Source organism: Pantoea sp. XAF26B01_ASV70, from assembly GCF_054512635.1.
The window spans coordinates 228,263-284,148 of sequence record NZ_CM137251.1 but is presented as its reverse complement, the minus strand read 5'-3'; the positions used below and the strand labels follow the sequence as shown (position 1 = coordinate 284,148).

Below are 55,886 nucleotides of genomic sequence, written 5' to 3'. Positions count from 1 at the left end.
TGTTGTTAAATGTTGGATCGGCTCACGGTCTCGCCATGGTGTTTTCTATGCTGCTGGCGGCGATTATCTGGAACCTCGGCACCTGGTATCTCGGTCTGCCGGCATCCAGCTCCCATACGCTGATCGGCGCCATTATCGGTATCGGTCTGACCAACGCCCTGATGAGCGGAACCTCGGTGGTTGATGCGCTCAACATCCCGAAAGTGCTGAACATCTTCCTTTCTCTGATCCTGTCGCCGATTGTCGGCCTGGTGATGGCGGGCGGCTTAATCTTTATACTGCGTCGCTACTGGAGCAATACCAAAAAGCGTGCGCGTATTCATATGACGCCTGCTGACCGTGAGAAGATCGACGGCAAGAAAAAGCCGCCGTTCTGGACCCGTATCGCCCTGATTGTTTCGGCAATTGGCGTAAGTTACTCGCACGGTGCAAACGACGGTCAGAAAGGGATCGGCCTGATCATGCTGGTTCTGATTGGCGTGGCACCTGCTGGTTTCGTGGTGAATATGAATGCCTCCGGTTACGACATCACGCGAACCCGCGATGCAGTCAATCACCTGGAGCAGTATTATCAGCAGCATAACGCCTCGCTGACCCACATCATCCAGATGGCACCGCCTAAGCTGCCAACGCCGGAAGAAGTGCCAGCAAGCAGCCCGCAGGAGTTCCACTGTGACAGCGCGCGCGCATTACAGGCGGTACAGGGTGCGCAGGTGTTGCTGAATAACCTGCAGAGCTACGATCAGCTGACGGTTGATCAGCGCGGTCAGATGCGTCGTCTGCTGCTGTGTATCTCCGATACCGCTGATAAAGCGGCTCGTCTGCAGGAAACCTCGCCAGATGACAAACGCTTCCTCAATAAGCTGAAAAGCGACCTGCTTGGCACCATCGAGTATGCGCCTATCTGGATTATTGTGGCCGTCGCGCTGGCGCTGGGCATCGGCACCATGATTGGCTGGCGTCGTGTTGCCACCACCATTGGTGAGAAGATTGGTAAAAAAGGCATGACCTATGCGCAGGGAATGTCAGCACAGGTGACAGCAGCGCTGTCGATTGGCGTCGCCAGCTATACCGGCATGCCCGTCTCCACCACGCATATCCTCTCCTCATCGGTTGCCGGTACCATGCTGGTCGACGGTGGCGGGCTGCAGAGCCGGACCATCAAGAACATCGCCATGGCGTGGATCTTCACCCTGCCGGTCTGTATTCTGCTGTCAGGTTCGCTCTACTGGATTGCCTTAAAACTGGTGTGATGCCAGCAAAAAAAAGGGCGACGCAAGTCGCCCTTTTTTAATGCCAGATCGCCAGCGCCACCAGACTGATGACCACCAGTCCGCACAGCGCACTGGTCAGCATAAACTGCCCACGCACCCGCTCGCAGCGCCGGATAAACTCATCGTCGTGATGATCAAGATAGCGCTTTGCCCAGATATAAGTGACCAGCCGCACCTGCTTGCTCGGCTGGCCATGAGAGGTGAAAAAACCCGCCCCATCGACATACTGATACAGCAGCGGATCACAACCGCGTAAGACCGCCAGCAGAGCGCGCAGAGATGAAAAATAGCGCGCCATATTCACGATACACACCACGCAAAGCGCCCAAAAAAGCGCAATAGTGCTGATCATATTCTCCCCCTCCCGGCTGGAATCGCAGCAACAGGCCCAGCGTCAGACACTGAGTCCACCTGCAGAAATAACCAGCCACTGAATCACCGGACTGCGAAAGTTTTTCGACCCCCTGAGCGGTTGCGAATCGGACCGCCTTTTTTCAGTGTAGGAGAAATCTTTACATTTTTTCCAACGATGATTTTCGTTCAGCGCGAGTAAATCTGGCATAGCCTTGATCTTATTCATAAGCCAGGCGGCAACGGCAGCATTTACAGTGGGAGAAGGCTATACTGAGGACATAACAACATCATCACCTGCAATGCAGGTAGACACTTTGGTGGCGCTCATCGCCCGCTCGCGCAAGGGATTTCGCTAAGCTGTGACGCGGCAGGAACACCGGATGCCATCCTTAACCTCGTGAAAGGAGTTTTATCATGGCTTATAAACATATCCTGATTGCAGTAGACCTTTCTCCCGAAAGCCAGTTGCTGGTGGATAAGGCCGTCTCGCTGGCTCGTCCGTACGATGCCAGAATTTCCCTGATTCACGTTGATGTCAATTACTCCGACCTCTACACCGGCCTGATTGATGTCAACTTAGGGGATATGCAGAAGCGTATCTCTGAAGAGACGCATGCGGCGCTGAAAGGGTTGTCAGATGCGGCGGGCTACCCGATCAGTGAGACGCTGAGCGGCAGTGGCGACCTCGGCCAGGTACTGGTTGACGCGATCAGAAAATATGACGTTGACCTTGTAGTATGTGGTCATCATCAGGATTTCTGGAGCAAGCTGATGTCCTCAGCCCGTCAGCTGATCAACACCGTGCATATCGACATGCTGATTGTGCCGCTGCGCGATGAAGACGAGGCGTAATTTCGCCGTATAAATGATTAAAGCCGGCGCAGAGCCGGCTTTTTTATGCTTTAAAGCGGTGGGTAAATATCAAAGCGATGGCTTTTGGTTACCACGGCCGCCTGCGTCACAATACCCGCCAGCGGCGGTGCATAGTCTGGCCGTTTAACCACGATGCGTTTCTTCGCCAGCCGGCGAGCGGGTTCCAGTAATGCGTCAGCATCTTCATCCGGCCCCACCAGCGACTGAAACACCCGCATCTCCTTTTTCACCAGCGCACTTTTCTGGCGATGGGGATACATCGGATCGAGATAGACCACATCCGGCGGCGGCGTGATATCCCCCAGCGCCTGCGCGCTGGCCGCATGAATCAGCGTCAGCCGATCGCGCAGCCAGGGGCCAATTTCCGCATCCTGATACCCGCGCTGCAATCCATCTTCCAGCAGCGCAGCGACAACAGGATGGCGCTCCAGCATTCGCACCCGGCAGCCCAGCGCCGCCAGCACAAACGCATCTCGTCCCAGCCCGGCGGTGGCATCGACCACATCCGGCAGATAACCGCCTTTGATGCCGACCGCTTTGGCGACGGCTTCGCCGCGTCCACCGCCGAAGCGACGGCGATGGGCCATCGCGCCAGTGACGAAATCAACAAAAATGCCGCCCAGCTTTGGCTCATCACGCTTGCGCAGTTCAAGGTGCGTCGGGGTCTGCACCAGCGCCAGCAGTGCGTCTTCATCGTGCTCCAGCTGCCAGCGCTGCGCTAAACGTGATAAGGCGCCGTCTCCGGCGCCTGATTCATCGAGCAAACAGATTTTCACGAACCGACTTATCCCTGAATGCCGTAATGTTCCAGCATCGCATCGAGCTTCGGTTCACGGCCACGGAAGCGTTTGAACAGCTCCATCGGCTCTTCAGAACCGCCACGCGTCAGGATGTTATCCAGGAAGGACTGACCGGTTTCACGGTTGAAGATGCCCTCTTCCTCGAAGCGGGAGTAAGCATCCGCCGCCAGCACGTCTGCCCACAGATAGCTGTAGTAACCCGCCGCATAGCCACCCGCAAAGATGTGGCTGAAAGCGTGCGGAAAACGGCCCCATTCCGGACCCGGAACCACGGCCACGCGGCTTTTCACTTCGCGCAGGGTTTCCAGAATCTGTGCACCTTTCTCCGGATTAAACTCGGTGTGCAGGCGGAAATCGAACAGGCCGAACTCCAGCTGACGCAGGATAAACAGCGCAGCCTGATAGTTCTTCGCCGCCAGCATTTTATCCAGCAGCTCTTTCGGCAGCGGTTCGCCGGTTTCAAAGTGGCCCGAGATAAAGGCCAGCGCATCCGGTTCCCAGCACCAGTTCTCCATGAACTGGCTTGGCAGTTCCACTGCATCCCATGGCACACCGCTGATACCGGAGACGCCAGGCGCTTCGATACGGGTCAGCATGTGATGCAGGCCGTGACCAAACTCATGGAACAGGGTGATCACTTCGTCATGGGTGAACAACGCAGGTTTGCCTTTCACCGGACGGTTAAAGTTACAGGTCAGGTAGGCAACCGGCTTCTGCAGGCTGCCATCGGCTTTACGCATCTGGCCGACGCAGTCATCCATCCAGGCACCGCCACGTTTATGTTCGCGGGCGTAGAGATCGAGATAGAAGCTGCCGCGCAGTTCGCCGGTTTCATCGAACAGATCGAAGAACTTCACGTCAGGATGATAAACCTCAACGTCGTTACGCTGCTTCGCCGTGATGCCGTAAATGCGTTTCACCACTTCAAACAGACCGGCGACCGCACGCTCTTCCGGGAAGTAAGGGCGCAGTTGCTCATCGCTGATGGTGTAAAGGTGCTGCTTCTGCTTTTCACCGTAATAGGTGAGATCCCACGGATTAAGCTCGGTCACGCCGTGCTCTTTACGGGCAAAGGCGCGCAGCTGCTCCAGCTCTTTTTCACCCTGCGGACGGGCGCGTTCCGCCAGGTCATTAAGGAAGTCGATTACCTGGGACGGGCTTTGCGCCATTTTGGTCGCCAGCGATTTATCGGCGTAGGAGTCGAAGCCCAGCAGCTGTGCCAGCTCGTGACGCAGCGCCAGCTCTTCCGCCATGATTGGGCCGTTATCCCACTTACCGGCGTTCGGACCCTGATCGGAGGCGCGCGTCGCATAGGCGCGATACATCTCTTCACGCAGCGCAGCGTTGTCGCAGTAGGTCATGACCGGCAGATAACTTGGGATATCCAGCGTCAGCAGCCAGCCTTCCTGCTCTTTGGCTTCAGCCTGTGCTTTCGCCGCCGCCAGCGCGCTTTCCGGCATACCGGCCAGCTCGCTTTCATCGGTAATCAGCTTGCTCCAGCCCATGGTGGCATCAAGCACGTTGTTGCTGTAAGCCGAGCCCAGCTCAGAGAGGCGCGCGGCGATTTCGCCGTAGCGCTGCTGTTTATCTTTTGGCAGGCCGATACCGGAGAGTTCGAAATCACGCAGGGCATTATCGACCGCTTTCTTCTGCGCCAGATCCAGTGCAGCGTACTGATCGCCCTCTTTCAGGTTGCGATACGCCTGATAGAGCCCTTCATGCTGACCAACCCAGGTGCTGTATTCAGAGAGCAGCGGCAGCGTCTGCTCATAGGCTTCACGCAGCTCCGGGCTGTTTTTCACCGCATTAAGGTGGCTGACCGGTGAGAAGATACGGCTCAGGCGATCGTCAGTTTCCGCCAGCGGCTGAACCAGATTATCCCAGGTATACGGCGCACCCTGCGCCACGACTTTTTCGACTTCTGCGCGACAGTGGCTCAGCACTTCCGTCACGGCAGGCACCACATGTTCAGGCTTAATGGCAGAAAAAGGGGGTAGCGTAAAAGATGTCAGTAGCGGATTGGTCATAGCGCAGTCCTTTATAGATGTATGGGGCGCAGCGGGTCGCGCAACGCAATCTAAGTAACATGCGGCTTAGTGTAGCGAAAATCAATGGCAGCCAGGATGAGGTGGGGAAGAAACGCGCGAATAGCAGCACGGAAGATGCACGCTTTTATCTCATGCACGTAATGCTGGCTGGCGCGTCGGGGAAGATTTGCGGTCGCTTTCCGTAACTGCGTGCCGGGAACCAGACGCCCCGCCCTGAGCGGCTCGCGGTAATCCCGATTTGTTATCACGCTTCTGGCACATCAACAGGTCATCCCTGATATAATCGCGGATTCTCATGCTTTTCCTGCGTCGGTTGCTGTGCGTCGTTCTGTGGGTAATACGTGAGGTAATAATTGGTATAAATTGATTTTCCATCAATTAAAACCTTATACATTCAACAGGATAAACAATGCTGAGTTATCGCCATAGCTTCCATGCTGGCAACCACGCCGACGTGCTGAAGCACACCGTTCTGAGCCTGATCATCACGGCGCTGAAAGAGAAAGAGAAACCGTTTTTCTACCTGGATACCCATGCGGGCGCAGGCCGTTATCAGCTTAGCGGCGAGCACGCCGAGCGTACCGGTGAATATCTGGAAGGCATCTCACGTATCTGGCAGCAGCCCGATGCGCCGGAATTGCTGCAACCCTATTTTGATGCGATTCGTGCGCTGAACCGCAGCGGCACGCTGCGCTACTATCCGGGTTCGCCGCTAATTGCCCGCCATCTGCTGCGTGAAGATGACAAACTGCAACTCACTGAGCTGCACTCCAGCGACTATCCGCTGCTGCGTAACGAATTCAGCAAAGACAACCGCGCCCGCGTCGATCGTGCCGACGGTTATCAGCAGTTAAAATCGAAACTGCCACCGCCGTCACGTCGCGGTCTGGTGCTGATCGATCCGCCGTATGAGATGAAAAGCGACTACCAGGCAGTGGTGAAAGGGATTCAGGAAGGCCATAAACGTTTTGGCACCGGCGTCTTTGCGTTGTGGTATCCGGTGGTTTTACGCCAGCAGATCAAACATATGCTGCGCGACCTGGAAGCGACCGGCATTCGCAATATTCTGCAAATCGAACTGGCGGCCCGTCCGGACAGCGATCAGCGCGGCATGACCGCCTCCGGCATGATCGTGATTAACCCGCCGTGGAAGCTGGCCCAGCAGATGAATACCCTGCTGCCGTGGCTGCACCAGAAACTGGTTCCGACGGGTACCGGCCACTACGCGGTTAACCAGATCGTACCCGAATAACTCTCTTTGTCTTCTACGCCGCTCACTACCGGTGCGGCGGCGTTGTACCAGGTCTTTACCATGTGGATCATACTGGCTGGCGCGCTGGCCGCGCTGCAACCGGCCCGACGGCTGGCATTATTATTACTGGCGCTCGCCACACTGCTGGGTTTTTATCAGGACGTGTTAGCGTGGCCGGTGCTGCTGCTGTTTACCGGCACCGCCGCTGTGGTGGCACTCCGTATTTATGACCGTGACCATCATCGACGACAAATAGTGACCGAAGCGCTGCTGGTGCTGATCGCCATCGGGTTGCTCCTCCATCTTTTTCCAGGCTTTAATAATCCCCTTAAGGCAGAGGATGTGCAGGCCGGACCGCACAGCGTGCCTTTCAGCTTCGGGTTTAACTTTGATAAAGCGCTTATTCCTTTTGTACTGCTGGCCTGCCTGCCGACGCTGTTTCGCGCGCCTGCCACGCCACCACGCTATCGACTACCCGCCGCACTGGCGCTGATCGCCGCCATTCCGCTGCTGCTGTACTGCGCGGTATTACTGGGCGGATTAGCGTTTGAGCGACATACACCGGACTGGCTGGGGCCATTTATGCTCGCCAACCTGTTCTTTGTTTCGCTGGCGGAAGAGGCCCTGTTTCGTGGCTATCTGCAGCAGCGATTAAAGCAGGTAGTGGGCGGCATCCCGGCGCTGTTACTGAGCGCGCTGCTGTTTGGTCTGGTGCATCTGAGCGGCGGCCTGTTGCTGGTGATCTTCGCCACCCTGGCCGGGCTGTTATATGGGCTGGCGTGGCACTGGAGCGGCCGCTTATGGCTGGCGACCGCCCTGCACTTTGGCCTTAACCTGACCCATCTGCTGTTTTTCACTTATCCCGCACTGCATCATTAGAGGTTAAAAACCGCCAGATCCCAGGCCAGCTCGGTGCAGGGAAGAATCGTCTGGCACTCCGCCAGCAGGCGGTTCATGTCTTTTGCCAGATAGCGTGAACTGAAATGGGTGGCGATCAGCCGTTTTGCCCCGGCGCGTTTTGCCACTTCGGCGGCCTGCAGTGTGGTGGAGTGCCCGCGCCCGTTGGCTTTTTCTACCATCGCGGCCTCCAGCGTGGTTTCATGCACCATCAGGTCAACATTGGCCGCCAGTTGCAGCGCGACCTCAGTAGGTGCCGTATCGCCAAAGATAGCCAGCGTTTTGCCGGGTGTCGCGGGGCCAAGATAGTCAGCACCGTTGATTACCCGCCCATCTTCCAGCGTCACGCATTCACCCTGCTTCAGCTGCTGAAACCACGGGCCGCGTGGCACCCCTTCCGCTTTCAGCCGCGCAGCATCCAGCAGACCGGGTTTGTCATGCTGTTCAATGCGATAGCCAAAACACTCCACCGGATGGCTCAGCGGCCAGGCGCTGATACGAAACTCACCGTCGTCCAGCGTCCAGCCCGCCTCAATCTCAACGATGGTCAGCGGGTAGTCGGTGTAAGAGCCGCTGATCGACAGCGCCGTCTCAACAAAGGTTTTTAATCCCCTGGGGCCATAGACCGTCATCGGTGTGGTCAGCCCGGCCATTGACCGGCTGGTGAGTAATCCCGGCAGCCCGAAAATATGATCGCCATGCAGATGGGTGATAAAAATCTTATCCAGCTTGCCCGGTTTGAGGCTGGAGCGCATAAACTGTAATTGTGTGCCTTCCCCGCAGTCGAACAGCCAGGTTTCACCACTCAGCGCGCGGGTAAAAGCAATAGACGTGACGTTACGTTGCAGGCTGGGAGCACCGCCGCCGGTGCCGAGAAAAGTAAGGTGCATGGTATGCTTCCCTGTAAGCGAGTGAAAAAACAGAACCCTATTACAATCATAGGCGCAAACTTTGCGTCATTTCGACCCGCAGCGTTACACTCAACCCCAATTTTTTATGCAACCGGATGGATACTTCAATGACCCGACATTTCGACTATCTCGCCATTGGCGGCGGCAGTGGCGGCATCGCCTCAATTAACCGTGCGGCTATGTATGGCCAGAAATGTGCCCTGATTGAAGCGAAAGAGCTGGGCGGCACCTGCGTGAACGTGGGCTGCGTGCCGAAGAAAATCATGTGGCATGCCGCGCAAATCGCCGAAGCGATCCATCTCTACGGACCGGATTATGGCTTCGACACCACCGTGAATCGCTTCGACTGGGCCACACTGGTGAAAAACCGCAGCGCCTACATCGATCGCATCCACAACTCCTATGACAACGTGCTGGGTAAAAACAAAGTCGAAGTGATCAAAGGCTTTGCCCGCTTTGTCGATGCGCACAGCGTTGAAGTCAACGGCGAGATTATCACCGCTAACCATATTCTGATCGCCACCGGCGGTCGTCCGGTCCACCCTTCTATACCGGGTGCAGAGTACGGCATTGATTCCGACGGTTTCTTTGAGCTGGACGCGCTGCCAAAACGCACTGCGGTCATCGGCGCAGGCTACATTGCGGTTGAGCTGGCTGGCGTGGTTAACGCGCTGGGATCGGAAACGCATCTGTTCGTCCGTAAACACGCGCCGCTGCGCAGCTTCGATCCGCTACTCACCGAAACGCTGGTCGAAGTGATGAACAGCGAAGGCCCGGCGCTGCACACCGAATCTATTCCAAAAGCTGTGATTAAAAACGGCGATGGTAGCCTGACGCTGCAGCTGGAAAACGGCAGCGAATATACCGTGGATTGCCTGGTCTGGGCGATTGGCCGTGAGCCCGCCAACGATGCCCTGAATATTGACGCCGCTGGCGTCGCGCTGGACGACAAAGGCTATATCAAAGTCGATAAATTCCAGAACACCAATGTGTCAGGCATCTACGCCGTGGGCGACAACACCGGTGCGGTTGAGCTGACGCCGGTTGCGGTCGCGGCGGGCCGTCGTCTCTCTGAGCGTCTGTTTAACAACAAACCGGACGAGCATCTGGATTACAGCAATATCCCGACGGTGGTGTTCAGTCATCCGCCGATTGGTACCGTGGGACTGACCGAGCCGCAGGCACGGGAACAGTATGGTGATGATCAGGTGAAGGTTTATAAATCGTCATTTACCGCCATGTACACTGCGGTAACCCAGCATCGTCAGCCGTGTCGCATGAAGCTGGTCTGTGTGGGTGCAGATGAGAAGATTGTCGGCATTCACGGTATCGGATTCGGCATGGATGAGATGCTGCAGGGCTTCGCCGTGGCACTGAAAATGGGTGCCACCAAGAAAGACTTCGATAACACTGTCGCGATCCACCCAACCGCAGCGGAAGAGTTTGTGACGATGCGTTAATTCCCCGAACAAAATACTATTGGGAAAAACTGGTCATCAGGGCCAGTTTTTTCCTGCAACTGCGCTCAACGAAAATTAATGCGCCCGCTGACGCGAAATGTAAAACCTGCGTTTCTCTTCATATTTTCAACACCCAGCAAGAGCCAGGCTGATTAACAGCGGAAAAACCGAACCGACAGTAATTAAATCCATTTATATATGAAATTATTTAATGACTACCGATTATATTCACAGTCCCGGCCTCCATTTCCACAGGATTATCGTTAGTGAATTTATCGCTGTGTTTAATGAATGTTTGAAGTGATACGACTGCTAAATAACCTCTCCACGCTGTCGCCTTTGAGGAGATAGCCTTTCTTCGAAACTCTCAGGATCACATCATCACTTAAACCCAGAAAAAAGAGCTTCGACTTTAAATTAGACATAACCTGCCAGACCCGCTGCGTAGAAGAACTCAGTCCATGTTTATCCCAGACGTTCTCCATCAGTTCCGAATCCGTGACAACATCGACGGTGGCATTTTCAAAAAGATACTCTAATACGTGCGACATGGTTTTTCTCAGGATGATATCTTCACCATACCCATTCAGACAAATTAGTCGCTTTGTCTTGTGTAAATAAACCACGTTCCCTTCAATAAGATAGCCAATAAAATTCACTTCATTACCCGGTAGCATGATGTTCTCCAGAACAATGATGAAAACAAGATAATAACTTTTATTCAGGTATTTAAAAAACATCCCTTCATTATTTGTACATTACTTTTTAATCAGCCCTGGCCACGCCTTTCCATTGTTCCTGGTCTGTAATAGCGATGCCTCGATGATCGTCATGCATATAACGCTTTGTTGTGTGTTAAAATCCTGACTATCCACCTCGCCACATCGTTAATAAAAAGTAATAATAAATAAGCCTGTTCTGGCGGAGAAGCAGACTGACCTTAATACTCATCCGACAGAATGCAATAAGATGTTGTTGCTTATCATCGCCGACAAGAAAAACTTAAATATTTCTTAGTTAAATCAGAAACCACCGATAAACTGACCAGGATGGATTGCTGTCTGATTTGCCTCATCTTATGCGTAGCCGTTATGAAATCATCTAACGTTAACGAAGACAATAAAGTGGGATTTTTATTTTAGTTCAAAACTTACGGTTTTTATTACGACCATCTGTAGCAGAATCAGCCAAAATAAAGCTTAAAAGAAGAATCGCTTTGGATTGAAAGACGATTGCGTCATCCGAACACGCCCGCTTCAACGCTTTCATTAGTTTTTTTATAATCCATAAGATCTGATATTTCTGGCCAATTTTTGATCTGTATCAACTGGCAATATATCGGTGGAAAAAGCAAAGTAATGGCGGAAAAACAGAAGCAAAAGATATGAGATAGGAATGTTCTTTGCCCGGGAATTAATCAGATCCGTTTGTTTATTAAGATAATTATTAAAGCGTCCTTATTTAGCTATTTTGTACCCAACTAACGGCAAGAGATTGTCATCTTATTGTATACAGAGTCAGAAATAAGCGTGAGTGCCCCTTAGCTCCGTTCCCCCTCGTTAACGTGATAAATAAGAATGAGTTATTAATGCGCCCTGACCTGTCAGCATAGTCCGCTGATATCAATATTGAGGGGCTGGGTCTGGGTTTGGGTCTGGGTCTGGGTCTGGGTCTGGGTTTGGGTTTGGGTTTGGGAGATTTAAGATGACAGAGGACGCAGCATTAACCGGGACCGGGACAAAAGGCCACCTTCGATCTGGTGACCTTGCGCCAGGCAGGGGGAGAACGGATCCCCCGGTGCAGTTGTGCACCGCGCCAGTGCAACTCAGCTCACGCGATCCAGCCAGCGAACATAAGCCTGATCCCATAGCGCCGCTGGCGTGCCCGCCTTGCCAAGACCAAAGCCATGCCCGCCTTTGCTGATCTGAATCAGCTCAACCGGCACACGGTTGCGGCGGCAGGTGTCGCGCATCAGCTCGGTGTTAAACGGATTTGAGGTGTGATCGTCCTCGGCCTGCGCCAGAAACGTCGGCGGATATTGCCGGGTTACGTAGTTCTGCACTGACCAGTTCGCCTCATCCTGCGGCGTGGCATTTTTGCCGACCATCATCAGATGGGTATTGGTGTGCTGATAAGGTGCTTCCAGGGTGATGACCGGATAGATCAGACCGACGCTGTCGACTTTGGGCACCACTTCATCCAGCGGATCGATGGCCGGATAGGATTCAAAGTCCGGACGCGCCGCCGCCAGCCCCAGCAGATGCCCACCTGCCGAGAAGCCCAGCACATGCACCTTGCGCTCAAAGGATCGCACCAGCCGGATAGCACGCTGCGCATCCTGCAGCGGTGCCAGCCGCCCCGCCTGCCACTTCTCATGCGGCAGCCGGTAGCTGAGCACATAGGCGGTATAGCCATTGGCATTGAGCCAGCGCGCGACCGGCCAGGCTTCGCGTCCCATGCCGATCCAGCGATAACCGCCACCCGCTGCAATTAATACCGCTTCGCCATTGGGATTTTCCGGTTTAAAGCGCTGAATCGCCGGGCTGACGATATTTGACCAGGAACCGGTGCTGTTAATATGCAACTGGCCCGATGGGCCGCCGCCGCCGGGCGGATCGTCCGGCCAGAGGGGAATAATGTCATCGCGGGCAAATATTTTGCCGGTGGTCATGGAGAGCCCGAGCGCTCCCGTGCCGAGAATAAAGCGTCGACGCGTAATCATAATGCCTGTTATGTGATACCAGAAGAGTGAGCAAACCGTTGCGGCAGGCTGCAGTAGAATCAACAGATGCAAGTCGGGTGCCATGGCTGGCGATTATGTACGCAATGGCCCCTGAAAAGCCATAAAAAAACGCGCCCGGCAGGCGTAATGCTGATCAGTTAAGCGACAGGTGATAACGCAGTCTGGTGCCGGGCTGGGGCTGGCGGTCCTCGCGCCGCTGCGCGGTTCCTTCACTTCATTCCTCTGCCTGACGGACCGCCGGGGATGGCACATCCTGTGCCGCCCCGCCTTTCGCCCGCGTCCTGCGGGCTCTCCTGGCAGACTCATTCTGTTCAGCGCTGCGGATTACCTGCCCCTGCCCGGCCCCAGCCTGCTCTGAAACTTCAGTGTGTATTGTTAAAAAGGGCACGAGAGTGGAGGCCTGAGCGCCTCTGCTGCTGAAAGGGCTATCCGCAGCGCTGAGGCGTGACGGTGGGCCAGAAGTCCACGCCGGGAAGCGTGGACAGTTCGGGGCCGGCCAGGGAGGGCCGATCCCCGAACGGTTCGTCGGCACGCCGTCAAAGCCGAAGGTACCGCGTGAGCGGCGCGAGGACGGCCCGGCAGCAGCAGAGGTGCGCAGGCACGCACTGCGGCTTGCTCGCCCGGAAAAAAAGCTGCCACGTTTGACCGTGACAGCCTTTACAAATTTAATCTTAACTGATCAGTATTAGCCGGCAGGCGCGTTTTTATTTAATCCGATGCGGTTAATCTTCCTGCTGGAACTGCGCCATCACGGCCTGCTCACACTGCTGTTCGTTAACGCGCAGTTTGGCACGCTCATCATCACCCAGCTGCAGCCAGGCACTGGCCACTTCACGCGCGGACTCTTCATCAAATTCAGGCTGATTCATCGCCGACGGCGACTGACTGCGCGCCACGGTCGATTTCATCTGTTCGACATACTGATCCGCACTGGCGACCTTTTTCTCGCCGCTGACAATGTGGCACAGCTGACTGGCATAAACATTCTGCTCAGTGTCAGCCTCGTCCGCCGCCAGCGCGCTGCCGGTGGCGAGGATGCTCAGCAGCACTATCTGAGTTACTTTCATTCTTAACTCCTGTTAGTTCGGGTTAAACCTTACGCTGAAGGGCTTCAAGGCGTTTCTGACGCCAGTTCAGCAGCGGCGACACGGTGGTGCCGTGGACCACCACGCTGCAGACCACCAGCGTTAACGCCATATTGGTCATAATTTCCATCTGCGGGCCTTCCATACCGTGCGTCCAGGCATAGGCGATGTAGTTCAGACTGCCAATCCCGCGGATGCCCAGCCAGCCAATCAGCAGACGCTGCCCCAGCGGCAGTCCGGCGCGCAGCGTCACCAGCCAGACGGCCAGTGGCCGCACCACCACAAACAGCACCAGGCCAATCAGCACGCCGTAGATGTTCCAGTGCTGCGCCAGTGTGACGCCCAGCACCACCATCATGCCAGCCGCCAGTAAACGTTCAATAGTATCGCCAAAAGAGAGGGCGTCGCCTACCACAAACCCTATCGACTTCACCATATTGTTGTCGCCCTGATGCGCCAGGCGTTTATTAGGGTTCACCAGTGCTTCAGAGGGCAGCACGCGCTCGTCGTCAGAGAGATCGTCCGGCTGATGGCGACGGAATACGCCCATCTCAGCACGGCGTAATCCCAGCCCGGCGGCGAAGGCAGCCAGGAAGCCGGAGGCACCCAGCCACTCCACCAGTGAATAACTCAGCGCAATCAGCGCCAGCGCCAGGAAATCGTTGGGCGCCACATCGCCATTGGCATTGCGCAGTCGGGTCGCCAGCAGGCCAATCAACTGCCCCAGCACGAAACCGATGATCAGACCGCCGCCAATTGCCCAGAGCACCTCGACCGCACCCCAGTGCCCCAGCATCGCCACGCTCAGGCTTTCGCCATTAAACAGCAGCAGCGCCAGCATCAGCAACGGCAGCGCGGAACCATCATTCATGCCCGCTTCGCTGGAGATCGCCACGCGCAGCGAGTCATCATCCTGCGCATCGTTGACCGAGATTAAGCTCGCCAGCACCGGATCGGTCGGCGCGACAATGGCACCAAACGCCAGTGCAATCGGCCAGTCTAATCCCACCAGGAAGTGCGACAGCAGGGTCATCGCGGCCACGGTCAGCAGCATGGCGGGAAAAGCCAGTTTCAGCCCGGTGTGCCAGCAGTTATTTTGCAGCGGCTGACGCAGCTTGAGGCCGGTGATGAACAGCGAGGCAGCCATGGTGATTTCAGTGATGTGCGCCACGGCTTCGGAATGGGTAACAATATCGATGTGGATAACATCAAATCCCCACGGGCCGCACAGCATGCCCGCGATAAGGAACAGACCAAATGAGGTGACTGGCCCCCGGTGAATCCAACCGGAAGCCAGCGACATCAGCAGCAGAAGGCCGCCCGTCGCTGCTGTCCAGGCTAAAAAGTTCATAACACTCCAGATTATTTCGGGTTTATGAATAAGCCTGGCACATTTTTTGACGGGCGAGGTGTCAGTTTTTCAGGTGTCGACTGGCGAAGCGGACCGCCAGCGCGGCTGCACCGGCTAAGGTCGAGAGCGCAACCACGCCATTCCAGCCCCAGTGTGCCAGCGCCAGACTTCCCAGCGCCGCACCGGTGGCCATACCGATAAACACCACGGTAAACAGCAGCGCATTCAGGCGGCTGCGTGCTTCCGGCGCCAGGCCATAGACCAGCGTCTGATGCGCCACCAGGGTGGCCTGCACCCCTAAATCGAAGCCGATGGTGCAGAGGACAATCAGCGCCAGCTGGGCTGGCATTGGCAGCAGCGGCAGCAGAAACATCAGCGCAAAGGAGATTGTCACCAGCGCGGCGCCAGCCTGCGTGACCCTTGCCGGACCGATGCGGTCAGCAAAACTGCCCGCCAGCGGTGCCGCCATGGCACCCGCCGCACCGGCTAAACCAAATGCCCCGGCCACGGCACTGTCCAGATGAAAGCGGTCGCTGAGCATTAACGCCAGCGTCGACCAGAAGGCGCTAAAGCCCACTGACAACAGCCCCTGAGCCAGTGCGGCACGACGCAGCGTCTGATGGTGACGCCACAGGTGCACCAGCGACAGCAACAGGCGCGGATAGCTCACCGAGGTGCCTGGCGCGAAACGCGGCAGTACCCGCCACAGCGTGAGCGTAATCAGCAGCACCGCCAGCGCAGCAATCATATACATGGTGCGCCAGCCGAAATACTCCGCCACCACCCCGCTGACCACCCGCGACAGCAGGATGCCCACCAGCAGCCCGGTCATCACCGTGCCGACTGTTTTACCCCGGCTGCGTTCCGGCGCCAGCGCCGCCGAAGCGGGCACAATATCCTGCGCCACGGTGGCGGTCAGGCCGGTGATAAAACTGGCAATCAGCAACGCGCTGAGTCCACCGGAAAAACCACACAGCAGCAGCGCCGCCACCAGCATTAAGCCTTTGATAAAGATAATGGTGCGCCGGTCATGACGATCGCCCAGCGGAGCCAGCAGCAGGATGCCCAGCGCATAGCCGGCCTGGGTCAGCATCGGCACCATGCCGACCGCGCCGATGCCAGCGTTAAACTGCTTGCTGATGATATCCAGCATCGGCTGGCTGTAGTAAATCGACGCGACGCTGAGTCCGGCACCGGCGGCCAGGGTAAACACCAGCGGCGCAGAGAGCGGTTCATTTTGAGTCTGGGTCTGTATGGCTGACATGCTGTAATCCTCATCATTTCGTCCTGCCATTAAAGCGCATTGCGGTTATACGCGGTAGACTGACATCAGGCAAAACCGTTATACATGGTGCGTATGAACAATCCTAACAGCAGCGATCGCATCGATCTGATGCAGACTTTTATCCGTATTGTGGAGAGCGGCAGCTTATCCGCCGCCGCCGCGCAGCTCGGCACGACACAACCCACCGTCAGCCGCCGACTGCAGAGCCTGGAGCAGCGGCTGGGCCTCAAGCTTATCCTGCGCACCACCCATGCGCTGAAGCTTACCGATGATGGCGAGCGCTGCTACGCCCAGGCGCGGCAGCTGCTGGCGACCTGGCATGCGCTGGAAGATGAGCTGACCGGGGCCAGCGATGACCCGGTGGGTACGCTACGGGTTCGCGCCCCGCACGCTTTTGGTCAGGATCAGCTGATCGCCCCGCTGGTGGACTATCTGCACCGCTACCCCCGGCTCAATATTGAGTGGATGCTGAATGACCGCACGCCCGACTTTATGGCGGAGAATGTGGACTGCGCCATTCAGGTCGGTGCGCCAACAGATCCTTCGGTGGTGGCGATACTGCTGGCAGAAGTGCCACGTATTGTGGTGGCCGCCCCGCACCTGCTGGCGCAGCAGCCGCCGATAGAGCGGGTTGAACAGCTGCGCGATCTGCCGTGGCTGGCACTGACCAGTTTTTACCGTAACGAAGTGGTGTTGCAGAAGATTGACGACGGCCAGCCGGTGAACCTGGCGATTACGCCCCGGCTGAGCAGCGACAGTTTATATGCGGTGCGTAAAGCGGCACTGGCGGGGATGGGAGCCGCGATCGTCTCGTCCTGGGCGGTGCAGGAAGATCTGGCGGATGGCGGCCTGGTTCAGCTGATGCCTGCGTGGCAGGCACCGCCGCTGCCGGTGTGGCTGACCTATCCCTGGGCGAGTTACTACCCGGCCAGGCTGCAACACTTTTTTGCCATGATCAAAGAGGTGATGCCGCAGCTGGCGGGCACGCGTCCGGCCTCACAGCCAGCGGGTCGTTCAGGGGGAACAGAGCGGAAAGGGTAAAGCAGGCGCCCGCCTCAGCGGGCCGCCAGAAAGGTTACTTCGGTTTTTTATCGCTGCGCGACATCTGATCCAGCCAGCCCATCACAAAGGCGGAGAGCACAAAGGTCAGGTGGATAATCACGTACCACATCAGCTTGTCGTTTTCGACGTTGCGCGCTTCCATAAACACCCGCAGCAGGTGGATCGAGGAGATGGCGACAATGGAGGCGGCGACTTTGTTTTTCAGCGAGCCGGAGTCCATCTTGCCCAGCCAGCTCAGCTTCTCTTTATCTTCGTCGATATCGAGCTTAGAGATGAAGTTCTCATAACCCGACAGCATCACCATCACCAGCAGGCCGCCAACCAGCGTCATATCCACCAGCGACAGCAGCAGCAGGATCAGATCGTTTTCCGCAATGCTGAAAATGTTGGGCAGCAGGTGGAAAATTTCCTGGAAAAATTTAATGGTCAGCGCCAGCAATCCCAGCGAAAGTCCAATGTAAACCGGGGCCAGCAACCAGCGCGATGCATACATCAGGTTTTCGGTAAAACGTTCCATACAATCCCACGAATAATCAAACAGGTCCGGGAGTATAACCGATCAACTGTGAAGTTATTTCAGCCCTTCGTCAGAAATTTCAGGGACCGGCGGCAGCGGCAGCGAGAGGCGAAATGCCGCGCCCCCTTCGGCCCTGTTCTCTGCCCAGATCTGACCGCCGTGGCTCTCGATAATGGTTTTACAGATTGCCAGACCCAGCCCGACGCCCGGCACCGCCGACTCTTTGTCGCCCCGCCAGAATTTATCGAATATCCGGCTTAAATCGTCTTCGGCAATGCCCGGTCCGCTATCCCAGACCGAGATCTCCAGCCGTGACGCCGCACGCCAGGCGCGAATGCCGCGTGGTGCGCTGTTACCGGCATACTTCAGGCTGTTCTCAATCAGGTTGGTGAAGACCCGCTCCAGCAGCGTGCTGTCGCCTTTGATCAGCACGATGTCGTCCGGCAGATCGAGCCGGACCTCATGCCCTTTCAGTGATGGTGCCATGCTGCTCAGCGCCCCGCCGACCACCTCTTCCAGCGCCAGCCACTCCTCACGCAGATTGAGGCCGCCCGACTGAATGCGCGCCATATCCAGCATGTTGCTCACCAACCGGATGGTGCTCAGCGTCTGCTCGCGGATCTGACTGGCCTGCGGCACATATTTTGAGTTGTCGCTGGCCAGGTCAAGCATCAGCATTTCCGCCTGACCAAACAGCACGGTCAGTGGGGTGCGCAGGTCGTGGGACAGCGCCGACAGCAGCGCATTGCGCAGCTGTTCACGCTCCGCCGAGAGCCGGGACGCCGCCTCGCTATGCGACAGCGCCATCCGTTCCAGTGCGTTAGCAATCAGCACCGTAAAGGTTTCCACCAGCCGCTGCTGCTCGGGGATCATCAGCTGACGCAGGTTCTGCGGCTCCACCACCAGCAAACCCCGGCAGTGCGCGCCACTTTTCAGCGGCAGGATCTGATAAGGCACCGCCGGTAAGGTATCAGTGCCCGCACCCGCAGGCTGGCCTTTGCTGTAACTCCATTTAGCAATCGCGCGATCCGGCTCGCTGGCCGGTAACGCATCGCCCACCGGTTGCAGTTCGCCCTGCTCATCCGGTAGCAGCAGCAGGCAGCGCGCCTGTAACGTGGCATCCAGCACCCGCTGGCTGGTGGCGGCGATATCCTGCGGCGTTAACGCACTGCCCAGCGATTTCGCCATCTCATAGAGCTGGCGCGCCCGCTGCTCGCGGTAGCGCGCCACCCGCGCCTGATAACGCACGCCTGCCGTGAGATTGCCGACGATTACGCCCACCGCCAGCATCACGCCAAAGGTCACCAGATATTGCAGATCGGAGACCGCCACCGTGCCGGTGGGGGCAACAAAGAAGAGGTCAAAGGCGACGATATTCATCACCGTGGCGATCACCGACGGCCAGCGGCCATAGCGCAGCGCCACGATCACCACCGCCAGCAGATAGATCATCACGCAGTTGGCGGGATCGAAACCGATCAGCACCGACTGCCCGGCGGCGGTTACAAGAATACAGAGCACCAGCGCCATCATTACGCCGCGCAGCTGAATACGCCATTTTTCGCTGGTGACGCGGCCATCCGGCAGCGGATGCGGCGCATCCTTCAGCGGCTCATCCAGCGCCACCACCAGCAGATCGAGATCCGGCCCCAGCTGGCCGAGCCGTTCGGCAAAGCTGTCACGCCGCCAGCGCCGCAGCGGGCGACGACCGGTGACAATTTTGCCCAGATTGTGCGCGCGGGCGTAACCCAGTACCGCTTCGGCTTCATCGGGCTCAGAGAGAGTCGCGGTTTCCGCGCCCAGCTCCTGCGCCAGCTGTAACGTACGCAGAATCGCCCGTCGCCGCGCTTCCGGCAGCCGGTGCAGCCGGGGCGTTTCGACATAGACCGCGTGCCATTCACTGCCAAGCCGCGCCGCCAGTCGGGCGGCGGTGCGCACCAGCTTTTCACTGCCGCTGTCGTCGCCAATGCAGAGCAGAATGGCGTCGCGGGTGTGCCAGACGCGCTCCCGTCCCTGCTGATCGCGCCAGGCGCGCATCTGATCATCCACCCGATCGGCGGTACGACGCAGGGCCAGCTCACGCAGGGCGAACAGGTTACCTTTGCGGAAAAAGTTTTCGATGGCGCGTTCCGCGCGGTCGCCAATATAGACTTTGCCCTCTTTCAGCCGCTGCCGCAGATCGTCGGGCGGCAGATCGACCAGCACCACTTCGTCGGCGCTGTCGAAAAAGGGATCGGGCACGGTTTCGCGCACCTGAATGCCGGTGACGCCGCCTACCACATCATTGAGGCTCTCAAGATGCTGTACGTTGACGGTGGTCAGTACATCGATGCCCGCTTCCAGCAGCTCCTCAATATCCTGCCAGCGCTTGGGATGGCGCGAGCCCTGCACGTTGGTATGCGCCAGCTCATCCATCAGGATCACCGCCGGATGGCGAGCCAGCGCGGCATCAAGATCAAACTCCGCATGACGCGAGCGGCCGGTTGCGCGACGCGGCAGCAGAGTTAACCCTGTCAGCAGCTGTGCGGTTTCCGGCCGGTCATGGGTCTCTACCACGCCGATTAAGACATCCAGACCCTGCGCGCGCAGCCGCTGTGCCTCCTGCAGCATGGCATAGGTTTTACCCACGCCCGCACAGGCACCAAAGTAAATTTTCAGCTGCCCGCGATGACTTTCGCGATTAGCCTGCAGTAGCGCGTCGGGATCGGGACGCTGGGGTTCGTGGTTCATCGCTTCCTTAACACCATTACAGTTCGTTGAGCGCCATATTCAGCTGCAACACATTGAGGGTCGGTGTGCCGAGGAATGGCATCAGCGGACGATGCGTCATCTTATCTATCAGCGCCTCGACCTGCGGCAACGGCAACTGGCGGCTGGCGGCGATACGCGGTGCCTGCCAAAGGGCGGCCTGTGGCGAAATATCCGGGTCCAGCCCGCTGGCTGACGCGGTGACCAGTTCAACCGGGACGGCGGCAGGTGCCTGCGGATTCGCGGCCCGCAGCGCAGCGACGCGATCGGCTACCGCTTTGTCCAGCGCCGGGTTGCTGGCGGCCAGATTGCTGCCCCCTGAGGCCAGCGGATTATAAGGTTTATCACCACTGGCTGAAGGGCGGCCCCAGAAGTAGTTGGGCTGGGTAAAGTTCTGGCCAATCAGCGCCGACCCGCGCGCCACGCCATCCTCCTCCAGCAGCGAGCCGCTGGCCTGGGACGGAAACAGCCACTGCGCCAGACCGGTGGTGAGCAAAGGATAAACCACGCCGGTAACAAGCGTAAGCAGCAACAACAGTAAAATTGCCGGACGTAACTGACTCATTTTTCTCTCCTCAGGCCATGCCTGAAAACACTAACAGCAGATCGATCGCTTTGATGCCGACAAACGGCACCAGCAGGCCACCCAGACCGTAAATCAGCAGGTTGCGGCGCAGCAGCGCAGCAGCGCTCAGTGGGCGGTAGCTGACGCCTTTCAGGGCCAGCGGGATCAGGAAGACAATCACCAGAGCGTTAAAGATCACCGCCGACAGAATCGCACTGGCTGGCGAGTGCAGGTGCATCACGTTAAGCATGTTGAGCTGCGGATAGGTCGCCGCAAACGCCGCCGGAATGATGGCGAAGTATTTCGCCACGTCGTTGGCAATACTGAAGGTGGTCAGCGAACCGCGCGTCATCAGCATCTGTTTACCAATGTGCACCACTTCAAGCAGCTTGGTCGGGTTCGAGTCGAGATCGACCATGTTGCCCGCCTCTTTCGCCGCCTGGGTACCGGAGTTCATCGCCACCGCCACATCCGCCTGCGCCAGTGCAGGCGCATCATTGGTGCCGTCGCCGGTCATCGCCACTAAACGCCCTTCCGCCTGATACTGGCGGATCAGCGCCAGCTTGGCTTCCGGCGTGGCCTCTGACAGGAAGTCATCCACGCCCGCTTCCGCAGCAATCGCTGCGGCCGTCAGCGGGTTATCGCCGGTGATCATCACCGTTTTGATACCCATTTTGCGCAGTTCGGCAAAGCGCTCTTTGATGCCGCCTTTGACGATATCTTTCAGCGCCACCACGCCCAGCACGTTCGCGCCCTCTGACACCACCAGCGGCGTGCCGCCACTGCGTGCCACCTCTTCCACCTGCGCATTGACCTCGGCCGGGAAACGGCCATGGTTCGCTTCGATGTGGCGACGTACCGCATCGACCGCGCCTTTGCGGATCAGTCGATCCTGCACGTTTACGCCGCTCATGCGGGTCTGCGCAGAGAACGGAATAAAGCTGGCACCCATGCTGCTGAGATCGCGCTCACGCAGATTAAATCGCTGTTTCGCCAGCACCACGATGCTGCGCCCTTCCGGCGTCTCATCGGCCAGCGAGGCGAGCTGTGCGGCGTCGGCCAGTTGCTCTTCGCTGACGCCCGGCGCGGGCAGGAACTGGGTCGCCTGACGGTTACCCAGCGTGATGGTGCCGGTTTTGTCCAGCATCAGCACATCCACATCGCCCGCGGCTTCCACCGCACGCCCGCTGGTCGCAATGACGTTAGCACCCAGCATCCGGCTCATCCCCGCCACGCCAATCGCCGACAGTAAGCCGCCGATGGTGGTCGGGATCAGACAGACCAGCAGCGCCACCAGCACCGTGATGCTGACCGGCGTTCCGCCCCATGCCGAGAACGGCCAGAGTGTCACGGTCGCCAGCAGGAACACGATGGTCAGTGACACCAGCAGGATGGTCAGAGCGATCTCATTCGGGGTTTTACGGCGTTTCGCGCCTTCCACCATGGCGATCATCCGGTCAAGGAAGGTTTCGCCCGGGTTGGCGCTACAGGTGATCACCAGCCAGTCAGAGAGAATGCGGGTCCCGCCGGTGACGGAGGCGAAGTCACCGCCCGACTCGCGGATCACCGGTGCGGACTCACCGGTAATGGCGCTCTCATCCACCGAGGCACCGCCTTCCATCACTTCACCGTCGCAGGGGATGATGTCGCCCGCTTCCACCAGCACGGCATCGCCTTTGCGCAGCTCATCGGCACTGACCTGCTGCCACTCGGCGCCATAGCGCGCCGCTGAGAGTTTTTTGGCAAAGCTGGTCTTTTTCACCCCTTTCAGGCTGCTGGCCTGGGCCTTACTGCGCCCTTCTGCCAGCGCCTCCGCCAGGTTGGCGAACAGCACGGTGAACCAGAGCCAGACCGCAATCGCACCGGTAAAGCTGGCGCTGCCGCTGATCCGGCCGGTCAGCATCGCCAGCGCCAGCAGCGAGGTCAGAATACTGCCGAGGTAGACCACAAACATCACCGGGTTACGGAACTGCACCCGGGGATCGAGCTTTTTCACTGCATCCCAGGCCGAGGTACGCAGCAATGCTGCGTCAAATAACGCCTGTTGTTGACGACTCATGAGGATTGTCCCTGAACAAGTTGCAGATGCTCAGCCACCGGGCCCAGCGCCAGAGCAGGAATAAAGGTCAGTGCACCCACCAGCAGCACCGTGCCGATCAGCAGTCCGATAAACAGCGGACCGTGGGTTGGCAGCGTGCCGTTACCCACCGGCTGCACTTTTTTCACCGCCATCGCACCGGCAATCGCCATCACCGGAATGATGATGCCGAAGCGGCCCAGCAGCATGCAGGCAGCCAGTAGCAGGTTCCAGAACGGCGTGTTAGCACTCAGGCCGGCAAAGGCGCTGCCGTTGTTGTTAGCCGCCGAGGAGACCGCGTAGAGCACTTCGCTGAAGCCGTGAATGCCGGGATTGGCCATGGCACTGCGTCCGGCGTCGGTCATCATCGCCAGTGCGGTACCGATCAGCACCAGCGCCGGTGTGACCAGAATCGCCAGCGCGGTCATTTTCATCTCCCAGACGTCGATTTTTTTACCGAGGAATTCCGGGGTACGACCGATCATCAGCCCGGCGATAAACACCGCCAGCAGCACAAACAGCAGCATGCCGTAGAGACCGGCACCGACGCCGCCAAACACCACTTCGCCCAGTTGCATCAGCCACATCGGCACCATGCCACCCAGCGCAGTAAAGGAGTCGTGCATGGCATTCACCGCACCGCAGGAGGCGGCGGTAGTGATAACCGCGAACAGGCTGCTGTTAAGAATGCCAAAGCGCGTCTCTTTACCTTCCATGTTGATGGCGCTGTCAGCACCCAGCTGGAGGAAGTGCGGGTTGCCCTGTAGTTCGGCCCACATGACGACCGATACCGCCGCCACAAACATCAGCGTCATCGCCCACAGCAGCATGTGGCCCTGACGACGGTCACGCACGCTTTCGCCAAACGCGAAGCAGAGCGCCGCCGGGATCAGGAAGATGCTCAGCATCTGCACCAGGTTAGTCAGCACCGTCGGGTTTTCAAACGGATGGGAGGAGTTGGCGTTAAAGAAGCCGCCACCGTTGGTGCCCAGCATTTTGATCGCTTCCTGCGACGCCACCGGCCCCATCGACAGCGTCTGCTGCACGCCTTCCAGCGTGGAGAAACTGTGATAAGGCGCGAAGTTCTGGATGCTGCCCTGGCTGACAAAGAACAGCGCCATCAGCAGGCTGATAGGCAGTAAGACATAGAGCGTGATGCGCGTCAGGTCGCGCCAGGCGTTACCCAGGGTCGCAGAGCTGCGATTAGCGAAGCCACGGATCAATGCAAACGCCACGGCGATACCGGTCGCGGCTGAGAGGAAATTCTGCACCGTCAGGCCCACCATCTGACTAAAATAGCTCAGGGTGCTTTCGCCGCTGTAGGATTGCCAGTTGGTGTTGGTGACGAAGCTCACGGCGGTGTTAAGCGCCAGATGCCAGCTCAGGCCAGGCAGCTGCTGCGGATTCAGCGGCAGCGCGCCCTGCATCAGCAATATTGCCAGCAGCACCACGAAACCCAGCGCATTAAACAGCAGAATCGCCAGCAGGTAGTGCGGCCAGCGCATGTCCGATTGTTGCGCGCCCAGCAGTCGCCACAGCGGCGCTTCCAGGCGGGCAAACACCGGCTTGTCAGCCACTAACGACGCCAGACCCCGTCCGAGCGGCTGCGCCAGCACCATCAGCAGCAGCAGATAGAATGCGATGAGTAAAAAAGCATTGGCCGCCATCAGAAGGCCTCCGCATTTAACAGGGCATAGATCAGATAGCCCAGTAACAACACCACCAGCACAATGCCGGTTATTACGCCCACGCTCACAGGAACCTCCAGAGGATTGGATTTATGGCTTAGCTTGCGCGGAGGCGTATAAAGAAGGGGTTAAAATGCAGCGGGCGGGCGTAAAAATAGTGTAAAAATGGCGAAAAATCAGGCGACTTCCAGCGCCCAGATACGATTGAGATCGACGTTACCCCACAGCGTGCTGTCCTCTGCGCCCACAATGCTGTCGGTGCAGAAGCTGTCGCCAAGGTCGAGCTCTTCCGGTTTCACTTCACGCTGGGCGTGCAGCGACCAGAAGACATGCACGCAGGGACGCATCAGCGATTTTTCGCCCGCTTTCACCACCAGCGCCACCCGGCCGGAGGCCAGACGCACCAGCGATCCCACCGGATAGATGCCGATGGTCCGTACGAAGGTGTGCAGCAAGCCAGGGTCGAAATGGCCGCGCCAGCTCAGCATCTGGTGCATCGCCTCGGCGGGTGTCCAGCCGTTGCGATAGGAGCGGGTCGAAGTGACGGCATCATAGACATCGCACACCGCCGCCATGCGGGCGTAGAGCGAAATCGCCTCGCCTTTCAGGCGGTGCGGATAGCCGCTGCCATCATATTTCTCATGATGATGCAGGGTGATATCGAGCAGATCGTCATCGGCGTCGGCTTCTATCAGCATCTGCGCACCGACCACCGGATGCTCACGCATCACCCTGAACTCCTCTTCAGTCAGCTTGCCCGCTTTGTTCAGGATCGCCAGCGGCACGGCCGCTTTGCCGACATCATGCAGTAAACCGCCCATGCCCACCCGACGCAGCTCCTGCTCATCCAGTCCAAGTTTTTTACCCAGCGCAATCATCAGCCCGCAGACCGCCATGGAGTGCAGGTAGGTGTAGTCATCATGATTTTTCAGTCGCGCCACGCTCAGCATGGCAGAGGGTTCACGCGTGATCGATCCGGCGATTTCATCCACCAGATCCATCATATAATCGAGCTTCAGGCCGTTACCCAGCCGCGCTTCGTTGAACATCGCCAGCACTTTCGGTTTGCCCTGCAAAAAGATCTGCTGTGCCTGATCCAGTTCCTGGAAAAACGGGGTGCGGCCAATGGTTCTCTTCGCGACCGTGGAGGCGATCGGCGCCTGCACCGATCGATCGAGGTCGATCCAGAGCTGGCGGATCCCTTCAGTGCGAAGCATGGCGATTTGTCGGGGATCGGTGATCAGCATCTCATTATGAATGCGCTGGTCTTTTATCCACCAGACCTCCAGCTTGTGGATAAACATCCCTGGGCGCAATTCATCAATGGTAATCAGCTTTATCACGCTATCACTCTTTAATATCAGCGGGTGGTAAGGTGATATCGGCAGCCGGACAAATTTTCTTCAGGCTGTTTTGTGCGAAGGTGAGGGTCTGGTGAGTGGTCAGAGGAGAGGCGTCCTGCCTCGCCCCCGTTTCAGCAGGGGGTTAAGGCGCCGCTGTGGTTACACTACCCGGGTCAGCACCGGCTCACCACGGGCAAACGCCAGCATATTCTCAAAGACCAGGTCAGCCATCGCCGCCATGGTTTCGCGGGTGCTGCTGGCGATATGCGGCGTGATCACCACATTGTCGCACTGGCGCAGTGCGTCAGGCACCTGCGGCTCCTGTTCAAACACATCCAGCCCGGCACCGGCGATCTGCCCGGTTTCCAGCGCATCCACCAGCGACTGCTGATCCACCACGCTGCCGCGCGCAATGTTAATCAGATAGCCCTGCGGTCCCAGCGCCTGCAGTACTTCCGCATTGATAATGTGGCGCGTCGCGGCACCGCCCGGCAGGGTCAGCACCAGAAAATCGGCCTGCTGCGCCAGCGCCACCAGGCTCTCATGACGGGTGTAGGGCACATCGGGGCGTGAACGCGGGTTGTAATAGTGAATCGCCATATCAAACGCCTGCGCGCGCCTTGCTACCGCCTGACCGATATTGCCCAGCCCGACGATACCGCACACCTTGCCACCGATTTTGCTGCTCAGCGGAAAGCGGCCCTGCGTCCAGTGACCGGCGCGTGTGAAGCGATCGGCCTCGCTGATGCGGCGCGCCACATCCAGCAGCAGCGCCATCCCCAGATCGGCGACACAATCATTGAGCACCTCCGGCGTGTTGGTCACCACAATGCCGCGCGACCGGGCGGCTTCCGTATCAATGCTGTCATAACCGACGCCGTTACTGCAGATCGCTTTCAGGTTTGGCAGCGCGGCGATCAGCGCGGCCGGTGCGCCCATCACCGCGTTGCCGCTGGTGACCAGCATGTCGATATCTGCGCCCTGCTCAGCCAGAAAGGCTGCCTCATCTTCCGCCTCCCACAGCCGGAACGCGGTGAACGTCTTTTCAATGTTCTCTATCAGCTGCGGTGGCAGGAATTTCCCTCTGATCAGCACCTTACATTGCTTTAATGCCATCTTCTTTCTCCTGATTGTTATAGGATGCCGGGCGATCGCTCTCTTCACCGACGCGTTCAATCGGTCCCATCACCAGCAGGAACAGCAGGGCTGCTACCACGCAGTGTGCCGCCACAAACGCCAGCCCGATGCTGTAGCTGCCGGTCAGACCGACGATGATGCCGAACAGTAGCGGCGTGGTGAAACCGGCAATATTGCCGATGCCGTTAAAAATGGAGCCGGCCAGGCCCACCGCCTCTTTAGGTGCGGTGTCGCTGATCACCGTCCAGGTGCCTGCACCGGCCGCTATACCTTTACCGAAAAAGGCGAAGGACATAATGGCGATAATGCCGCCGTTACCGGGAATAATCGCCGCCAGCACCAGGCTGGACGCCATCAGCATGCCGACGATATAGGGCGTTTTACGCGCCCAGGAGACGCTCCAGCCCCGGGCGATTAACTTGTCTGACAGATAGCCGCCGCTGATCCCGCCCAGAAAACCAAACAGCGCCGGAGCAACGGTGGCGAAGCCCGCCTCCATAATGTTCATGCCGCGAGCCTGCACCAGATAGATCGGAAACCAGGTAATAAAGAAGTAGCTGAGCGCGATGATGCAGTACTGACCGAGATAGGCGCACCAGAGCATGCGATTAGTGAGCAGCTTTCTGAACATCGCTTTACTGACCGGTGGCCGCGCTTTCAGCGTCTGCGCCGAGTCGATATCCACCAGCGCACCACCGTCGACGATGTGGCGCAGTTCACTCTCTGACACGCCAGGGTGATTGCGCGGCTCGCGCATCCAGGCAGCCCAGACAAACACCGCCAGCAGGCCGATGCCGCCCAGCACAAAGAACGGCCACTCCCAGCCAAAGCGCGACACCAGCCAGCCTGACAGCGGCGAGAAGATGGCGACGGCAAAATATTGCGCCGAGCTGAACAGCGATGAAGCCCGTCCCCGCTCTGCGCCAGGGAACCACATAATCACCACGCGCGCATTGGCGGGAAAGCTGGGTGCCTCGATCAATCCCAGCATAAAGCGCAGACCAAACATCAGCATCAGCGCGCCGGTCATGCCGCTGGAGAACTCACCAACGAATCCCATCGCCAGCGTCGAGACTGACCAGAGCGCCAGCGTGACGCCATACACTTTTTTAGCCCCGAAGCGGTCAAGAAACAGCCCGCCGGGGATCTGACCGATAACGTAGGCCCAGCTGAAGGCAGAGAGGATCAATCCCAGCTGGATCGCTGACAGGCCGAACTCCTCTTTGATCGCCGATCCGGAGATCGAGAGGATCGAGCGGTCGGCATAAGCCACGACCGACAGAAAGAGGATCAGGCAGAGGATCCAGATGCGTACATGAGACGTCCGGTGAGTCGTTTGGTCTTTAAGCATGAGCTGAATTCCTTAAAAAGCGGCAGGTTGCGCCACGAGGTTTTTTTCAGGAATAACGCTGAGATTTCCCGCTTAAGGAAATATAGATAGGAGGCTAACGATGGATCATTGTGCGGATGTTGAGATCGTCAGGCCCGATTCAACGGTTTTCTGACAACCACCACAAAGGCCAGTGCGATGCTGCACAAAAGCGCAAAAAGCCGCGGCTGCCTGCCGCAGAGTGTGCGCCACGTCGAGGATTTCATCGGCGCTGGCAGCTATGACGCGGCGATTTTACGTCAAAGTGTGGCGGCGCTAGCAAGAGTGAAAAGGGCCGGTTGTCAAACCCGGCGACTGTTCATAAGCTGCAAATGATAATCTTTGTCCATTTTTATAATAAATGAAAAATCCATTTCACTCAGTTAACCTCGGGAGTCTGCAATGAAAAAACGTGCATGGGCAATACTCTGTCTGCTCTCTCTTTCCACGTCGGCGCTGGCAGAGAAAATTGGCGTCTCAATGGCCTATTTCGACCAGAACTTTCTGACCATTATCCGCCAGTCGATCGAGAAAGAGGCCAAAGCGCGTCAGCTGGATGCGCAGTTCGAAGATGCACGCGGCGACGTGGGCCGTCAGACCGATCAGGTGCAGAGCTTTATCAGTTCCGGGGTAGACGCGATTATCGTCGATCCGGTCGACTCCGCCAGCACCCCTGCCCTGACCAGACTGGCGCAGCAGGCTCACATTCCGCTGGTCTACGTTAACCGCACACCGGGCGATAAAACCCTGCCGCCGGGCGTGGTGTTTGTCGGCTCTGACGAACGCGAATCGGGCACGTTGCAGATGGAAGAGCTGGCGAAGCAGGCGGGTTATCGTGGCAAGGTCGCCATTATCATCGGTAACCTCAGCGATGCGGGTGCGCTGCAGCGCACCAAAGATGTCGAGCAGGTGGTGGCAAAGTATCCCGACATGAAAGTGGTGCTGAAGCAGACCGCCAACTATTCGCGTAATGAGGGCATGGATTTAATGCTCAACTGGCTGTCGAACGGGGAAGAGATCGATATTGTCGCCGCCAACAACGACGAAATGGCGATTGGCGCAACCATGGCGATTGCCCAGGCGAAACCGAAGAAAACCATTCTGGTGGGCGGCATTGATGCCACGCCGGATGGCCTGAAAGCCCTGGCAAGCGGCAAACTGGCCGTCACCGTGTTCCAGGATGCTGTGGGTCAGGGCAAAAAATCGGTCGAGGTGGCGCAGCAGATGATCAAAGGGGAAAAAGTCGATTCCCACCAGTGGATCCCGTTTGAACTGGTGACGCAGCAGAACATGCAGCAATACAGCAATAAAAATCCGTAATGAAAAGCGGAGCGGCAGCGCTGCCGCTCCGGTTATCACTTCTCGTGCAGCAGTTTCGCCATCATCACCACATCGCGCAGCTGACCGTCGCGCAGGGCGGCCTGCCGCATCACCCCTTCACGCTCAAAGCCCAGCCGCTCATAGAGCCGCAGCGCCCGTTCGTTGTCGTGAAACACCTCCAGCTCCATACGCGTAATCCCCAGCCAGTTACGGGAATAGTCGAGCGCGGTGCGGATCAGGCGCTCACCGACGCCGCGACCGGCGTAATCGGGATGCACACCCAGCCCAAAGCTGATGCAGTGGCGGGTGCGCGGCTTGTTATCCACAAACAGCGTCAGCTCACCGGCCAGCACGCCCTCGATCTCCGCGACAAAGGCGATAAACCCCTCGGCATCCATTCTGGCGATTTTTTTCTCCCAGGTGGCAACGCTGGGAAACGGCAGCTGCAGCGTCCAGGGATAGACATCGGGATGACTATAGAGTCGCTGATAGGCGGCGGCATCCTGCGGTTCCCGTGCCCGAATAATGATTTCCATATTTTCTCCTTTTAGCCGAACGGGGTTCATGCACTAAGCTGTAGCTCTTTACCGGACGGAAAGAGTATCGCTATGTTGTATCGCCGTTTTGAGCGTTTTATCAATATTTTTCATGACGCGCCCACCGACTCGCCCCCTTCAACGGTCTGGTCGTTTTACCTCTACTATCTGCGGCAGGTCTGGCCGAGTTTCGCGGCACTGCTGGTAGTGGGACTGGCGTCAGCCCTGATTGAAGTGTCGCTGTTCAGCTATCTGAGCCGCATTATCGATATGGTCAATCACTCCACGCCCGCCAGCCTGTTTCGGGATAACTGGCCGATACTGCTGTGGATGGGGGCGGTGGCGCTGATTCTGCGGCCGATTTTTATCGCCCTGCACGACATGCTGGTGCATCAAAGCATCAGCCCGAGCATGACCAGCATGATCCGCTGGCAGAATCACAACTACGTGCTGCGCCAGAGCCTCAATTTCTTCCAGAACGATTTCGCGGGTCGCATCGCCCAGCGCATTATGCTGACCGGCAGTTCACTGCGCGATTCCGCGGTGCAGCTGGTGGATGCCATCTGGCACGTGCTGATCTACGCGGTGACTTCACTGGTGCTGTTTGCCGGTGCCGACTGGCGGCTGATGATCCCGCTGATTCTGTGGATGGTGGCCTACAGCGCCTCCCTGCGTTTCTTTGTGCCGCGCGTTAAAGCGCGTTCGGTGGTCTCCTCAGAGTCGCGATCTAAGCTGATGGGCACCATTGTCGATGGTTATACCAACATCGCCACCATCAAGCTGTTCGCCCACAGCGATCTGGAACGGCAGTATGCGCGTGAGGCGATTCAGGAGCAGACCGAAAAAACCCAGAACGCCGGCCGCATGGTCACCAGCATGGATCTGACCCTGTCGGCGCTGAACGGCCTGCTGATTGTCTCGACCTCCGGGCTGGCGCTGTGGTTATGGAGCCAGTCGCTGATTAGCGTCGGGGCGATTGCGCTGGCGACCGGTCTGGTCATCCGCCTGGTGAATATGTCCGGCTGGATCATGTGGGTGGTCAACGGCATTTTCGAAAATATTGGTACGGTACAGGATGGGCTGAAAACCATCGCGCAGCCGCTGAGCGTGCAGGATGCGCCGCAGGCGAAGCAGCTTAAGGTGACGCGCGGCAACATCCGTTTTGAGGATGTGCGCTTCGATTATGGCGGTGGCCGTCAGGTGATTAACGGCTTTAACCTCGACATCAAACCTGGCGAGAAGATTGGGCTGATTGGTCCCTCGGGTGCCGGTAAATCGACGCTGGTGAACCTGCTGCTGCGCCTCTATGACCTGAACGCGGGGCGGATTGTGATCGACGATCAGGATATCGCCGCCGTGACGCAGGAGAGCCTGCGCAGCCAGATTGGTATGATTACGCAGGACACCTCGCTGCTGCACCGCTCAATCCGTGAAAACCTGCTTTATGGTCGTCCCGACGCCAGCGAAGAGGAGCTGCAGCTTGCGATTCACCGCGCCCGCGCCGATGAGTTTATCCCGCTGCTCTCCGACTCACTGGGCCGCACCGGGCTGGACGCGCACGTGGGCGAGCGCGGCGTGAAACTGTCGGGCGGTCAGCGTCAGCGTGTGGCGATAGCCCGCGTGCTGCTGAAGGATGCGCCGGTTCTGATCATGGATGAGGCCACCTCGGCGCTCGACTCCGAAGTGGAAGCGGCGATTCAGGAGAGCCTGGAGTCACTGATGCAGGGCAAAACCGTTATCGCCATCGCGCACCGCCTGTCGACCATCGCGAAGATGGATCGGCTGGTGGTGCTGGATAAAGGCGGCATTGCCGAGATGGGCAGCCATCACGAGCTGCTGGCGCAAAACGGCCTCTATGCCCGCTTGTGGCAGCATCAGACCGGCGGTTTTGTCGGCATCGATTAATCGCCGCGTCGATAGGGTAAGGCGTCGCGGGCTTCTTCCGCCCAGCCGCGCACGCCTTCCCGCTCCTGCACCAGAAAATCTGCCACGGCATCGCGCAGGCCGGGATGCAGCAGATAGTGCCAGGAGTGGGTAATCTGCGGCTCAAAGCCGCGCACCAGCTTGTGCTCGCCCTGTGCGCCAGCATCAAACCGCGTCAGCCCCTCATCAAGGGCCAAATCCATTCCCTGATAGAAACAGGTTTCGAAGTGCAGCCGGTCAAACTCCGCCAGACAGCCCCAGTAGCGGCCATAGAGCGCGTTGCTGTCCCGCAGATAAAACGCCATCGCGGCCGGTTGCTGCTGTAAACGGGCGATCACCACCACAATATTCTGCGGCATGCGTTCCGCCAGCAGGCTGAAGAAGTCACGCGTCAGATAGGGACGCTGACCGCGCACCGCATAGGTGTTGGCGTAACAGGTGTAGACAAAATCCCACTGATCTTCGCGCAGCTGGTAGCCCAGGTAGCGGTCAAACTCAAAGCCGCTCTGCATCACCTGCTCACGCTCTTTACGCAGTTGTTTGCGCTTGCGCGACATCAGCGAATCCAGGAAATCCTGAAAATCGCGGTAGCCACGGTTATGCCAGTGATACTGACAACCGAGCCGGGAGAGCCAGTCGGGCTGATCGGCCAGCAGCTGGTTAGCCTGCGCATCGGTAAAGTTGATATGTGCCCCGCTTAAGCCCTGCTGTAACAGGCTCTCAGGCAGGGCCGACAGCAGTTGCGCTGCGGCAGCGGTTTCGCCCAGCAGGCGCGCACCGCTGACCGGGCTGAAGGGGATCGCGCCCAGCCATTTCGGGTAGTAGCGGATTCCGGCGCGCTGGCTGGCATCCGCCCAGGCGTGATCAAAGACGTACTCGCCCTGTGAATGGCGTTTGCGGTAGCCTGGCAGCGCGGCGCGGGTCACCCCCTCCTCCCGCCACAGCAGATGATCGGGCTGCCAGCCCGCCTCTGACCGCACGCTGCCGCTCTGTTCTAACGTGAGCAGAAAGGCGTGACGCAAAAAGGGCTGGTCATCAGGCAACAGCGCATCCCACTCGGCGGCCGGGATCTCCGCCAGTGACGTCAGGTGAATCAGCGACATGAATTACTCCAGAGAACGTCGGGCAGAGAGTCAGTCAAGCAGGTTTTCCGCGCCAGCGAAAGGGTTAAGGCACGCAAAGTGAAGGCTGCATCAGCGGAGCACAGCTTCTATACTGCGACTTTATCTCCACAGGACACCGCCATGGATCGACTCGATTGTGACCGGATGTTTGTCACGGTGCTGGAAACCGGCAGCTTTTCTGCGGCGGCGTTACGTCTCGGCACCAGCAGCAGTCAGGCTTCCAAGCTGGTTTCAAAGCTGGAGCAGCGGCTCGGCGTCCAGCTGTTTAAGCGCAGCACGCGCGCCCTGTCACCCACCGATGTCGGGCGCAGCTATTATGAGCGGGTCAAAAACCTGCTCGATGCGTTTGAGACGCTGGATGCCAGCGTGCGTGAAAGCGCTACGACGCCTACCGGCAGGCTGAAAATCAGCGCCCCCGGCTCCTTTGGTACTGTGGTGTTGTCTGAGGTGCTGGTGGCGTTTGCCCGGCGCTATCCGCTGATTGAACTGGATGTCAGCTTTTCAGACCGGTCCGTCAACATCGTCGATGAAGGCTTTGATATGGCGATCCGTATCGGCACCCTCAGCGACAGCAGCCTGGTCGCGCGCAAGCTGGGTGAGGTGCATGTGCGCATCGCCGCCTCGCCGGTCTATCTTGAGCAGTTTGGCACGCCGCAGCACTGGCGCGAGATGCCCCAGCATCAGTGCATCATCGACACCAATTTTCGCGATCCCTGGCACTGGCCGTTTGCCGGCGGCGGCGGCGGCGAGATTGTCACCGTACCGGTCCGCGGGCGTCTGCGCTTCGCCAACACCGAAGCCTGCCTGCAGGCCGCGATGGCCGGACTGGGCATTGCGCGGCTGCCCGGTTTTATCGCAGCTCCCGCGCTGCAACGCGGTGAGATTGTCCGGCTGCTGGAGAATTTCGACACGCCACCGCTTGGCCTGTTTGCGGTTTATCCGCCCGCCCGTCATCTGGCACACCGGGCGCGCCTGCTTATCGACTTCCTGGTGAGTCACTTTACCCGTTTTCCGCCCGCGTAATTTCTTCCAGAATGGAAGAAATGATTGTCTTTATGACCGGATTATCAGCCGTTTAGTCATCAGTTAAGCTGCTTCTCACATTACAGAGGAGTCGCGCGATGTTAGTAGAAGGCAAATGGAGTAGTGACTGGCACCCGGTGCAGTCGACCGATAAACAGGGCGGATTTATTCGTCAGACGTCCGGTTTCCGGGATTTTATAAGCAGCGATGGCTCCACTGAATTTGCGGCAGAAGCGGATCGCTACCACCTCTATGTGGCGCTGATCTGTCCGTGGGCGTCGCGCGCGTTAATTGCCCGCAAGCTCAAAGGGCTGGAGTCGCTGATTAGCGTGACGGTGGTTGAACCGCAGCTCGGTGCCCAGGGCTGGCGCTTTGGCAATTTTCCCGGCGCACAGCAGGACCCGCTGAATCACGCGCAGTACCTGCATGAAATCTATACCCGCGTCGCGCCCGATTACACGGGCCGGGCCACCGTGCCGGTCTTGTGGGACAAGAAAACCGGCACCATTGTCAGCAACGAGTCCGCTGACATTGTGCGTATGTTTAACAGCGGCTTTGGCGATCTGGCCGATAACCGCATCGACCTCTATCCCGCCGCGCTGCGCCCGGAGATTGATGCGCTGAATGAGAGCCTCTATCCGCGTCTGAATAACGGCGTTTACCGCGCCGGGTTCGCGACGACATCAATCAGCTATCAGCAGGCCTTTAACGACGTCTTCAGCCAGCTCGACGAACTGGAAGCCCTGCTCAGCGATGGACGCACCTTCCTGCTGGGTGAACGGCTGACTGAAACCGATATTCGCCTGTTCGTCACCCTGATTCGCTTTGACGTCGCCTATCATGGCCTGTTCAAATGCAACCTGCGCCGGATACGCGACTATACGCTGCTGAATCGCTATCTTAAGAGCGTGCTGTCAGTCTCCGGCGTGCGAGAGACGGTCAGCATCGATCATATCAAACAGGGTTACTACTCAATCAAGGCACTGAACCCGAACGGGATCGTTCCGGCAGGCCCGGATCTGAGCGAGTACGGCCTATAAAGGAGCAATAATGGCAAAAGCACTGGTAATTTTTCTGCATGGCGTAGGCAGTAACGGCGACGATCTGGCACCGGTTGGCCGTCACTGGGCGACGCTGTTGCCGGATGTGATTTTTGCCTCACCCAATGCGCCCGAACGTTTTACCGCCGGTTTTGGCTGGCAGTGGTTCAGCCTGGAGGAGGTGACGCCAGAGAACCGGCCAGGTCGGGTACGGGCCGCGCGGGCGGCGTTTGACGCGACCCTCAGCGACGTTATCGCACAGCACGGCTTCGCCGACCGCTGGCAGGATGTAGTGCTGGTCGGCTTTTCACAGGGGTCGATCATGGCGCTGGATGCGCTGGCATCTGGCCGTTATCCGCTGGCGGGCGTGGTCGCCTTTTCGGGTCGTCTGGCGGTTGACGGTGAGCTGACGCCACAGCCTCATCTGCCCGCGCTGCTGATCCACGGCCAGGCCGATGAGGTGATCCCGTGGCAGGAGAGCGAATCTGCCGCAGCACGACTCAGGGCCGCATTGGTGCCGGTAGAAGCGCGATTTGAACCCGCCACCGGCCACACCATCTCCGCTCAGGGTGCCATGCATGCCGCCGCGTTTATCGCGCAGTGCTTACAGGATTAACCCCAGCAGCGCTTTAATGCCTGCCAGGCATGACGGGCAGCGACCTCAGGCGGCAGGCGTTTCAGCGCATCATTAAAAACTTCAATGCCCACCGGTCCCTGATAGCCCGCGCTTTTAAGCTTATCGACAAAGCGTTCAATGTCGATAATGCCATCGCCGGGCAGCAGACGCTGATGCTTTGCCATCGCCATCAGGCTCTGCTTATCCTGCGCGGGAACGGCGGCCATGTCACACAGCTGTACTTCATAAATGCGATCGGCAGGGATACCGTCCAGCTGTGAGGCGTCGCCGCCCAGTGCGCAGATATGGAACAGATCGACCACCAGCCCGATATTGGGCTGATCGAGCCGCTGCAATCGCTGCCACGCCAGCGGCAGGGTGTTATCCACGCTGCACCAGGCCATCGGCTCATACATAATGCGCATGTTGTAGCGCGCAGCTTCAGAGGCCATCCAGCGCAGGTCATCATCAATCTGGTCGGCGCAGCAATCCTCGCGGGTGCTGGCCGGCGCCTGAATGGTGTCGCAGCCCAGCGCCTGGGCAATCTGAATAAACTGGCGCAGCTCTTCGCGCTTCTGTCCGCGCAACGCGCTGGGTGCCCCGGTGAAATCGCGCAGCACCTGGAGATTGGTAAAGCCAGGTCCCTGCCGGGCAGCGATCTCAGCCAGTGCCGCCGCGCCGCCCTCGCACGCCTCGACATCCTCGCGCCAGATCTCCACCTGATCGAAACCGGCGTCATGCGCCGCCTGGAGCTTCTGGCCGGGTTCACCGTTTAACAGCACCAGGTTAAGGAATGTGGGGTTAGTTCGCATTGCTCGGCTCCTTAATCGTCCGGAATAATCGGTGACGTTCAGCTTCTGCGCCCGTTCATGCGGGATGGTCGGGCGTAAAACCTGAAACATTATCTACCTCTTAAGGAGTATGACAAGCGCCGCTTAGCCAGATCAGCCCAGCATCGTGACCAGTGCGAAACCGGCAAACGCCATCAGCAGCGAACCGATCACATGCACCAGCGCGCTGGTCATCGCCCAGAAATAGTTCCCTGATTGTAGCAACCCCATTAATTCCGCCGTAAAAGAGGAGAAGGTGGTCAGCCCGCCGCACAGTCCGGTGACGATCAGCAGTTTCCAGATCGGGTCGATATCGGGATGGCGAACAAACCAGGCCATCGCGCCGCCGATCACCAGACCGCCGATCAGATTCACCAGCAGCGTGCCCGGCGGCAGATTGGGAAAGAGCGCATTAAAGCGCATCGCAAAGAGCCAGCGCAGTACACAGCCGGCAGAGCCGCCGATCATCACAGCCAATAACGGTTTCAACATGTCTTGCTCCTGATTGCAGATTGACGCCGGGCTGAGGGGGAAAGGCAAAGATAAACTGCGCCTGACACCTCAGCTCCCGCGAAAGGATTGAGTGTCAGGCGTCATCAGCCGGTGTAAAGCCCACCGGCGGTTGGGGAAGGTGGCACGCCATCACCTTGAGCCGGTGATAATACGACGGCCGGTTCAGGCTGGCAACAGTGAGGTCATGGCGGCTGAAAACCTTGACGCGCACGCCACAGACGGAGTAATGCTGATGGTTTACAGCCTGTTGCGGAGACCCTATGCGTACCCTGATTTTTGATACCGATATCGGCGTGGATGACGCCTTTGCGCTGGCCTATGCGGCGCGGACGCAGCATCTGCTGGGGATTACCACGGTCTTCGGCAACGTGGCAGTGGGTCAGGCGGTGAAAAACGCCCGACTGTTTTGCGGGAAAATGGCGATTAACGCGGAGGTCTATCGCGGCTGTTCACGACCGCTGGCGCTGCCACCCTCTGCGCCCGCCAGACTGCACGGTGAAGATGGGCTGGGCGATGCGTTTGATAATGCGTGCAGCGATCAGGCGCCGGGCGCGGTGCAGTTTATTATCGACAGCGTGCGGGCGCAGCCGCATCAGATCACCCTGGTGGCGATTGGTCCGCTGACCAATATCGCCACGGCCATTAATCAGGCGCCGGATATTATTCCGCTGGTGAAAGAGCTGGTCATCATGGGTGGCGCATTTGGCACCGACGGGCACAGTGGCAACGTGACGCCCTTCAGCGAATTTAATATCTGGAAAGATCCGCATGCTGCCGATCAGGTGCTCGCCTCGGCGCTGAATGTGGTGGTGATCCCGCTGGATGTCACACACAAAGTGCTGATCAGCGGCGATGAGGTTCAGCGTCTGAATCAGCCGGTGCTGAGTGCGATCTGTCGCCCTTACCTGGCTTACAGTCTGGAGAAAGAGGGATTCGAGGGAATGGCGCTGCATGACACCCTGGCGGTGGCGTGGCTCACTCTGCCACAGGCGTTTACCCTGACCGAAAGCCCGCTGCGGGTGATCACGGAGGGCATCGCCTGCGGTCAGACGGTGCGTAAGCTGAGCGCGCTGGCATCCCGCCAGGATCCCTTTAACGGCCTGACTGCCCAGCGTATCGCACTTGGCGTGGATGCTGACGCGGTGCGGGCGCACTTCTTTCAGACTCTCACCGCGCCCTGAACCACGCGAACCGACTGGCCGCGTTACCGGTCGAAATGAATCACGCCTTTGATCAGCTCGCGGTTGTTGATGATTTGCGCCTCAAAGGTTTCATCCAGCGTGGAGAAGGCCAGATGGTGATTCAGCATCATTTCGGCGCGCAGTTGGCCGCTGGCCATCAGCGCACGCACCCGATCGAAATCTTCACGGGTGGCGTTGCGGCTGCCCATCAGGGTGGTCTCTTTTTTATGGAATTCACTGTCCGGGATCACCAGATCGCCTTTGTGCAGACCGACATAAACGATAGTGCCGCCGTGTCGCATCAGGTTGACCGCATTGTTCATCGCCGCCGGGCTGCCGGTGGCGTCGATCACCTTCAGCGCCAGACGGCCACCAAACTCCTCTCGCAGCGCGCTGTAAAACGCTTCATCAGCCGGATTCAGTGCCGCCAGGCCGAGCTGGTCATCAACATGCTGGCGACGAAATTCGCTGGTATCCGCGACCACCACCTGCGCGCCGCTGGCGGCGGCGATAGCGGCAACACCCAGCCCAATCGGTCCGGCACCCACCACCAGCACCTGCTCATCCGCCACAATTGCGGCACGACGCACTGCATGGGCGCTGATGGCAAAGGGCTCAATCAGCGCAGCCGCTTCCGGCGCGACATCATCCACCACCAGCAGCGTGCTGACTGGCACGCTTAAGTAGTCGCAGAACCCGCCATCCTGATGCACACCAATCACTGAAATCTGCTCACAGCAGTTGGTCTTGCCGCTCTGGCAGGCGTCACAGCGCAGGCAGGAGATGTAGGGCATTAACGCCACCCGCTGGCCCGGCTGAAAGCTCTCCGCACCACTTCCCGGCGCCACGACTTCGGCACAGATTTCATGGCCCAGCACCCGTGGATAGCTGAAGAATGGCTGATTACCGGACCAGGCGTGGATGTCGGTGCCGCAGATTCCCGCGGTAAGGATTTTAATCACTACCTCGCCAGCGGCGGGCGTGGGGATATCGCGGGTGGCCCATACCATCTTACGTGGTTCAGCGATGACCAGTGCTTTCATTGTTGTCATGGTGATTCTCCGGTTGTCCTGCAGGCAGTTATGGCGAATCCTGCACGCGCTGCGGTGTTCGTTTGCGGGAAGTGTGAAGCACCGCGATTTTTTTGGGCTTTGAATGGTTTTTAATGCATAAAAAACCGGAGAGTGAGATGAGCCGCAGCCAGAATTTGCGCCAGAACGTCATCAACCAGATGCTGGAAAGCATCGCTCAGCACCACATTCGTTCACCGCTGCCGCCCCAGGCAGCACTGGCGGAAATGTTCAATATCAGCCGGACTACGGTGCGCCACACCCTGCACTATCTGCATCAGTGCGGCGTGCTGGATAAGGTGGATCAAACCTGGGTTATCGTGCGCGATCCGCGCGAAGATGACGGTTTTAGCGCGTTAACGCCGCCGATTGAGCAGCAGGCCAGCCACTTTGAGCAGATGTTTTTTAATATGATTAATCAGCGGCAGCTGGTGCCCGGCGATACCTTCAGCGAGCTGCAACTGGCGCAGCAGGTGAAAGTCAGTCCGGTGGTGGTGCGCGAATTCCTGCTGCGCTTTATGCGCTATGACCTGCTGGAGCCGGTCAGACGCGGCCAGTGGCGGATGAAAAAATTCACCCAGGATTACGCCGAGAAGCTATTTGAACTGCGCGAGATGCTGGAAACCCACGCCCTGAGCCGCTTCCTGAATCTGCCCGCAGGCGACGAGCGCTGGGTTCAGGCGCGGGATCTGCTGGATCGTCACCGATCGATGCGCGACACCATCGCCAGCAACTATCGCCACTTTGCCGCGCTGGATCGTCAGATGCATTCGCTGATTTTATCCGCCGCCAACAACCCATTTTTCAATCAGTCGCTGGAGATTATCTCGGTGATCTTTCACTCGCACTATCAGTGGGATGAGAGCGACCTCAAGCAGCGAAATATTGTGGCGCTGGAGGAGCATATGGCGATTCTGACCGCGCTGATTGGCCGTCAGGATGTCGACGCCCTCTGTGCATTACATAACCATCTGGCGACCGCTAAAACCTCGATGGTGCGCTCAATCGGTCAGTACAATTAAAAACCGATTAAAAACCACAAAGCATTAGCTCCCGCACGATTCAGAAACATCTTTGCAACATCCTTAACCCTTTGCTCTTAGTCTCGACTGCAACGTCACGGCGGCCTTTTGCCGCTGCGCGCAGACCCCTTCTCACCATAACGATAAGTACCCAGTTTCGGGAGAGTGCAATGGAAAAGACTTCAGTAACCGGCCGCGACAGTGCAGCTGGCGACACGCCATCAGACCAGGATTTCGTGCCGATGCGTAGCGACGTGGTGCGTTCACCGCGTATCCGCAAGATTCAGATCACGGCGATGCTGCTGTTGCTGTTCGCCGCCATCATCAACTATCTGGATCGCAGCTCGCTGTCGGTCGCGAATATGACCATCCGCGAGGAGATGGGGCTGAGCGCCACCGAAATCGGCTTCCTGCTCTCCGCCTTTTCGCTGGCTTACGGCCTGGCGCAACTGCCGTGCGGCGCGCTGCTGGATCGTAAAGGGCCGCGCATTATGCTCGGCATTGGCATGTTTATCTGGTCGCTGTTCCAGGCCGCCTCTGGCCTGGTGCATAACTTTACCCAGTTCATCCTGGTGCGCATCGGCCTCGGCATTGGTGAAGCGCCGATGAACCCGTGCGGCGTGAAAGTGATCAACGACTGGTTCAACATTAAAGATCGCGGCATGCCGATGGGAATGTTCAATGCGGCTTCGATGATTGGACTGTCGGTGGCTCCGCCGATTCTGGCGGCGATGATGCTGGTGATGGGCTGGCGTGGCATGTTTGTCACGATCGGTATCCTCGGCATGTTCCTCGCTATCGGCTGGTATATGATCTACCGCGACCGCGACAACAACATCCTGAGCGCTGAAGAGATCCACTATCTGCAGGCGGGCAGCGTTGCCTCGCGTAAAGAGCCGATCAGCTTTAAAGAGTGGCGCGGCCTGTTTAAGCAGCGCACCATGTGGGGAATGATGATTGGCTTCAGCGGCATCAACTACACCGCCTGGCTCTATATCGCGTGGCTGCCGGGCTATCTGCAGTCGACCTATCATCTCGATCTTAAAAGTACCGGCCTGCTGGCAGCGATTCCGTTCCTGTTCGGTGCGGCGGGCATGCTGCTGAATGGCTATGTGGTCGACTCGCTGGTACGTCGCGGCTTTAACGCGGTGAAAACCCGCAAAGTCTGCATCGTCAGCGGGATGCTGCTGTCCGCCGGCTTTACCGCCGTGGTGACCCGCGCGACCGACACCACCAGCGCCGTAACGCTGATTGGGATGGCGCTGTTCTGTATCCACTTCGCCGGAACGTCGTGCTGGGGATTGATCCACGCCAACGTCACCGCCCGTATGACAGCGTCTGTCGGCAGCATCCAGAACTTCGCCAGCTTTATCTTCGCCTCGTTCGCGCCGGTCATCACTGGCTGGGTGCTCGACACCACCAAATCGTTCAGCATGGCGCTGATGATTTGTGCCTGCGTGACGCTGGTTGGCGCACTCGCCTACCTGCTGCTGGTGCGCCAGCCGATCACCGACGGCGAATAATCACGGCTGACGGCGCGACTGCTACGTCAGCGCCGTCAGGGTGACCCCATATTTCGCACCATAACGCTGAATACCCGTCATCACCTTCTCCGCGCTCAGCGCGGGTGGAGGTGGCAACAGCGGCGCCCGTTCACGCAGCGCCGAGTCGAAGCGGGCAAACGTCGCGAAATCACGCGGGAAACGTTCTTCATCCACGCCAATGAATACGCCTTCATCACGTGCATGGGAGAGCAGCGCCCGCCAGCGGTCAATCTCCGCCAGACCGATGCTGTCGGTACCGTGAGAAAAGAGCATCATGTCGATGTTGCGGAACGGCGGCTGTTTTTCCAGGAAGCGTTGCAGGGCCGCGGCCGAAGGCTCGGTGCAAAAGACCAGCCAGAACGGGATGGCGTGCTGATGCATGCTGCACCACGGGTCCATCAGCAGGAAGCTGTCCACCGTCAGCCGGGTCGGTAAAATTCCCGCCGCCAGATACCAGTCGCGGTAGATCTCTGCCACCACATAGCTCATCGCCTCTGGATCTTCATAACGAATCTCCATCAGCTTCCAGTTCTGAGCTTCCGCCAGTTTTTTCAGCGGCGAAATCAGATAACCATCCAGTCCCCACTCCGCTTCCGGCACGTGGTCAGTAATGGCCGGCGGCGTCCAGCGCTCGCGATCGATGCCATAGCGTGCCAGATATTCCGCCACCCGCGGGCCACCCTGTAAGTACTCTTTTTCGGTTGCGCCGCCGAGCGCACCAAACTGGAAAAACGAGCGGTCGCTGGTGCGGGTTACCGGCCACTGTCGGGTACAATGATTGATAAACAGCGTTGATCCGGCGGGCAGACTTCCCATCAGGAATTCGTTGAAGGCCAGCGGCAGTTCGCGCAGTTTTAGCCGGAAGTAGCGCATCTGGTCGAGCATCAGCCGATCCTGATTCGGGTCATGCATATGGTGAACCGCAAGACGCGGCCAGGCGGCCAGCAGTGCCGCCGCCACCTCTTTACCCTGCTCAAAACTCGCCTGTACATCATCGGGATCGCTATTGGCCGCGCGCACCGGACAGAGAAAGGTTTGCGGCAACCAGGGCACACCCATCGCCGCCGCCAGATGCACCAGTGCACCGTTCGATGAACCGATAAAGGCCGCCGGATAATCCTGCTGCGGGTATTCGCTCACCATCCATTCGGCGATGCCTTCCACATCCAGTTCACCCGCCTGGCGCAGGCTGATGCCTTCTGCCATGCCGCCCAGCGCATAGCCCCACTCACGCAGTCCGGTCGGCAGCCGGTTAAGCGACGGCAACAGGCGATCCAGCGTCGGTGACTGGCTGGGGCTGGCAAAGGGGCGATCGTGCAGCGCATTGGCCAGCGCAAGCAGCATGGCGGCAGCAGAGTCAAAGCGGGCAATCCCTCTTGGTGGTTTACTCATGTTGATCCTCCTGCTGGATACGTGCCAGGAACGGGCGGATGGCGTGACAGAAACTCCACGGGTAGACGTAGTGCAAAGTGTGCGTCCCGTCGCGTAATGTCAGTCGTTCACTGCGCGGCATCAGGGCAGCGAGTTCATCCAGCCAGCGGGCCGGACAGACGGGATCGCGCGAGCCCCGCAGCAGCAACGTGGGTGCGTTAATGTAAGTAAGGCGATGCTCTATGCGGTCGTGCATCATGGCGCGCAGGGTACCGAAGGCGCGCCGCAGGCCCGCTTTGGCGTAATCGATTCGGGCCAGTGGCCCCGGTGGACGACGTGATTCCAGCCGGCCATTACGCCAGTCGCGCCAGAGCTGACGCGGCAGACTGCGGGCATGACAATCGACCGTCGGCCCCTGCAGCACCAGTCCCGCTACAGCCTGTGGATGTTTCACCGCCAGCGCGGCCAGAATCTGGCAGCCAAACGAATTGCCGACCCAGATAGCGCGCTGGAAACCGTTATGCTGTAACCACAGCCACAGCGCATCCGCCAGCTGATCCACCGACATGATCGGCGCAGAAGGGGGCAGTGTGCTGGCGCCAAAACCGGGCAGATCCGGCACCAGCACGTGATAGTCGCGCCCCAGCGCCAGCGCCAGTGGCTCCATCGCCCGGCCCGACATCACCAGACCGTGGATTAACACGACCGGCAGTCCCTGAGCCTCAATGGGCGTAACGCGGGTAAACATGCGCCAGTCACCAATCTGCTGATAATAACCGGCCAGACCGGCGTGATGACTGTTCGGCGACACCGGCGGCGTCTCCTTAAGCTGCCGCCAGCGTTTCATGCCCCATAACGTGGCCGCCACACCCAATCCAACACCTGCCACAATCGCTGCCTGTTTTCGTCGATGCTTCTGGATCATCCGCTGCTCCTGGTTTGGGGAGAATAATTCAGTGTAGGTCGGGATCAGGCAGCAGGCGGGTTATCGGCGCGATGGTGTGAAAAAGTATGGGGTTTCGCATAAGAAGACGCTGGCATTGCGGGTGATGAACTCTGGCGGGAGATCTGTCTGGTGTAAGCGGGAAGGCAATGACGGCAGTGAATGATGTGTGTACGCTGTGAGCGAGAAGCGGACATGAGAGATATAATTAATCCGCCATGAGAATCTCAGATTCCCAGGACTTATTAACCCGGTGAATGACGCCATTAAAAGGGAGACAGGGTGGCAATCGATCACAACGGCTTTATTGCCCTGCCAGAAACCAATAAATTGCAGCCAGAGTTCCGGAATATTGTTGCACAGGTCGTGGCAAAGCTAATCCAAAGTTTTCCTGAGCTTATACATAGCCTTTATTTGTATGGCAGTGTGGCTGAAGGCCGGGCAAAAATCGGGAAGTCCGATCTGGATATGACAGTCATATTTAGCGTTGATCCCGGCGAAGCGGCTAAAGTGCAAATTACTGAAATACAACGTAAACTTGAAAAAAATAATCCTGTTGTCAGTAAAATCGATTTTGATTGTGGTCTGTTACAACAGGTAGTGCATCCGGATAATCTGCTTAGCTGGGGATACTGGCTCAAACATCACTGTGTCTGCGTTTACGGAGAGGACCTGAGTCAACGATTCCAGGCATTTAAACCTTCAAAAGAAATTGCTGTAGCAGTGAATGGTGACTTCCTGCCGGTGCTGGAAAAATTAATAACTCAAATGCAGTTATCTGCTGACGAAAATAAAAAGTTGCAGCTACAGCGTGCTGCTGCACGAAAGACAATCAGAGCAACCAATATTCTTCGCAGTGAACATGACAAACAGTGGCCTGAAACACTCGAGGAGTATCGCTTTACATTCAATGCCCGATATCCAGCGTTAGCAAAAGAAATGGATTACTTGCTGGCAATCAGTAATACGCCTCAGGGGAGCATCGCTGATTTCAAAAGGCGCGTTATGGCTTTTGCCCGATGGCTTAACGTAACATTTCATAACGGGCAGGGCTTATGAAGGGAGGATTAACATCTGGGTAGCCTGATAAACGCGGAGCAGGTCAACGGACCAGAGATGATGCGAATTTCAGGCAATAAAAAACCCGCACTGGGCGGGTTTCTTTTATTATCAGCAGAGCTTATCTGCTCAGACTTATGTCTTCATCGCTATTGTAAGCGTCGCTGATAATGAGCGCGGCTTACTGCGCTGTGACGTTGCCAGCTGCAGGACCTTTGGCGCCATTTTCAATGGTGAAGGAGACTTTCTGACCTTCATCAAGCGTTTTGTAGTTATCACCCTGGATAGCAGAGAAATGTACGAATACATCTTTGCTGCCATCATCAGGAGTGATAAAGCCAAAACCTTTATCTGAGTTAAACCATTTTACTAAACCAGTCATTTTGTTAGACATAGATATTTCCTTAATCGATTAGCCACTAAGAGCGGCGAAGATGGCCTGTAGTTAGAGATTTACTTATTGGGCACTTAGGAGGAGGCTCTCGAAGAAGGATATCTGTGGATAACACTTGAACTGAGGACTACTTTACTAAAACTGCTTTCATAAGGTCTGTGTTCCAAACCGATGACGCATTAAGACATAGCGATAATAATTTAGCAATGTATAAGTTTATTTATTTTAACCATTTAAACGCTCAGATGGCTGAATGGCTGTTTTATTTTGACTGCTCAGGAAGTGCTTCAGGCTCCGCTGTGTGCGAAGAGGAGCAGGTTAAGCCCGTCATAATGACGGTGCCGATTTAACGTTGATGCTTAACAATAAACAGAGCCAGTAAGGTCACATTGCGTAAAAATTTCCGCACGGCCAGTGAAGCGCTGTCATCGCCCTCTTCATCTGTGAGCTTTACCTGCTGCATATCGTACGCCCGGCTTTCGGTATCTTTCATCCTGATACCGGTCAGTATCCGGACGGCCTGCCCGCCCTCACCCCGCATCTGAAATGCTGGAGGTTTGCCACCCGCCTCCATTCTGGTGCAGAAGCAGCCTGCCGCGATGAGCGAGAAGCGGGCTAAACGCCCATTTTGGGCATGCTGACTGTCTCAGTGACCGTGAACGGTCAATCCTACGAGCCGGATAACAACAGGACGGACAACCAGTATGCAAAAGAAAGCCGCTGGCATGGCGACCCGGTAAGCATTCATCACATTTGTCATGTAATGAGGCCCCATTCCGAATTCGGCTAACGTGATGACCAGACTCATCAGGAACGCCATGATGATCGCCATATAAAGTGCAAATATGTAAGGTGTCGTGCGCACCGGCAAGCGGGTTCGTAAGGTTTTTTTTGTTGCAGCATCAGTCATCTGAATATCCTGTTTAACAAAAGTAGATAAGACTGCGGCTAACTTAACAAGCTTATGCGGGGGGTTGTAGAGCGGTTATGCTTTAATCATTATTAAGTAAAAGTGACGAATTAACGGTTGAGGATACGATGGACATTTTAGGGCTGATTAGCACTTTTATCCGCGTGGTGGAAAACGGCAGTATTGCAGCGGCGGCACGCGCTAAAGGTATGAGTCCGGCAGCAATCAGCCAGAGTCTTTCGCGTCTTGAAGCGCATCTGGGCGTGCGACTGCTATCGCGCACCACCCGCAGCATGACCTTAACGGAAAACGGTAAACGCTATTTCGAGAAAGTCCGTCACATCCCACATGATATCGAACTCGCCTCGCAGGCTGCTGCGAATGAAACCAAACCACAGGGGCCACTTTGTATCGCTACGACAGCCGCGTTTGGCCGGTACGTTCTGGCTCCCCTTATGCCCGCTTTCAAAGCGTCTTTCCCCGATATAGATATTGAACTGATCAGTACCGATCGCAACGTCGATCATCGCCTGGAAGGCGTCGATGTCAGTATCCGCATCGAAGCACAGCTGAATGATCAACTGATCGCCAGAAAAATTGCATCGTTACCCTTTATATTCTGTGCGGCTCCCGCTTACCTTAATCGCGCTGGTACGCCTCAGACGCCTGGAGAACTTAGCCAGCACGCCTGCCTGGTTTTCCGCTATCCCACCGACAGACGGTTTCTGCCATGGACGTTTATGGTCAACGGACAGCCTGTTAATGCAAAACTTAACCCCAGTTTTATCAGCGATGATATTGATATCATCGCCAGAATAGCCGTAAACGGCGGCGGCATTGCCCGTCTGGCAAGCTTTGTAGCTCAGCCACTGATAGACAGCGGTCTGCTAAGGCCTTTGTCCTGGTCAGGTCACAGTGGCGAGAGCACCATTGAGTCCCTGCCGATGAATATCTATGCCTGTGTCACCGAACGTTCGGCACTCAATTCGAAAGTACGGACATTTATTGAATTTTTGGCCGATGCGATTTAAGACAGGAGCGTTTTTGCCGGGCGAAAATTGACGCATTTTTCTGCTTATCCACCCGCAAAAGTAACTCACCGCTGCCGGTCGTGGTGATACGAAAAGCGGCCCTTTTGACGATGTGCAGAAAGGATATAAGTACGCTTTGAGAAGGGGTTTAACGCGTTGAGAGTGGGATTAAAAAGTATCTGGCAGTCAGTAAAAACTGCCAGAATTGAGGAATGAAAAGTCGTTATCAGTCGCTAATTCTGATGACGATTTTGCCAAATGCACCACGGGAGAGGTGCCGGAAGGCTTCAACCGCCTCATTAAAGCTGTAAACCTGTTCAATGACGGGCTTGATATTATGTTTATTGAGGAACGGATTCATCCGATCAAACGAGGAGCGTGGTGCAACCGCAATGCCCCGGATTTTTGTCTGACGGAAAATTAACGGCATCAAATCAAGTTGTGCTGTCTGGCCGGTCAGAAATCCTACCTGAGCAATCGTACCGGCAACTTTTGTCGCAGCAATTGACTGATTGATGCCATTGCCCCCGGCGACATCTATCGTTACGTCAGCGCCTTTACCATCAGTTATTTCAAGCACTTTTCTTTCCCACTCAGGGTATTTTTTATAGTTAATCCCTTCATCTGCTCCCAGTGATTTAATGCGCTCAAGGTTTGCATCGTTACTGGAGGTGGCAATGACGCGTGCACCATAGGCATGCGCTATCTGAGCAGCGAAGACCGATACGCCACCGGTTCCCTGTACGAGCACGGTCTGACCAGGCTGCAGATTGCCGATATCCATTAGCGAGTACCATGCCGTAAGTGCAGCGATGGGAAGTGTAGAAGCTTCTTCATCGGTCATGCTGTCAGGCGCTTTAACTGCGCTGTCCTCATGAATAATCATGTACTCAGCCAGCCCGCCGGGTAACGGCATTCCAATACACCATGCTGGCTCATCGGCCGCAGGTTCACCCTCTAACCAGCGTGAATAGAGATGCGAGTTAACGCGATCACCCGTGCTAAAACGGGACACACCCTGCCCCGTGGCAACAACGGTACCCGTGGCATCAGAGACAGGAATCAGTGGCTTTGGAACCAGATGAGGCTCATAGAAGCCCTCTACTATTGCCTTATCCCTGAAGTTCAGAGACACCGCGCCAACTTTAACCAGAAGTTCACCCGGACCAGGTACAGGCGTTTCCACCTCTTCAAGCTTTAAGTTTTCAAGGCCAAAATCTTTCAGTAACCATGCTTTCATTTTGTCATTTCCCATGTGTATGCATCGAATAGAGTGATGATAAAAAAAGCAGGCAGGCGTAAAAAGCCACGTAAAAGGACTTCAGTGTTACTGCAGGAGAAACAATCGGAATGAGATATAATCCGCAATACACTATTTCGGCAGGAATATTTTTTGCGGAGTTAAATGATGCGCTCGAACATGCTGGAATTGATGGATATTTTTGTTCACGTCGTTGAATTCCGTAGTTTCACCCGGGCCGCTGACGCCTTGCAGCTGCATCGCCCTGCGGTCAGTAAGTCCGTACAACAACTGGAATACAAGCTTGGCGTTAAGCTATTGCACCGCACCACGCGCAGTCTGAGTGTGACCGTTGAAGGGGAGGAAATTTATCAGCGGGCTAAAGCGCTGCTGAGTGATGCCAGCGATATCATGGCTTCTTACTCTTCAAATCAGCGACCTCGTGGCCAGCTGCGCATTGATGTTCCACTGGCGCTGGCGCACAGTATCCTGATCCCACAATTAAGCGAGTTTCAGGCTTTATATCCTGAAATTGAAATAGTCTTAACCGCTTCAGATCGCCTGACCCATTTAATTACAGAGGGTGTGGACTGTGTTATTCGTCTCGGTGAGCTTGCTGATTCGAATTTTATTTCGCGCAGAATGGGCAGCCTGCAGATGGTCACCTGTGCAGCACCCTCTTATCTGGATAAATATGGCACTCCTTTAACACCTGATGACCTTAAAGATCATAAAGCCATTTATTTTTTTAATGAACACAGTCGGGACGTCCAGGAATGGAAATTTGTCATGAATGGCGAAATTGTTTCACGGCATCCGGGAAGCAGCGTACGAGTTAACAATTCTGACGTCCTTCTTTCCTGTGGCGTGGCGGGCCTCGGCATGCTTCACGCATTATATACGGCATTAAAGCCCTGCCTCGAAACAGGCCAGCTGAAGGAAGTATTATCGGGTTATGCGACTGTGACGAAACCGGTTTCAATACTCTACCCTGACAGACGCTATCTTCCGCCTAAGGTCCGGGTCTTTATCGAATGGTTTACTGAAATATTCAGGAAGAATCATCAGGGTTAACCGTGAATCTTAGCTTCGGCACAGGCAATCCCGTGACCCATTAAAAGTGCTTGTTTCCTGTTTAAGGTATGCCGCCATTTTGTCTGGCATCCGGAAATCTCCCGGGCAGATTGGATCGCTACAGCAACGTCCGTTTCTGGCACAAAGTGGCGCATAACGGGAAATCAGAAGGAGAGGAGTAGCAACAAACAGGATGCACCCGAAGTGCAAAAACGCGGGTTTAAATCAGCAGAAGCAAAGGCAGAAAAAGCAGAAAAGGTGATAATCACAGGTCGATCCCTGACCGCGATTATCGAGGGTTTCTTGCGGGGTGCTTAGTACATGGCACCCGGCGGTACGTGTTTGAACGTCTCAACGTAAGCGCGGAACACGTGTTTAAAAATACGTTTCATGGAACACCTGATTCAAATTTAGTTGAACATATACCGAAAAAGTATAGCTCCTGAGCGTTTTAACAGCAAATAAATTTGAACCAGATCACAAAAATGACGGTTTTATGTGCAAAAGCCCTACGCGGTGTAGCCGAGATGCTGCAACAGAATGGTGGAGCCGACGGCAATCAGCACGACTCCACCCAGCACTTCAGCCCATTTGCCCAGGACCGGACCGATAAAGCGCCCGACTAATACGCCAGTCGTCGCCATCACCGTAGTGGCTGCACCAATGGTCAGCGCGGTAGTAATGATATTCACCTGCAGGAAAGCCAGACCCACACCAACAGCCAGCGCATCCAGGCTGGTCGCTACCGCGGTGGTCGCCAGTACCATAAAGCCATGGCTTTGCGGGGCTTCACAGGGTTCTGCGACGGCAGTCTGACGGAAGCCTTCCATCATCATACGGCCACCCAGAAACGCCAGCAGGATGAAGGCGACCCAGTGATCCCACGCCATGATGTAACGGCTGGCGGCCAGGCCAAGCGCCCAGCCAATCAGCGGCGTCAGCGCTTCAATTGAGCCGAAAATCAGACCGGTACGCAGCGCTTCTTTAAAACCGGGACGATGCAACGTGGCACCTTTGCCCAGAGCAGCAGCAAACGCGTCCATCGACATGCCCAGCGCAAGAATTAAAGTGGCAATAAAGGTCATGATTTATTCACCTGGGGCGAAAAAGCGGCAATTCACGCTGAATTCACCACACAAAGTGTTCAGTTATGAAAAAGTGGGCGCAGTCTACCATGCAAACCCAAAGATAAAAAGACAGTAAAATCAGGGATTTAAGTATAGCAAAGGCTATAACTCTTATCATCCGCTATGAATCGCGCTAAGTCGATGGTAGCAAAGCGTTTTCTGACCATTTCTCTGGCCATGTAGCATGCCGGATGCGCACGAAGCAGCGCGCCACCATTGAACCGTGTCGCCGTTTACCGGAAAATGCCGGGCTGATAAATATGGGATACCGGTTATGAATAACCCTTTTGAAACGTTGATCGTGCCTGGTGGCATTTTATTGCTGGGCTTTCTCTCGGCGCTGCTGCTGCCCGCGCCCGCCTTTAGCGTGACGGTAGCGCAGCATCTGTTGCAGATGTTCCATTTGCAGGACCTGAATCAGCTCTATACGGTGGTGTTTTGCGTCTGGTTTTTGCTGCTGGGCGCACTGGAGTTTTTTGTTATCCGTTTTGTCTGGCGTCGCTGGTTCAGGGGCTGACCGCCTGCGCATTGACCAGCGCCTTTAGCCGTTCGGCACTGCGCGCATAACCTTCACGTGGCAGATGTGCCGCCCCCAGCAACAGGCCCGCACCGCGCTGATCCGCCTGCTGATACCAGATCGACAGCGGCGACGGTGCCATGCCCCACTCCACCGCCTGCTGCGCAATCACCTGATCCGGTGAACCAGCGGGTAAACGGACAATCACCGCCAGCCCGGCGCGTTGCAGGTCAGGAAAGTGAGGATGCAGCGCCGCGATCATCTGCTCCAGCCGCTCATGATAGACGCGCTTCATGCGCCGCAGATGCCGCATAAAGTGGCCATCCCGCAGAAATTCCGCCACCGCATTATGCAGCAATCCGGAGGAGGCAGGCGAAAGCAACGCGCTGACCTCGCCGAACCGGGCCGTCAGCGCGGGTGGCACCACCATAAAACCGAGCCGCAGTTGCGGCGTCAGCGTCTTGCTGAACGTGCCGATGTGCAACACCCGCCCCTGGCTGTCGAGCGCGGCCAGTGCCGGCGCGGCGCGATTGCCGGGCTGAAGCTCGCCGAGATAGTCATCTTCGATAATCCAGCGCTGCGCGCGGCTGGCCCAGTTAAGCAGGGCATGCCGGCGTGCCAGGCTCATCGTCATACCAAGCGGCGCCTGCTGTCCCGGCGTGACCAGCGCAAAAGCGGCATCCGGCGCGCGGGCAATCCCGGCCTCAACCTGCAACCCTTCGGCATCAACCGGCACGGCAACCGGCGTGACGCGCAGCGCTTCAACCGCGCGACGCGCCACCCAGAATCCGGGATCTTCCAGCCATGCTGTTTTACCCTGAAAATTCATCGCCAGCCCAATCAGTCCCATTGCGCCAGCATAGCCGCTGGTAATAATAATCTGGTCCGCCTGACAGCGCAGGCCGCGTGCCACCGCCAGGTAGGCCACCAGCGCCTGCCGCAACGCTAAGCTGCCGCGGGGATCGGGATAGCTGGCCGGTCTGCTGACCTGCATGCGCGTCTGACGCTGCAGAATGCGCAGCCAGACTTTGGCCGGGAATGCATCGCTGGCAGGAATGCCCATCTGGAAGGTCAGCGGTGGCGCTTCATACTCCTCTGCACCCTCCAGCAGCTGGCGTTCAGCCTCGGCATTGACCGGTTTTAACGGCGGCAATGGGCTGACGAAAGTACCCGCTGCGCCTCTGGCCTGCAGAAACTGACCATCAACCAGCATGTCATAACTGGCGCGAACGGTGCCACGCGCCACGCCGAGCTGAGCCGCCAGATCGCGGCAGGAAGGCAGACGTGCGCCAGGTTGTAAACGTCCTTCACCAATCGCCTGTTCAATCAACTGGCGCAGTTGTTCACTGAGGCCACGTGACGCGCCGCGCTGCAGTGTCAGCGTGGAAAGCGGCGATGGACCAGTCAGACTCTCATTTTTTGGCACTTTATCTGCTCCATTGAAAGGCTGAAAATCGCCTTATCAACCCTGAATGAGGCAATAAGATGAGCGAACGTATCGATTTTCACAGTGCAGCACCGGCAGGCATGAAAGCGCTGGGCGGCGTATACAGTTATCTGGCACAAACCGATCTGCCGCTCACTTTACTGGAACTGCTGTTCCTGCGCATATCGCAGATTAATGGCTGTGCCTACTGCATTGATTTACATACCAAAGCACTGAATAAGTCGGGCATGGGCTGGGATAAGATCGTGCTGACCTCGGTCTGGCAGGAATCCGGTACGCTGTTCAGTGATAAAGAGAAGGCTGCCCTGTACTGGGCTGAATGCCTGACCCTGATTGCTCAGCAGGGTGCGCCAGACGACCGCTATACCGCACTGAAAGCGCACTTCAGTGAAAAAGAGATTGTCGATCTGAACATCGCGATTGGTCTGATGAACACCTACAACCGCATGGCGATAAGTCTGAAAAAGTTGCCCGCCAGCGCCAGTCTGTCATAAGTGAATCCGATGCGTGCGCCGGTGTGCACGCATTTTCAGACTCACAAAAATGTAACATTATTTTTACACAAGCGGCCTCTCAGGCGCTCTGCTCCCGATTCCCGTTATTCCTTACTGCATAATAAATCGCTAAATTTCAGCGAATTAAATAATTCCGCACGGTTCATATCCATTCCGGCGTTGCACCAGCATGGAGCTTTTCAGCAACATGCTATTTTTGTTAACCCACTGACTTCACAGTAAAAAACTCCTAATACGCTGCCAGCCCTGATGATTAATTCTTATGCTGAATCATTTCTGCATTTAAAAAATAAACAAATGTTTAATTCAGATGCGAGAATGTTATATTCGGATGACAAAGCATAACGTGCAGTTAACGCGTTATTACCGCTTTAACCCTATACCTGAGACTTAACCTTTGAGAAATAGCGCAACGCGCTCGTAAGAAGCGTGACTATTTCGCCTGCGAAACTGTTGGGCTTCAGGTCAACAGAAGAGGAGATGTCGCCTCATGTGCAATTCAGCTGTAAACCTTGCGCTCGCGATGAGTGCCATGGCAAAGGACACCACTACTACCGCGCAGGAGCGCAAAGACGTTGACGTGCTGCTGATTGGCGCAGGTGTGATGAGCGCTACCCTCGGCGCGTGGCTGCAGGATTTAGAGCCAGACTGGTCCATCGAAATGGTGGAGCGGCTGGATAGCGTGGCCGAAGAGTCGTCCAACGGCTGGAATAACGCGGGCACCGGTCATGCGGCGCTGGCGGAGCTGAACTATACGCCTCAGCAGGCGGATGGCAGCATCGACATCACTAAAGCGGTAACGATCAACGAATCGTTCCAGATTTCCCGCCAGTTCTGGGCTTATCAGGTCCAGAAAGGCAACCTGCGCAACCCTAAAAGCTTTATTCACAGTACGCCGCACATGAGCTTTGTCTGGGGTGACGACAATGTCGACTTCCTGCGCAAGCGCTTTAAGGCGCTGCAGAAAAGCACCCTGTTCCGTGGCATGGCCTACTCCGAAGATCCGCAGCAGATTGCCCGCTGGATCCCGCTGGTGATGAATGGCCGTGACCGCAGCCAGAAAGTGGCCGCGACCTGGACGGAGATGGGCACCGACGTGAACTTCGGTGAAATCACCCGTCAGCTGATCGCCTCGTTAGAGAAGAAAGCGAATTTCCAGCTGCGTCTGCGCCAGGAAGTGCGTGAGCTGAAGCAGCTCGCCGACGGTCGCTGGCAGGTGACGCTGCAGTGTCTGAACAGCGGCACGCGTCGCACACTGACGGCGGGTAGAATATTTATCGGTGCTGGCGGCGCAGCGTTACCGCTGTTGCAGAAGGCTGGCATCCCGGAAGCCAACGGTTACGCTGGTTTCCCGGTGGGCGGTTCATTCCTGGTAACGGAAAATCCGCAGGTCGTCGCGCAGCACATGGCCAAGGTCTATGGCAAAGCCAGCGTCGGTGCGCCGCCGATGTCCGTGCCGCACGTCGACACCCGCGTTCTGGATGGCAAGCAGGTGCTGCTGTTTGGCCCGTTCGCCACCTTCTCGACTAAGTTCCTGAAGCAGGGTTCGCTGATGGATATGTTCACCTCACTGAACAGCAGCAATATGCTGCCGATGGTGAAAGTGGGGCTGAAAAGTTTTGACCTGGTGAAATACCTGATGGATCAGGTGCTGCAAAGCGATCGCGACCGGATGGA

General features: G+C 57.1%; 52 protein-coding genes and 1 riboswitch (2 of these 53 running past the window's edge). Of the genes, 20 read left to right on the top strand and 32 right to left on the bottom strand.

Features of this window, described 5'->3' with window-relative positions:
• Window positions 1-1,253: the 3' portion of an inorganic phosphate transporter PitA gene (gene pitA, locus ACX8ZY_RS01315; RefSeq protein WP_031292107.1), read on the top strand. The gene continues 250 nt to the left of window position 1, outside the view; the window shows 1,253 of its 1,503 coding nt (coding positions 251-1,503); the start codon falls outside the window, past its left edge; the stop codon is at window positions 1,251-1,253.
• A gap of 37 nt (window positions 1,254-1,290) precedes the next feature.
• Here pitA and uspB read toward each other — a convergent pair whose 3' ends face one another.
• Window positions 1,291-1,626: a universal stress protein UspB gene (gene uspB / locus ACX8ZY_RS01310; protein WP_010253393.1), complete on the bottom strand. Its 336-nt coding sequence runs from the start codon at window positions 1,624-1,626 to the stop codon at window positions 1,291-1,293.
• 416 nt (window positions 1,627-2,042) lie between these two features.
• Here uspB and uspA point away from each other — a divergent pair, with 416 nt between their 5' ends.
• Complete coding sequence (gene uspA / locus ACX8ZY_RS01305; RefSeq protein WP_010253396.1) at window positions 2,043-2,480, top strand: universal stress protein UspA; 438 nt, start codon at window positions 2,043-2,045, stop codon at window positions 2,478-2,480.
• A gap of 50 nt (window positions 2,481-2,530) precedes the next feature.
• Here the strand turns inward: uspA and rsmJ are convergent, their stop codons facing one another.
• Both rsmJ and prlC read right to left on the bottom strand, forming a co-directional pair.
• Complete coding sequence (gene rsmJ, locus ACX8ZY_RS01300) at window positions 2,531-3,277, bottom strand: 16S rRNA (guanine(1516)-N(2))-methyltransferase RsmJ (RefSeq protein WP_010253398.1); 747 nt, start codon at window positions 3,275-3,277, stop codon at window positions 2,531-2,533.
• An 8-nt stretch (window positions 3,278-3,285) separates the two neighbouring features.
• On the bottom strand, window positions 3,286-5,328 hold the full coding sequence (gene prlC / locus ACX8ZY_RS01295; protein WP_010253402.1) for an oligopeptidase A: 2,043 nt from the start codon (window positions 5,326-5,328) through the stop codon (window positions 3,286-3,288).
• Between the two features lie 430 nt (window positions 5,329-5,758).
• On the opposite strand from prlC, the gene ACX8ZY_RS01290 reads away from it, so the two are divergent.
• A complete protein-coding gene (locus ACX8ZY_RS01290; protein ID WP_008926315.1) occupies window positions 5,759-6,601 on the top strand; it encodes a 23S rRNA (adenine(2030)-N(6))-methyltransferase RlmJ in 843 nt (280 codons plus the stop codon).
• A 60-nt stretch (window positions 6,602-6,661) separates the two neighbouring features.
• Window positions 6,662-7,480 carry a CPBP family intramembrane glutamic endopeptidase gene (locus ACX8ZY_RS01285; RefSeq protein WP_167430559.1) on the top strand — a complete coding sequence of 273 codons (819 nt, stop codon included), beginning with the start codon at window positions 6,662-6,664 and terminating at the stop codon, window positions 7,478-7,480.
• On the opposite strand, the gene rnz is transcribed toward ACX8ZY_RS01285, so the two are convergent.
• Window positions 7,477-8,388, bottom strand: coding sequence for a ribonuclease Z (gene rnz, locus ACX8ZY_RS01280; RefSeq protein WP_421665179.1), 912 nt, complete (start codon window positions 8,386-8,388; stop codon window positions 7,477-7,479). The two genes, ACX8ZY_RS01285 and rnz, sit on opposite strands and share 4 nt — an antisense overlap.
• Window positions 8,389-8,516: 128 nt before the next feature.
• On the opposite strand from rnz, the gene gorA reads away from it, so the two are divergent.
• Window positions 8,517-9,869, top strand: coding sequence for a glutathione-disulfide reductase (gene gorA / locus ACX8ZY_RS01275; RefSeq protein WP_010253414.1), 1,353 nt, complete (start codon window positions 8,517-8,519; stop codon window positions 9,867-9,869).
• A gap of 284 nt (window positions 9,870-10,153) precedes the next feature.
• Here gorA and ACX8ZY_RS01270 read toward each other — a convergent pair whose 3' ends face one another.
• The 5 genes from ACX8ZY_RS01270 to ACX8ZY_RS01250 form a co-directional block, all read right to left on the bottom strand.
• Complete coding sequence (locus ACX8ZY_RS01270) at window positions 10,154-10,546, bottom strand: winged helix-turn-helix domain-containing protein (RefSeq protein ID WP_236352054.1); 393 nt, start codon at window positions 10,544-10,546, stop codon at window positions 10,154-10,156.
• Between the two features lie 1,148 nt (window positions 10,547-11,694).
• Window positions 11,695-12,591, bottom strand: coding sequence for an alpha/beta hydrolase (locus ACX8ZY_RS01265; RefSeq protein ID WP_022623984.1), 897 nt, complete (start codon window positions 12,589-12,591; stop codon window positions 11,695-11,697).
• Between the two features lie 743 nt (window positions 12,592-13,334).
• Complete coding sequence (locus ACX8ZY_RS01260) at window positions 13,335-13,679, bottom strand: hypothetical protein (protein WP_010671501.1); 345 nt, start codon at window positions 13,677-13,679, stop codon at window positions 13,335-13,337.
• Window positions 13,680-13,701: 22 nt separating this feature from the next.
• Complete coding sequence (locus ACX8ZY_RS01255) at window positions 13,702-15,048, bottom strand: cation:proton antiporter (RefSeq protein WP_010253425.1); 1,347 nt, start codon at window positions 15,046-15,048, stop codon at window positions 13,702-13,704.
• Window positions 15,049-15,109: 61 nt separating this feature from the next.
• Entirely contained in the window at window positions 15,110-16,312 is a 1,203-nt protein-coding gene (locus ACX8ZY_RS01250) for an MFS transporter (RefSeq protein WP_010253427.1), read from the bottom strand.
• 93 nt (window positions 16,313-16,405) lie between these two features.
• Here ACX8ZY_RS01250 and ACX8ZY_RS01245 point away from each other — a divergent pair, with 93 nt between their 5' ends.
• Window positions 16,406-17,374 (top strand): LysR family transcriptional regulator, encoded by a 969-nt coding sequence (locus ACX8ZY_RS01245; RefSeq protein WP_052270753.1) that lies wholly within the window; start codon window positions 16,406-16,408, stop codon window positions 17,372-17,374.
• A gap of 34 nt (window positions 17,375-17,408) precedes the next feature.
• On the opposite strand, the gene ACX8ZY_RS01240 is transcribed toward ACX8ZY_RS01245, so the two are convergent.
• From ACX8ZY_RS01240 to ACX8ZY_RS01200, 9 genes are all read right to left on the bottom strand, one after another.
• A complete protein-coding gene (locus tag ACX8ZY_RS01240) occupies window positions 17,409-17,912 on the bottom strand; it encodes a TIGR00645 family protein (protein ID WP_010253431.1) in 504 nt (167 codons plus the stop codon).
• Between the two features lie 54 nt (window positions 17,913-17,966).
• Complete coding sequence (kdpD, locus tag ACX8ZY_RS01235; protein ID WP_010253433.1) at window positions 17,967-20,642, bottom strand: two-component system sensor histidine kinase KdpD; 2,676 nt, start codon at window positions 20,640-20,642, stop codon at window positions 17,967-17,969.
• A 16-nt stretch (window positions 20,643-20,658) separates the two neighbouring features.
• Complete coding sequence (gene kdpC, locus ACX8ZY_RS01230) at window positions 20,659-21,225, bottom strand: potassium-transporting ATPase subunit KdpC (protein ID WP_421665178.1); 567 nt, start codon at window positions 21,223-21,225, stop codon at window positions 20,659-20,661.
• 10 nt (window positions 21,226-21,235) lie between these two features.
• Entirely contained in the window at window positions 21,236-23,284 is a 2,049-nt protein-coding gene (gene kdpB / locus ACX8ZY_RS01225; protein ID WP_010671495.1) for a potassium-transporting ATPase subunit KdpB, read from the bottom strand.
• Window positions 23,281-24,969 (bottom strand): potassium-transporting ATPase subunit KdpA, encoded by a 1,689-nt coding sequence (gene kdpA, locus ACX8ZY_RS01220; protein ID WP_010253440.1) that lies wholly within the window; start codon window positions 24,967-24,969, stop codon window positions 23,281-23,283. Before kdpA ends, kdpB begins: the two co-directional genes overlap by 4 nt.
• Window positions 24,969-25,058, bottom strand: coding sequence for a K(+)-transporting ATPase subunit F (gene kdpF, locus ACX8ZY_RS01215; protein WP_010253443.1), 90 nt, complete (start codon window positions 25,056-25,058; stop codon window positions 24,969-24,971). Before kdpF ends, kdpA begins: the two co-directional genes overlap by 1 nt.
• Window positions 25,059-25,166: 108 nt before the next feature.
• On the bottom strand, window positions 25,167-26,333 hold the full coding sequence (locus ACX8ZY_RS01210; protein ID WP_010253446.1) for an HD-GYP domain-containing protein: 1,167 nt from the start codon (window positions 26,331-26,333) through the stop codon (window positions 25,167-25,169).
• 159 nt (window positions 26,334-26,492) lie between these two features.
• Window positions 26,493-27,449 (bottom strand): 2-hydroxyacid dehydrogenase, encoded by a 957-nt coding sequence (locus ACX8ZY_RS01205; protein WP_421665177.1) that lies wholly within the window; start codon window positions 27,447-27,449, stop codon window positions 26,493-26,495.
• Window positions 27,430-28,821 carry an MFS transporter gene (locus ACX8ZY_RS01200; protein ID WP_033759126.1) on the bottom strand — a complete coding sequence of 464 codons (1,392 nt, stop codon included), beginning with the start codon at window positions 28,819-28,821 and terminating at the stop codon, window positions 27,430-27,432. Before ACX8ZY_RS01200 ends, ACX8ZY_RS01205 begins: the two co-directional genes overlap by 20 nt.
• 420 nt (window positions 28,822-29,241) lie before the next feature.
• Between ACX8ZY_RS01200 and ACX8ZY_RS01195 the strand changes: the two genes are divergently transcribed.
• Window positions 29,242-30,159, top strand: coding sequence for a sugar ABC transporter substrate-binding protein (locus ACX8ZY_RS01195; RefSeq protein ID WP_421665176.1), 918 nt, complete (start codon window positions 29,242-29,244; stop codon window positions 30,157-30,159).
• Window positions 30,160-30,194: 35 nt separating this feature from the next.
• On the opposite strand, the gene ACX8ZY_RS01190 is transcribed toward ACX8ZY_RS01195, so the two are convergent.
• Complete coding sequence (locus tag ACX8ZY_RS01190) at window positions 30,195-30,695, bottom strand: GNAT family N-acetyltransferase (RefSeq protein ID WP_010253457.1); 501 nt, start codon at window positions 30,693-30,695, stop codon at window positions 30,195-30,197.
• Between the two features lie 72 nt (window positions 30,696-30,767).
• On the opposite strand from ACX8ZY_RS01190, the gene ACX8ZY_RS01185 reads away from it, so the two are divergent.
• The gene (locus ACX8ZY_RS01185) at window positions 30,768-32,600 is read left to right on the top strand and encodes an ABC transporter ATP-binding protein (RefSeq protein ID WP_033759129.1); all 1,833 of its coding nucleotides are present in this window, start codon (window positions 30,768-30,770) and stop codon (window positions 32,598-32,600) included.
• Here the strand turns inward: ACX8ZY_RS01185 and ACX8ZY_RS01180 are convergent.
• On the bottom strand, window positions 32,597-33,721 hold the full coding sequence (locus tag ACX8ZY_RS01180; protein WP_033780931.1) for a GNAT family N-acetyltransferase: 1,125 nt from the start codon (window positions 33,719-33,721) through the stop codon (window positions 32,597-32,599). The two genes, ACX8ZY_RS01185 and ACX8ZY_RS01180, sit on opposite strands and share 4 nt — an antisense overlap.
• Before the next feature lie 141 nt (window positions 33,722-33,862).
• On the opposite strand from ACX8ZY_RS01180, the gene ACX8ZY_RS01175 reads away from it, so the two are divergent.
• The 3 genes from ACX8ZY_RS01175 to ACX8ZY_RS01165 all read left to right on the top strand — a co-directional run bounded on the left by ACX8ZY_RS01175 (window position 33,863) and on the right by ACX8ZY_RS01165 (window position 36,421).
• Window positions 33,863-34,765 carry a LysR family transcriptional regulator gene (locus ACX8ZY_RS01175; RefSeq protein WP_182505448.1) on the top strand — a complete coding sequence of 301 codons (903 nt, stop codon included), beginning with the start codon at window positions 33,863-33,865 and terminating at the stop codon, window positions 34,763-34,765.
• 98 nt (window positions 34,766-34,863) lie between these two features.
• Complete coding sequence (locus ACX8ZY_RS01170) at window positions 34,864-35,805, top strand: glutathione S-transferase family protein (RefSeq protein WP_421665175.1); 942 nt, start codon at window positions 34,864-34,866, stop codon at window positions 35,803-35,805.
• Window positions 35,806-35,815: 10 nt separating this feature from the next.
• The gene (locus tag ACX8ZY_RS01165; protein ID WP_182505447.1) at window positions 35,816-36,421 is read left to right on the top strand and encodes an alpha/beta hydrolase; all 606 of its coding nucleotides are present in this window, start codon (window positions 35,816-35,818) and stop codon (window positions 36,419-36,421) included.
• Here the strand turns inward: ACX8ZY_RS01165 and ACX8ZY_RS01160 are convergent.
• Window positions 36,418-37,233: a sugar phosphate isomerase/epimerase family protein gene (locus ACX8ZY_RS01160; RefSeq protein ID WP_033773108.1), complete on the bottom strand. Its 816-nt coding sequence runs from the start codon at window positions 37,231-37,233 to the stop codon at window positions 36,418-36,420. The two genes, ACX8ZY_RS01165 and ACX8ZY_RS01160, sit on opposite strands and share 4 nt — an antisense overlap.
• 132 nt (window positions 37,234-37,365) lie before the next feature.
• Entirely contained in the window at window positions 37,366-37,743 is a 378-nt protein-coding gene (gene crcB / locus ACX8ZY_RS01155) for a fluoride efflux transporter CrcB (protein ID WP_022623971.1), read from the bottom strand.
• A gap of 88 nt (window positions 37,744-37,831) precedes the next feature.
• Window positions 37,832-37,907, bottom strand: a riboswitch (Fluoride riboswitch).
• A 117-nt stretch (window positions 37,908-38,024) separates the two neighbouring features.
• Here crcB and ACX8ZY_RS01150 point away from each other — a divergent pair.
• Window positions 38,025-38,945 (top strand): nucleoside hydrolase, encoded by a 921-nt coding sequence (locus tag ACX8ZY_RS01150; protein ID WP_033785721.1) that lies wholly within the window; start codon window positions 38,025-38,027, stop codon window positions 38,943-38,945.
• 23 nt (window positions 38,946-38,968) lie between these two features.
• Here ACX8ZY_RS01150 and ACX8ZY_RS01145 read toward each other — a convergent pair whose 3' ends face one another.
• The gene (locus tag ACX8ZY_RS01145) at window positions 38,969-39,997 is read right to left on the bottom strand and encodes a zinc-binding alcohol dehydrogenase family protein (RefSeq protein ID WP_421665174.1); all 1,029 of its coding nucleotides are present in this window, start codon (window positions 39,995-39,997) and stop codon (window positions 38,969-38,971) included.
• 137 nt (window positions 39,998-40,134) lie between these two features.
• Between ACX8ZY_RS01145 and ACX8ZY_RS01140 the strand changes: the two genes are divergently transcribed.
• Together ACX8ZY_RS01140 and ACX8ZY_RS01135 are read left to right on the top strand one after the other, a co-directional pair.
• Window positions 40,135-41,037, top strand: a complete 903-nt coding sequence (locus ACX8ZY_RS01140; protein WP_010671481.1) for a GntR family transcriptional regulator — start codon at window positions 40,135-40,137, stop codon at window positions 41,035-41,037.
• Between the two features lie 170 nt (window positions 41,038-41,207).
• Window positions 41,208-42,560, top strand: coding sequence for an MFS transporter (locus ACX8ZY_RS01135; protein WP_421665173.1), 1,353 nt, complete (start codon window positions 41,208-41,210; stop codon window positions 42,558-42,560).
• Between the two features lie 21 nt (window positions 42,561-42,581).
• Here ACX8ZY_RS01135 and ACX8ZY_RS01130 read toward each other — a convergent pair whose 3' ends face one another.
• Together ACX8ZY_RS01130 and ACX8ZY_RS01125 are read right to left on the bottom strand one after the other, a co-directional pair.
• Window positions 42,582-43,973 carry a hypothetical protein gene (locus tag ACX8ZY_RS01130; protein WP_421665172.1) on the bottom strand — a complete coding sequence of 464 codons (1,392 nt, stop codon included), beginning with the start codon at window positions 43,971-43,973 and terminating at the stop codon, window positions 42,582-42,584.
• Entirely contained in the window at window positions 43,966-44,877 is a 912-nt protein-coding gene (locus ACX8ZY_RS01125; protein ID WP_425021247.1) for an alpha/beta fold hydrolase, read from the bottom strand. Before ACX8ZY_RS01125 ends, ACX8ZY_RS01130 begins: the two co-directional genes overlap by 8 nt.
• A 300-nt stretch (window positions 44,878-45,177) precedes the next feature.
• Here ACX8ZY_RS01125 and ACX8ZY_RS01120 point away from each other — a divergent pair, with 300 nt between their 5' ends.
• Complete coding sequence (locus tag ACX8ZY_RS01120) at window positions 45,178-45,954, top strand: nucleotidyltransferase domain-containing protein (RefSeq protein ID WP_346461708.1); 777 nt, start codon at window positions 45,178-45,180, stop codon at window positions 45,952-45,954.
• A gap of 181 nt (window positions 45,955-46,135) precedes the next feature.
• Here ACX8ZY_RS01120 and cspE read toward each other — a convergent pair whose 3' ends face one another.
• The 3 genes from cspE to ACX8ZY_RS01105 all read right to left on the bottom strand — a co-directional run bounded on the left by cspE (window position 46,136) and on the right by ACX8ZY_RS01105 (window position 47,258).
• Window positions 46,136-46,348 (bottom strand): transcription antiterminator/RNA stability regulator CspE, encoded by a 213-nt coding sequence (gene cspE / locus ACX8ZY_RS01115; protein WP_010671477.1) that lies wholly within the window; start codon window positions 46,346-46,348, stop codon window positions 46,136-46,138.
• A 346-nt stretch (window positions 46,349-46,694) separates the two neighbouring features.
• A complete protein-coding gene (locus ACX8ZY_RS01110) occupies window positions 46,695-46,841 on the bottom strand; it encodes a hypothetical protein (protein WP_161939649.1) in 147 nt (48 codons plus the stop codon).
• A gap of 153 nt (window positions 46,842-46,994) precedes the next feature.
• Window positions 46,995-47,258 carry a DUF2798 domain-containing protein gene (locus ACX8ZY_RS01105; protein WP_010253502.1) on the bottom strand — a complete coding sequence of 88 codons (264 nt, stop codon included), beginning with the start codon at window positions 47,256-47,258 and terminating at the stop codon, window positions 46,995-46,997.
• 128 nt (window positions 47,259-47,386) lie between these two features.
• Here ACX8ZY_RS01105 and ACX8ZY_RS01100 point away from each other — a divergent pair, with 128 nt between their 5' ends.
• Entirely contained in the window at window positions 47,387-48,289 is a 903-nt protein-coding gene (locus ACX8ZY_RS01100; RefSeq protein WP_320503846.1) for a LysR family transcriptional regulator, read from the top strand.
• 226 nt (window positions 48,290-48,515) lie between these two features.
• On the opposite strand, the gene ACX8ZY_RS01095 is transcribed toward ACX8ZY_RS01100, so the two are convergent.
• Window positions 48,516-49,529: a zinc-dependent alcohol dehydrogenase family protein gene (locus tag ACX8ZY_RS01095; RefSeq protein ID WP_320503847.1), complete on the bottom strand. Its 1,014-nt coding sequence runs from the start codon at window positions 49,527-49,529 to the stop codon at window positions 48,516-48,518.
• A gap of 168 nt (window positions 49,530-49,697) precedes the next feature.
• On the opposite strand from ACX8ZY_RS01095, the gene ACX8ZY_RS01090 reads away from it, so the two are divergent.
• Window positions 49,698-50,603, top strand: a complete 906-nt coding sequence (locus ACX8ZY_RS01090; protein WP_320503851.1) for a LysR family transcriptional regulator — start codon at window positions 49,698-49,700, stop codon at window positions 50,601-50,603.
• Between the two features lie 314 nt (window positions 50,604-50,917).
• Here ACX8ZY_RS01090 and azuC read toward each other — a convergent pair whose 3' ends face one another.
• Window positions 50,918-50,995, bottom strand: coding sequence for a stress response protein AzuC (gene azuC, locus ACX8ZY_RS01085; protein ID WP_111534772.1), 78 nt, complete (start codon window positions 50,993-50,995; stop codon window positions 50,918-50,920).
• A 117-nt stretch (window positions 50,996-51,112) separates the two neighbouring features.
• Entirely contained in the window at window positions 51,113-51,688 is a 576-nt protein-coding gene (gene mntP / locus ACX8ZY_RS01080) for a manganese efflux pump MntP (RefSeq protein ID WP_031593031.1), read from the bottom strand.
• Between the two features lie 316 nt (window positions 51,689-52,004).
• Here mntP and ACX8ZY_RS01075 point away from each other — a divergent pair, with 316 nt between their 5' ends.
• Window positions 52,005-52,247, top strand: a complete 243-nt coding sequence (locus tag ACX8ZY_RS01075; RefSeq protein WP_010253517.1) for a DUF1158 domain-containing protein — start codon at window positions 52,005-52,007, stop codon at window positions 52,245-52,247.
• Here the strand turns inward: ACX8ZY_RS01075 and pdxR are convergent.
• Window positions 52,237-53,673 (bottom strand): MocR-like pyridoxine biosynthesis transcription factor PdxR, encoded by a 1,437-nt coding sequence (gene pdxR / locus ACX8ZY_RS01070; RefSeq protein WP_320503848.1) that lies wholly within the window; start codon window positions 53,671-53,673, stop codon window positions 52,237-52,239. The two genes, ACX8ZY_RS01075 and pdxR, sit on opposite strands and share 11 nt — an antisense overlap.
• Before the next feature lie 59 nt (window positions 53,674-53,732).
• Here pdxR and ACX8ZY_RS01065 point away from each other — a divergent pair, with 59 nt between their 5' ends.
• Both ACX8ZY_RS01065 and mqo read left to right on the top strand, forming a co-directional pair.
• Window positions 53,733-54,188 (top strand): carboxymuconolactone decarboxylase family protein, encoded by a 456-nt coding sequence (locus ACX8ZY_RS01065; RefSeq protein WP_062759584.1) that lies wholly within the window; start codon window positions 53,733-53,735, stop codon window positions 54,186-54,188.
• A 511-nt stretch (window positions 54,189-54,699) separates the two neighbouring features.
• Window positions 54,700-55,886 carry the 5' portion of a malate dehydrogenase (quinone) gene (gene mqo / locus ACX8ZY_RS01060; protein ID WP_031593772.1) on the top strand. It continues 430 nt past the right edge of the window, so only the first 1,187 of its 1,617 coding nucleotides appear in the window; it begins with the start codon at window positions 54,700-54,702; its stop codon lies off the right edge, out of view.

Excerpts from the sequence above, each read along its gene's own strand:
- uspB (WP_010253393.1), bottom strand. The coding sequence starts at position 1,626 with ATGATCAGCACTATTGCGCTTTTTTGGGCGCTTTGCGTGGTGTGTATC.
- uspA (WP_010253396.1), top strand. The coding sequence starts at position 2,043 with ATGGCTTATAAACATATCCTGATTGCAGTAGACCTTTCTCCCGAAAGC.
- prlC (WP_010253402.1), bottom strand. The coding sequence starts at position 5,328 with ATGACCAATCCGCTACTGACATCTTTTACGCTACCCCCTTTTTCTGCC.
- ACX8ZY_RS01290 (WP_008926315.1), top strand. The coding sequence starts at position 5,759 with ATGCTGAGTTATCGCCATAGCTTCCATGCTGGCAACCACGCCGACGTG.
- ACX8ZY_RS01285 (WP_167430559.1), top strand. The coding sequence starts at position 6,662 with ATGTGGATCATACTGGCTGGCGCGCTGGCCGCGCTGCAACCGGCCCGA.
- rnz (WP_421665179.1), bottom strand. The coding sequence starts at position 8,388 with ATGCACCTTACTTTTCTCGGCACCGGCGGCGGTGCTCCCAGCCTGCAA.
- gorA (WP_010253414.1), top strand. The coding sequence starts at position 8,517 with ATGACCCGACATTTCGACTATCTCGCCATTGGCGGCGGCAGTGGCGGC.
- ACX8ZY_RS01270 (WP_236352054.1), bottom strand. The coding sequence starts at position 10,546 with ATGCTACCGGGTAATGAAGTGAATTTTATTGGCTATCTTATTGAAGGG.
- ACX8ZY_RS01265 (WP_022623984.1), bottom strand. The coding sequence starts at position 12,591 with ATGATTACGCGTCGACGCTTTATTCTCGGCACGGGAGCGCTCGGGCTC.
- ACX8ZY_RS01260 (WP_010671501.1), bottom strand. The coding sequence starts at position 13,679 with ATGAAAGTAACTCAGATAGTGCTGCTGAGCATCCTCGCCACCGGCAGC.
- ACX8ZY_RS01255 (WP_010253425.1), bottom strand. The coding sequence starts at position 15,048 with ATGAACTTTTTAGCCTGGACAGCAGCGACGGGCGGCCTTCTGCTGCTG.
- ACX8ZY_RS01250 (WP_010253427.1), bottom strand. The coding sequence starts at position 16,312 with ATGTCAGCCATACAGACCCAGACTCAAAATGAACCGCTCTCTGCGCCG.
- ACX8ZY_RS01245 (WP_052270753.1), top strand. The coding sequence starts at position 16,406 with ATGAACAATCCTAACAGCAGCGATCGCATCGATCTGATGCAGACTTTT.
- ACX8ZY_RS01240 (WP_010253431.1), bottom strand. The coding sequence starts at position 17,912 with ATGGAACGTTTTACCGAAAACCTGATGTATGCATCGCGCTGGTTGCTG.
- kdpD (WP_010253433.1), bottom strand. The coding sequence starts at position 20,642 with ATGAACCACGAACCCCAGCGTCCCGATCCCGACGCGCTACTGCAGGCT.
- kdpC (WP_421665178.1), bottom strand. The coding sequence starts at position 21,225 with ATGAGTCAGTTACGTCCGGCAATTTTACTGTTGTTGCTGCTTACGCTT.
- kdpB (WP_010671495.1), bottom strand. The coding sequence starts at position 23,284 with ATGAGTCGTCAACAACAGGCGTTATTTGACGCAGCATTGCTGCGTACC.
- kdpA (WP_010253440.1), bottom strand. The coding sequence starts at position 24,969 with ATGGCGGCCAATGCTTTTTTACTCATCGCATTCTATCTGCTGCTGCTG.
- ACX8ZY_RS01205 (WP_421665177.1), bottom strand. The coding sequence starts at position 27,449 with ATGGCATTAAAGCAATGTAAGGTGCTGATCAGAGGGAAATTCCTGCCA.
- ACX8ZY_RS01200 (WP_033759126.1), bottom strand. The coding sequence starts at position 28,821 with ATGCTTAAAGACCAAACGACTCACCGGACGTCTCATGTACGCATCTGG.
- ACX8ZY_RS01195 (WP_421665176.1), top strand. The coding sequence starts at position 29,242 with ATGAAAAAACGTGCATGGGCAATACTCTGTCTGCTCTCTCTTTCCACG.
- ACX8ZY_RS01190 (WP_010253457.1), bottom strand. The coding sequence starts at position 30,695 with ATGGAAATCATTATTCGGGCACGGGAACCGCAGGATGCCGCCGCCTAT.
- ACX8ZY_RS01185 (WP_033759129.1), top strand. The coding sequence starts at position 30,768 with ATGTTGTATCGCCGTTTTGAGCGTTTTATCAATATTTTTCATGACGCG.
- ACX8ZY_RS01180 (WP_033780931.1), bottom strand. The coding sequence starts at position 33,721 with ATGTCGCTGATTCACCTGACGTCACTGGCGGAGATCCCGGCCGCCGAG.
- ACX8ZY_RS01175 (WP_182505448.1), top strand. The coding sequence starts at position 33,863 with ATGGATCGACTCGATTGTGACCGGATGTTTGTCACGGTGCTGGAAACC.
- ACX8ZY_RS01170 (WP_421665175.1), top strand. The coding sequence starts at position 34,864 with ATGTTAGTAGAAGGCAAATGGAGTAGTGACTGGCACCCGGTGCAGTCG.
- ACX8ZY_RS01165 (WP_182505447.1), top strand. The coding sequence starts at position 35,816 with ATGGCAAAAGCACTGGTAATTTTTCTGCATGGCGTAGGCAGTAACGGC.
- ACX8ZY_RS01160 (WP_033773108.1), bottom strand. The coding sequence starts at position 37,233 with ATGCGAACTAACCCCACATTCCTTAACCTGGTGCTGTTAAACGGTGAA.
- crcB (WP_022623971.1), bottom strand. The coding sequence starts at position 37,743 with ATGTTGAAACCGTTATTGGCTGTGATGATCGGCGGCTCTGCCGGCTGT.
- ACX8ZY_RS01150 (WP_033785721.1), top strand. The coding sequence starts at position 38,025 with ATGCGTACCCTGATTTTTGATACCGATATCGGCGTGGATGACGCCTTT.
- ACX8ZY_RS01145 (WP_421665174.1), bottom strand. The coding sequence starts at position 39,997 with ATGACAACAATGAAAGCACTGGTCATCGCTGAACCACGTAAGATGGTA.
- ACX8ZY_RS01140 (WP_010671481.1), top strand. The coding sequence starts at position 40,135 with ATGAGCCGCAGCCAGAATTTGCGCCAGAACGTCATCAACCAGATGCTG.
- ACX8ZY_RS01135 (WP_421665173.1), top strand. The coding sequence starts at position 41,208 with ATGGAAAAGACTTCAGTAACCGGCCGCGACAGTGCAGCTGGCGACACG.
- ACX8ZY_RS01130 (WP_421665172.1), bottom strand. The coding sequence starts at position 43,973 with ATGAGTAAACCACCAAGAGGGATTGCCCGCTTTGACTCTGCTGCCGCC.
- ACX8ZY_RS01125 (WP_425021247.1), bottom strand. The coding sequence starts at position 44,877 with ATGATCCAGAAGCATCGACGAAAACAGGCAGCGATTGTGGCAGGTGTT.
- cspE (WP_010671477.1), bottom strand. The coding sequence starts at position 46,348 with ATGTCTAACAAAATGACTGGTTTAGTAAAATGGTTTAACTCAGATAAA.
- ACX8ZY_RS01110 (WP_161939649.1), bottom strand. The coding sequence starts at position 46,841 with ATGAAAGATACCGAAAGCCGGGCGTACGATATGCAGCAGGTAAAGCTC.
- ACX8ZY_RS01105 (WP_010253502.1), bottom strand. The coding sequence starts at position 47,258 with ATGACTGATGCTGCAACAAAAAAAACCTTACGAACCCGCTTGCCGGTG.
- ACX8ZY_RS01100 (WP_320503846.1), top strand. The coding sequence starts at position 47,387 with ATGGACATTTTAGGGCTGATTAGCACTTTTATCCGCGTGGTGGAAAAC.
- ACX8ZY_RS01095 (WP_320503847.1), bottom strand. The coding sequence starts at position 49,529 with ATGAAAGCATGGTTACTGAAAGATTTTGGCCTTGAAAACTTAAAGCTT.
- ACX8ZY_RS01090 (WP_320503851.1), top strand. The coding sequence starts at position 49,698 with ATGCGCTCGAACATGCTGGAATTGATGGATATTTTTGTTCACGTCGTT.
- azuC (WP_111534772.1), bottom strand. The coding sequence starts at position 50,995 with ATGAAACGTATTTTTAAACACGTGTTCCGCGCTTACGTTGAGACGTTC.
- mntP (WP_031593031.1), bottom strand. The coding sequence starts at position 51,688 with ATGACCTTTATTGCCACTTTAATTCTTGCGCTGGGCATGTCGATGGAC.
- ACX8ZY_RS01075 (WP_010253517.1), top strand. The coding sequence starts at position 52,005 with ATGAATAACCCTTTTGAAACGTTGATCGTGCCTGGTGGCATTTTATTG.
- ACX8ZY_RS01065 (WP_062759584.1), top strand. The coding sequence starts at position 53,733 with ATGAGCGAACGTATCGATTTTCACAGTGCAGCACCGGCAGGCATGAAA.